This is a genomic window from Burkholderia sp. Bp8963, assembly GCF_003854275.1.
Taxonomy (GTDB): Bacteria; Pseudomonadota; Gammaproteobacteria; order Burkholderiales; family Burkholderiaceae; genus Burkholderia.
In genome coordinates this window covers 1-57671 of the sequence record NZ_QTQP01000021.1, presented here as the reverse complement: position 1 = coordinate 57671, position 57671 = coordinate 1, and the positions used below count along the sequence as shown (strand labels likewise).

Below are 57671 nucleotides of genomic sequence, written 5' to 3'. Positions count from 1 at the left end.
CGACCCATTGCATGCCGCCCTGAATGATCGGATAACGAATGCCCAACAATTCGGTAACTCTGGTCTTCATATCGGTCCTGCCTGCTCAAAAATTTCCGGGTTCATGGTTCCGGGATACCGCCGGCCGCCGCCGGCACCTGGTGCGTTGAATTGCCCCATTCCAATCGGGGCGCGCGGCGCACCTATCGTCCGGAAAAGACGGCCTTGCGCTTGCCGAAGAATGCGGCGTTCGCCTCCTGAAAGTCGTCGGTCTCGACACTTTCCCTGAAGCCATCCCGTTCGGCATCGAGCTGCGTAGCAAAATCGTGGTCGAACGAACGGCGCATCAACCGCTTGATACGGCCATATGCAAGGGTTGGCCCCGCCGCCAGCTTGCGTGCAATCGCGTACGTCTCATCGACGAGCGTCTCGTCCGGTACAACCCTGTTGATGATGCCGAGACGCAACGCCTCCGCCGAATCGAATGTTTCCGACAGCAATGCGATTTCCATTGCGCGACGCAAACCGACCATTCGAGGCAGGCTCCATGAGCCGGATACATCGCAACTTGCAGCCACGTTGGCATACGCAAGATTGAAGCGCGCCCCGTCGGCGGCGATCACGAAATCGCACGCGAGCGAAAGGCTCAAACTGCCCCCCGCAACTGCGCCATGAACACCGGCGATCACGGGCGCGTCCAGCGCGGCAAGCAATTTGATGCCCTCGTGCATGCATCTGATGAGTTCCTCCGCCGCTGCGGTACCCCCCTCTCGCAGCGCGGCCAAATCACCACCGACGCCGAATGCCTTTCCTTCGCCACGAATCACGACTGCCCTGACACCACGATCCGCCGCAAGCGCGTCACATGCTTCGAGAAACGCGGCGGCAGTCGGAACGTCCAGTGCATTCATCGCGTCTGAGCGGTTGAATACGATGCTCGCCACGGCGCCGTCACGCGTCAGCACGACTCGCCCTTTTTCATCAACGTTCATATCCCGCCTCTTCACTTCGCCGTCATCCGGATCGCACCATCGAGCCGGATGACTTCACCGTTGAGCATCGGATTCTCGATAACGGCCTGCGCGAGCTGCGCAAATTCGCACGGGCGACCGAGGCGCGATGGAAATGGCACTTGGGCGCCGAGCGACGCCTGCACAGTGGAAGGCAGGCCCATCAGCATCGGCGTTTCGAAAATGCCCGGCGCAATGGTCATCACGCGGATGCCATATACGGCGAGTTCGCGCGCAATGGGCAGCGTCATGCCGACAATGCCCGCCTTCGATGCCGAGTAAGCAGCCTGTCCGATTTGTCCATCGAATGCGGCAACCGACGCAGTACAGATTGCGATGCCGCGTTCGCCGTCGTCACCCGGCGCATTGTTCTTCATCGCAACGGCCGCGACGCGAATCAGGTTGAAGGTGCCGACCAGATTGATCTCGACGGCACGCACAAAGCTCGACAGTGCGTGCGGCCCGTTCTTCCCGAGCACTTTCTCGCCGGGCGCAATACCCGCGCAGCAGATGACGCCGTGCAGACCGCCGAACTCACCGACGGATTGCGCTACCGCGTTCTGCACCGACGTTTCGTCGGTCACGTCGGTCCGCACGAACCGGGCGCCGCTGCCCAGTTCGGCGACGAGTGCGTCGCCCGCTTCGCTGTTGAGGTCCGCGAGAACCGCGCGCCCGCCGTGAGCGACGATCATGCGCGCGGTTGCCGCGCCCAGGCCGCTGGCGCCGCCGCTGATCAAGAAGGTTTTACCGTGGATGTTCATCTGATGTCTCCTGGCCGTCAGCCTGTATTGAAGAGTCGCTTTCCAGTACGTTAGAGAATCGCGGTCAAACACCCCCCATACTTTGGTGTTGTCCGAGGGCGGAGCGGCAAGCGGATCCTTTCTACTGGCACATGTCGGATATGCGCCGACACACAACATTCCCAAGGAGACGAACATGCCCCGTACGATGATCGATCAGTTATCGGCCGCTGCGCAGCGCGCGCCGGACCAGCCTTACTGCTTCTATGAAAACCGTGTAACGACGTTCGGCGAATTGTGGACGCGGTCGCGGCGCTTCGCCGGCGCCCTGAAGGAAATGGGTATTCCGCAAGGGCAACGCGTCGCCTATCTGGGCAAGAACACGGACCGTCTGCTGGAAGTCATCTTTGGCTCTGCGATCGCCAGAAACACGTGTGTCGTGCTGAACTGGCGGCTGGCACTCCCGGAATTGCGCGACATTCTCGTCGATAGCGGCGCGACCGTCGTCTGTGCCGATTTCGAATTCGTCGAGCACGCGCGTCAGTTAGCTAACCAGATCGATGCCGTCACGCGCATCGTCTCCATCGATCTTCCTGCGCTGCCGAACGATGCGCGCGTCATCGACTACGATGCACTGGTCGACAGCGCACCCATCCTCTCTCCCGACGGCATCGATGCGAACGACGACTTTCTGCAGCTCTATACGAGCGGCACGACCGGCAAGCCCAAGGGTGTGCCGCAAACGCACGCGATGCACCTGTCGCAGCTCGAGCAATGGGAATCGCGAATCGGGCCGTTCCCGGCAGGCGACCGGTTTCTCGTCTTCATGCCGCTCTTTCACGCGGCCGGCATTACGTATCCGTTGTTCGCGATCAGTTACGGAACCCAGGTGGAAATTCACCGGGCTGCCGTACCCGAAAAGATCATTGAAGCGCTCGCCTCCGGGCGCATCTCGTCGATGGTCGCGGTGCCCACCGTGCTCTCGATGCTCGTGCCCAAGCTGACGCCAGGCGCGTTTCCGACGCTGAAGAGCGTGCATTACGGTGCGTCGGGCATCAGCCGGGAACTGCTTCAAAAGATGATGGACGTTCTCGGTTGCGACCTCGTGCAGATCTACGCCGCAACCGAAACGACGGCCGCGTTGACGATGCTCACGCCCGACGACCACCGCCGCGCCAACGGTGCGCTATGGTCGTCGGTCGGCAAGCCTGCGGACAGTGCGCAATTGAAGATTGGCGCTATCGAAGACGGCCGGACCCTACCGTCGGGGCGAGTCGGCGAAATTCTCGTCAGATCGGACTCGGTACTGCGTGGTTATTGGCGCAACGACGCCGCGACTCGCGAAGCACTGCGCGACGGCTGGTATCACACGGGCGACCTCGGCTATCTCGACGAGGACGGGTATTGCCATATCGTCGACCGCTTCAAGGACATGATCATTTCGGGCGGCGAAAATGTGTACTCGTCCGAGGTCGAGAACGTGCTTGCGCAGTTCCCGGAGTTCGCCGAATACGCGGTCGTCGGCACGCCCGATCCGCAGTGGGGTGAGCTCGTCACGGCGTGCGTGACGTATCGTCCCGGTATCGCTCCATTGACGCTGGAGGCGCTGCAGTCGCGCGCACGCAACCTGCTTGCCGGCTACAAGGTCCCGCGTCGACTCGAAGTCTTTTCCGCACTCCCGCGCAATCCTATGGGCAAGCTCCAGAAGCACGCGTTGCGCAACCTGATCCGCGAACGCATGGCGCTACCGGCGGTGCCTGGCTTGTAACGCCGCCCATCGTCTCTCCCGAAACCGGTCGGTCGCACCCATGCGACCGACCGTGCGCCGTGACAACTTGATCCGTTAAGCGATCTTTACGATGACCGACTTGGTTTCGAGGTAATGCTCGAACACCTGCTCGCCGTTTTCGCGCCCCCATCCCGACTGCTTGAAGCCTCCGAACGGGATGGCCGGATCCGGCGAGAGTTGCGTGTTGACCCACACCGTTCCCGCATCGATGCGCTGCGCGAGCCGATGTGCTGCCGACAGGTCACGCGTGTAGATGTGTGCGGCAAGGCCGTATTCGCTGTCGTTGGCGAGCGACGCAAGCTCGTCCAGGTCGTCATAAGGCGTTGCCGTCAGAACCGGACCAAAGATCTCTTCACGATAGGCCGGATTGTTCCTGTCGCTGGTTTGCAGGATCGTCGGCTCGACAAAGTAACCTTCGCGCGCGACGCGCCCGCCCCCCAGCACGACCTCGGCGCCCGCCTGAACGCCCGCCTGGATGCGGCCAAGGATGCTATCGAGCTGGCGCCGGCTCACGACCGGCCCGAGCAGTGTTTCCGGATCGCTGCCCGCTCCGATCTTGAAACTCTTCGCCACCTTCGACATGCCGTCGAGGATCTGGTCGATCGATCGACGCGGTGCAAACAAGCGCGTACCGGCGAAACAGATCTGCCCCGAGTTGAAGAACACCGCCTGCGCCGCTCCGGGCACGGCCGTCTCGAGATCCGCATCGGGCAAGATGATCGTCGGGGACTTCCCCCCCAGCTCGAGTGTCAGTCGTTTCAGATCATGCGCGGCACTGCCGATCAGGCGCTTGCCGGTAGCGGTCGAGCCGGTGAAGCTGACTTTCGCCACGCGGGGATGCTCGACAAGCGCCTGTCCGGTTCGGCCGTCACCGAGAATGACATTGAACACGCCGGGGGGGAATCCCGCTTCGTGCGCCAGCTGGGCCAGCCGCAATGCCGAATAAGGCGTGGCTTCCGCGGGTTTCAACACCACGGTGCAGCCTGCAGCAAGCGCCGGCGCAATCTTCCATACCGCGAGCACCAGCGGGTAATTCCACGGCACGATGGCGGCAACGACGCCCACCGGCTGGCGAATCGTATACGCGTGGTGCGATCCCGCGGGTTGCAACGCCGGGGCGACGGACTTGCCGCCGAGCTTCGAGGGCCAGCCGGCCATATAGCGTAGCCACATCGCGGCGAGCGGCACATCGACGGCGCTCGCGAACGCAATCGGCTTGCCGTTGTCGAGCGCCTCGATCGCCGCAAGCTCGGCGGCATTCGTTTCGATCAGCTTCGCGAGCCGGTGGATCAGCCGCTCGCGACCCAGCGGCGGCAGGTCGCGCCATGCCGGCGCAACGAATGCAGCCTGCGCAGCCTGGACGGCCTGATCCACGGCGGCTGCGGTACTGCAGGGTATGTCGCCGATCACCGCTTCGGTTGCGGGATCATAAACAGGCAATCGCTCCGCGGCAGCGTCGTCGAGCCACTCCCCGCCGATGTAGTTGCGACCGGCGGGAAGTTGTACGTATGGATTGGAACTCGGGAAACTCATGATCGGTATCTCCGTTGAGATGATGCGTTTGGGTGCAATCGCTGCGTCAGAAGCGGTAGCTGACACCCACATGCGCGATGATCGGATCGAGACGAATGTCGGCGTGAGTGGGTGCCCCGCCCAGCGCCGCAACCGAACCGCTTGCGGACGTCTTGAGGAACACCTTGCGCACGTCCGCAAACACCGACCACCGTTTGTTGATCGGCACATCGAAACCTGCCTCGAGAACCGCGCCCCACGCACTGTGCACCTTCAGGCCCGATACATCGCCGTCACTGGTTTTGATCACCCACGTATAGTTGACGCCTGCGCCGACATAAGGCCGGAACGGCCCCCAGTTACCCAGGCCGTACGTGAGCGTCAGCAGGGCTGGCGCATATGTGACCTTGCCAAGATTCCCGGTTAGCGGCGGCACGACGTTCCTCAGCGATCCTTCTGCGGACAGCCTGGTAGTCGGAGGGACGCCAAATGCGAAACGCGCCGTCCAGTCGGGCGTGATCGCGTAACCGATCTCGATCCCGAACGAGCCGTTGTTTTGCACGCCGATGTCGGCACCCGGAGCCTGCTGCCCGGCGAGCGTTGCATGCGTGTGGCTATTGAAGAAGGCACCCACCGGGCCCGCACGAACGGTCCACGGAGAAGTCTGTGCCATCGCACTCGTGCTCGACACGAGCGTGACGGCGGCAAGGAATGAAATTGGGGAAGCGATTCGCATCGGGTTGTCTCCGCTCTGAATAGTTTTAAGCGCACCACATATGGCGCAACTCAATATTCGGTACCCGATTTTTTTCTCGCACACGACCTAAGTATGGTTCGCCGGCACAACCATCCGAACGCGAACGTTACGCAACACGGACCGGTGCCGGCGCAGCGACGCCGCAATTTCAGAAATTCGACGCCGCATACAACATCGCTATCCCGGCAATGCCGATCCCGCCATGGAGCAGCACCACCCAGAATGGCGCCTTCGACCGATACAGCGTACGCAACAGCACCAATCCGCCGCTGAAGCCGGCGAGCAATAGCCCGAATGCCCACCATGCACGCGCCGTCGTTGCGGCTTCCCCGTGCAGATTCATCCCGAACAACGCGATGAGTGCGGCCAGTCCCGCGAGGCCATGCGTGTTCCGCAGCCAGAGCGGCACCCGCCGCCCGCTCAGCTTTCGCAACGCCATCAGTATCCCGCCACACCCAACTGCCCCGAACCCCGCCAGCAGCCATTGTTGAGCAACCAATTTTGTTCTCCTACGTTATGCCGACGCATGCGCTCGATCTCTCGACACATGCGTCACTGGATCGAAATCCCGTCAGCGACTCCGTTGCGCGCCCCGGCCAGCGACCGACGCGTCAATCGATTCATGCCGGTCGTTCATCGTCACACCGCCGTATAACCGCCGTCGACCGTGATTTCAGCGCCGGTGATCTGCTTCGACCAATCCGAGCACAAGAACAGAATCGCGTTTGCAACATCTTCCGGTTCGGTCAGGCGGCCATTCGGAATGAGACCGAGCACGAATGCCGTGGCCTGCTGAGGTGACGTAGCGAGCCCCTCGCTCAACAGCTCCTGAAGTCCGTTCGCAAGAAGCGGCGTGTTGCCGGGCCCTGGATGCACCGAGTTCACACGTACGCCGCAACCTGCCCTCGCGAACTCGGCGGCCATCGACTTCGTCAGCACCGTGAGCCCGCCTTTCGTTGCCGAGTACGCGGCCTGGGCAACTGCAGCAACCTGGCCGAACACCGACGACACGTTGACGATCGACGCACCGCCATGTACCTTCGCCGTGTGTTCGAGCAGCGGATATGCGGTCTGGCTGCCGATCCAGACGCTTTCGACGTTGATCGCCTGCAGTTGCCGCAACTCCGCGACGCTCGTACGCAGGAACGGTTTCGTCAGCATCTTGCCCGCGTTGTTGACCAGACCGTCGAGCCGACCGCCCGCCTGCTCGGCAACGGCATCGATGACGCGCCGCCAATCCGCCTCCGACGTCACGTCATGCGCGTGGCTCCAGGCCTTGGCGCCGAGGGCCGCACATTGGCTCGCGGTTTCCGCTGCGCCGTCACGATCGACGTCGGTGGCCACCACCCATGCACCGGCCTTCGCGAGTTCCTCGCAGGTGCGGCGCCCGAATCCGCCAGCAGCGCCCGTCACCAAGACGACCTTGTCCTTCAGAATCAGATTGCTCATGTCTCACCTTTTGTTCTGAGCCGCAGCCGACAAGCGGCCACGGCATTCGTTCGCTGCAATACCGCAGCTCGTCAATCACTCATGTATTCCGCCGGTGCCGCTGTCACTTCGAATGATGAAAGCGGAAACTCCAGCGTGCTCCGTCGACAAGGGCTGCGGGCGCCATGAAGCGAGGGCCGAGTTCATCGACGAGTTCACCGCAACGCTTGACGAAGCGCTCGACGCCAATGTCATCGATTGCCGACGCAGGACCGCCCAGATAGCTCGGAAACGCCCAGCCGAGAATCGCGCCAAGGTCCATTTCAGCGGCATCGGTGACGACGTCGTCAGCCCAGCAGCGCGCGGCTTCCAGCAACTGCGCATACAGCAGACGCTCCTTGAGCGCGTCTTGATCGGGCTGACTCGTCTGCGGCAACACATCGGCATGCGACCGGAGCAGCGTCAGATCGAGGTGCTTCGGCCCCGCCTCCGGATAGGCGTAGAACCCTGCGCCACGCTTGCGACCGTAACGCCTCGCGTCGACGAGCGCATCGATCAGGCCGTTGACGCGCACATGACGATCGTCCGCCCACACACCCTCTTCCTTGCTGCGGAAGAAATGCGCGATGTGATGGAGCACATCGAGGCCGACTTCGTCGGCAAGCGCGAGCGGCCCCACGGGCATGCCAAGCGCCACGCCGGCATTTTCGATGCGCACCGGATCGACACCGTCGACAAGCAATCGAATGCCCTCACGGATATACGCGTCGACGCAGCGCGTGGTGTAAAACCCGTAACCATCGCGCACCACAATCGGCGTCTTGCGAATCTGGCGGACGTAGTCGAGCGCACGCGCCAGTGTCTCGCGCGACGTCTTTGTGCCAACGATGACCTCGACCAGCGCCATACGCGGAACCGGGGAAAAGAAATGCAGCCCGATGAAGTTCTCCGGTCGTTTGCTTCCGTCAGCGAGATCGTCGATCGGCAATGCCGACGTGTTGGTCGCGAAAATCGCCTGGTCGCCAAGCACCGCCTCGGCCCGGGCGGTGACTTGCTGCTTGATTTCGACGTCCTCAACGACAGCCTCGATCACCAGGTCGCAGCCGTCGAACGCAGCGTAGTCGGCCGTGGCCGCAATGCGCGAGAGCACCGTATCGCGCGCGTCGGCCGACAGCTTTCCTCGTTCGACCTCGGCCTGCAGCGACGCAGCGATCCCGGCGAGACCTGCATCGGCAATCTCCGTGGTTCGGTCAAGCAGCACCACATCGATACCGGCCTGCGCCGATACCTGTGCGATTCCCGCGCCCATGAAACCCGAACCGAGAATGCCAAGCTTGCGCACACGTGATGCGGGAACGTCGGCCGGACGGCGCGCCAGCTTGTCGGCCGCCTGCCTGGCAAAGAACACCGTACGGATCAGATTTTGCGCGGGACGCCCCTGAACCAGCGTCACGAACAATTTCTGCTCGAGCTTGAGGCCCTTGTCGATCGGCAACTTCACACCCTCGTACACCGCGCTCAGGATCGCGTGGGGCGCCGGATAATTCCCGCGTGAGCGCGCCTTGGCGGTTGCGTTTGCGGTTGCCCACGCAGCCGAGTTGGCCGGCGTGTACGAATCGCCGCCCGGGATACGGTAGCCCTTGCGATCCCACGGAGCGACCGGGTCGACCTTGCCGTCGCGCAGCGCCTGGCGCGCCGCGTCCAGCAGCCTGTCTGCCGGCACGACTTCGTCGACGAGTCCGGTTTGCAGCGCAGCGGCCGCGCTCAGATCGCGGCCGTCGACGAGAAGCGGGAGGCTTTTCACGATGCCGACGAGACGCGGCAGCCGTTGCGTTCCGCCCGCACCGGGCAGCAAGCCGAGCGTGACCTCAGGCAGGCCGAATTTCGCAGACGGTGTATCCGCAACCACGCGATAATGCGTGGCCAGCAACAGTTCGAGTCCACCGCCGAGCGCCATCCCGGGCGCCGCGCCGACAACCGGCTTGCCAGCCGTCTCGATATGCCGGAACAGATCGCCGTACAGCGCGATTCGCCGCATCGCGTCGCCGGTATCGACGCCCGGTTCGACGAACCCGGCCATTTGCGCGAGATCGGCGCCCGCGAGAAAGCTCGCCTTGCCGCTCGTGATGACAATGCCGTCGACCCCTTCATCGGCGATTGCCGCATCGAACGCGGTTCGCAATTCGGCAGCCAACGCCTGCGTCAGGACGTTCATCGACCGTTCGGGCATGTCGATGGTAAGAACGGCGATGCGCTCGCCAATAGTCGTAGTGATCATGATTTCTGCACTTGAGAAAAGTCGGTCACGCGCGTCAGACGCGCTCGATGATCGTCGCCACACCCATACCGGCACCGATGCACAGCGTCGCAAGCGCGGTCGAGCCGCCTGTGCGTTCCAGCTCGTCCAGTGCCGTGCCCAGGATGATTGCCCCCGTTGCGCCAAGCGGGTGCCCCATCGCAATGGCGCCGCCGTTGACGTTGACGCGCGCTTCGTCAATGCCGAGCGCATCGATGAAACGAATCGGCACCGCTGCGAACGCTTCGTTGATTTCGTAAAGGTCGATATCCTTCGCATTCATGCCGGCGCGCTTGAGCGCCTTCTGCGCCGCGAACGACGGTGCGGTCAGCATGATGGTCGGCTCCGAGCCGATTTCCGCGAACGCGCGAATTCGCGCGCGCGGCTTCAGGCCTGCGGCTTCACCTGCTTCGCGGCTGCCGAGCAGCATCGCGCAGGCGCCGTCGACGATCGCGGACGAATTGCCCGCGTGGTGGCGATGCTCGATGCGCTCGACTTCGGGATAGCGGGCGATGGCAAGCGCATCGAAGCCCGCCTTCACGCCGAGATCGGCAAACGCTGGCTTCAGCGCCGCGAGTGCCTCGACGGAACTTGACGCACGCACCATTTCGTCGCGTTCGAGCATCACGTCGCCCAGCACGTCGCGCACCGGCGCGATCGATCGCGAAAAGCGCCCTTCGGCCCATGCGCGCGCCGCCCGCTGGTGGCTACGCACGGCGAACTGATCGAGTTGCTCGCGGCTGTAGCCCCATTTGCTCGCCATCAGGTCCGCGCTGATTCCTTGGGGGATGTAGTGCGTCGTGAAAGCGATATGCGGATCGACGCTCCATGCACCGCCATCCGACAGGATCGGGACGCGCGACATCGCCTCGCAACCGCCCGCGATGACGAAATCCGCGGCGCCCGCGGCAATCTTGCCGGTGGCCATGTTGACGCTTTCGAGGCCCGATCCGCAAAAGCGATTGACCTGCACGCCGGCGACCTCCTCTGCGTAGCCGGCCGCAAGCGCGGCGACGCGGGGCAGGCACTGGCCCTGCTCGCCCACCGGGCTGACGATACCGAAAATGATGTCGTCGACCAGGCGGGTATCGAGTGTGTTGCGATCACGCAGGCTGCCAAGGACGGTGCCGGCAAGATGAACCGCGGTCGCCTCGTGCAGCGAACCATCCGGCTTGCCGCGCCCACGCGGCGTACGGACATGATCGTAGATATAAACAGTGGACATTTGAGTTCCTGTGAACGCGTGCGGCCCGCATTGCGGTTGCCGCGATGGATGATGGGAATGGCTCGCCCCGACGAAGCGGAATCAGATTCCCGACGGTTCGAATTTGTCGGCGTGAATGCGATCGGCGTCCACGCTCAGCGTGCGCAGGCGCTTCTCGACCGCGTCGACCATCGGCAGCGCGCCGCACACGAATGCAGACAGCGAGCCGTAGTCGACGCCCAGATGCTCGTCGAGCACGGCCGTCACCAGCCCTCGTCGACCTTGCCATGCACTGCCCGCCGGCTCATGCGACAGGACCGGAACGATCCGCACGCGCCCGGCACGGCCAATTTGTGCGAGTCGTTCGAGCCGGTCCAGTGCGAACAGGTCGGCGGCGGTACGGACACCGAAGACGATCGTGACGCGATGGTCCGGATACCGATTGAGGCGATCCTCGGTAATCGAGAGGATCGGCGCGATACCCGTGCCACCGGCAATACACAGCGAGTCGCGCGGCGTGTCATCGATTCCCATCTGCCCGAACGGCCCTTCGAGCCAGATTCGAACGCCGCGACGGTCCTTCGCGGCAAGCCATTCGGAGAAACGCCCGCCCGGCAGCCGCTTGATCAGAAAGCCGACGTCGTCGCTGCCCGCTTCGCTCGCCGGTGCGTCGTAGAACGAGAACGAGCGACGCACGAACGAACCCGACACGGCGAGCGCCGCATACTGGCCTGCCTCGAATTTCACGGGCTGCTCCAGCTTGATTCGCAGATCGACGACTTCGCCGGGCAGCCTGTTCCAGCCGCTTATCGTGCCGGGAATCGACTTCGGCAGCACGACTTCGTGATCGAGGAGATCGACGTCGATCGTCAGATCGGTGCGGACCTTGGCCTGGCACGCGAGGATGTAGCCGTCGTTCAGTTCCTCGTTGGTGAGCGGGGAAAGCGCGAAGTCGACGAGCGGGCTGATCCTGCCCGAGACGAGCCGCGTTTTACAGCGACCGCACGTGCCCACCCGGCAGTTGTGCGGGTAGTTGATTCCCTGCTCGAGGGCTGACATGAGCAGCAGGTCATTGCGGCCGACCTCGAACCCTTCGGCGCCATTGCTCAACGTAATGCGGCAACGCCGCGCCTGCGATTCACCAGATGACGACAGCTTCGGGTCGGGCTCGACCACGACGGGTTCGTTGGACATGGTATTTCTCGGTGGTTTCGATCGACTGCGTTCAGATCACGGCCGCGTAACGGGCTCGGGCTCGCGCAACTTCGGGATGCTCATTGAGTTCCTCCCAGCCGGCGCGAATGTTCTCGGCCTCGGCGATCTCTCGTTCCTGGGGGCTCGCATAATGCCGATCCCAGTCGCGCAGCAACGGCTTGACCATCGTGAACCAGAGCGGCGGAACGAACGCGAGCAACAGGCAGATCAGGAACTGCGGCTGCTTGGGACCGTCACGGTCCGGCACCAGCTCGTAGAACGGACGATATCCATCTTCGTGATGCCCCCGGTGATTGGTAATTTCCAGTGCGAAGATTCGAATGAAAGGCGTGAGGTGATTCCAGGTCTGGTGCGCTTCAAAACGGCCGGGCTTGCCGGTGACGAGGCCATAGTGCTGGGTATAGTTGAAGATCTCGAGGAACATGCGCGGCCCGAGCAGGCACACCGCGACAACTGAAGCCGCGCCCGACCAGCCCCCGATTGCGTACAGCACGGACACGAAACCGACCAGCAGCGTCACGCGATACACCCACGCGTTGCGCGGATCCCACCACAGGCGGTCGCGCTTGGTCCACATGAGTTTTTCGAGGTGGTACGACTCGACGATCTGCCCGTAGAACGTCCGAACGAGGTGGGCGTAAAGCGTATCGCCGCGACGCGCATAGTCCGGATCGGCCGGCGTCACGGTGCGCACATGATGCGTGACCACGTGCGTGATCTCCCGCCACGGATCGAAGATCAGCACCATGCCGAGCCGTCCCCACCAGCGCATCAGCGTGTTTTCGCGGTGGAACATTTCGTGCAGCGACGGCGCGACCACGACGAACTGGATGAACATCATCGTCACGAATGCGCCGATCTTCCCGGACGCGCCGATGAAGTGGCCGGTACCGACAAGCCTCGCGTAAAAAAACACCAGACCGAATCCGATCCCCAGCTGGACTGCGATGATCGTGTCGTAGAGCCACGGAAAGCGTGTATCGCGAACGGAATAGTCCGGGTCGAGAAACCCGTCCAGAAACAGGAACGCGAACAGCACTCCCGCACCCAGCCACGTGTAATTGCCGCCGAGCCAAAGCCCGTACGCCGTGACGGCCAGCAATGCAGAATTCAGTGTGTACTTCAGGTAATCCAGCATGACGTCCTCCATGTTTGTCCAAACGAGCGTCTGTGCGCTATGTCATCCAGTTTGGTCAAACGAGAGGGAGAGCAACCCAACCGTTAGTCGGGGAGCCGGCATGCTGCACTGCAAATGCAGCGCCGCTCCGTCACCTCGTGAGCAGGTTCAGCGATCGTGCCCGCGCCAGCGCGGACGCCCGATTCTTGACGCCGAGCTTTGTATAGAGGTTGTACAGGTGCCACTTGACGGTCGCCACCGATAGCGAAAGGCGATCGGCAATTTCCTGGTTGGACAGCCCCGCGTCGATCAAGCCGAGCAGTTCGAGTTCGCGCGTGGTCGGCGTTTCCCCAACCATCCCGTTGCTGTCGAGCGCCTGAATCTGTTCGAGAACCGGATTGCCCGTCACCTTCAGACCGGCGCAGAGGTCGGCGAAGAAACGGCGCTCCTCCTCGGTGACGAATGGCCAGTCCTTGGGCCGCGTCTCGTTGACGAGCCCCGCGATCAGATCCATGCGGTCGCGAAAGGGTCTGAGATATCGGCGCCGTGCCGCCAGCGATATCGCGCGCGTCAGGTGCCGTGCAGCCGACACCGCGTCGTGCATGCAGTGGCTCAACAGCGCCTGATTCAGCGCGAGCTCCACCAGTCGGCCGCTACGCCCTGCCGTCCGGGCCCGGATGGCCTCTTCGCCGATGAGCGCACCGGCCTGCTTGAACTTCCCGGATGCGATCAGCAGATCCGCAATGGTCGCGTCGATCAGGTCGCGCAAGGTTGCGTCCTGGACCGCAGGTTCGACCGATACCAATATGGTGTCGCCCGGCTGCCCTACGCCTAGCGTCGCAGCTTCGTGCAGCGCCTCGTCGACTCTGCCGAGCTGCAGCAGGCGACGCGTGATGAAACACGACAGCATCATGCTCAACCGCGCAGGATAGACAGACGCGATTTTCCTGAGTGCCGGCAGAGCGATGCTGTCACTATCGTGGCCGCTCCACATCTTCACGGCGGCATCGAGGCCGTGGGCCGTCGTTTCGACGATGCCATGGGACATCGCCTTGCGAAGCCCACGGTCAAGCAATTGCCCGGCCTCTTCGCGCAGATCCATCTCGATCGCGCATTTGGCAGCGAGCAACGCGATGGTGCTGCATATGCCCGCGTTGTTGCCAAGTTCCCTGCCGGCCTGCTGCAATGCTTCCGTCAATTCCGGATAGGCCGCGGCATAGTCCCCTTCGCGCATCGGAATCAGCGCATTGACGGCGACGACCCAAGCTTGTCCATACGCGCTATTCGATTGGGCAATGCTCGCGAACGCGATGCGAGTCAGAAATCGGGCGTCTGCAAGACGGCATTCGTTGACATCGTGGATGGCGCCCGCACACGCCACCGTCGCAACGTCGAAAGGTGCGTCCAGCACGGTCGCCCCGTTGCGCTCGGCGACGGCCAGCCAACGCCGCGCATGCTCCGTTACCGTCGCCAGATGGTCCGTATAGACGTCGATGGCGAGATGAATGACGTCGATTCGCCTCGCAATGCGCGCGAGATCGGCGCGATTCGCGGTGCCGTCTTCTTCAGCCTGCTGCACCCGCTTCATCAGCCTGGCAATTTCCTGCCTTGCGAGCTCGTAGCGCCGACCGAACACGAGCGCCCAAACGTACCAGCAATCGGTCTCCCAACCGCCGTGTTCACCGAGCGCATGCAATTGCTCTACCCACGCCAGATAACGATGCAGGTAACCGAGATCCCTGACGAACAGGGGCGCGCTGTACTCGAGAATTTCAACGGCCATCGGCGCCTGGCTGGCAGCCAGCGCGTAGTCGATCGCCTCGGCGCAATGCTTCTGCCGCTCACAGCACTTTGCCGCTCTCGCGAGGATGGTCCGGCGTTCATCCACGCTCATGATTTGCGCGGCCTGGTTCATCAGGTACTCGCGAAACAGATTGTGAAGCCGGAATCGTTGCCGGCCTTCGACCGGGATCAGAAACACATTGTGCTTCCACAGATACAGAAGATGATTCGCGGCGTCGGCGTCGCCGGTCGCCTCCTCCGCAAGCGACGCGTCGAAATCCCGAAGCAACGACAGCTTCAGCAGGAACGCTCGCAGCCCTGGATCGAAGCCCCTCAGCACCTGCGAGTTGAGCAAGGTGGCGAGATCCTGATCCGCGCCGGAAAAGCCGGCCAGGGTCGTTTCGGGATCCGGCGACGATTCCAGCAGAATCTGCATGAGCCGCACGGCCGCGGGCCAGCCTTCGGTGTGCCTGACGACGTTATCGATGGCCTTTCCGGACAGCTTCGCGCACAGCGCGTCGCCGAACATTTCGCGCACCCCGATTGCGTCGAGCCCCAGGTCGGCCGTGCCGAATTCCACCACCAGACCTTCCAGCTTGCAGCGGACCATCTCCACCGGCAGTGCCTCGCTACTCGACAATACGAGGCGAAACCACGATGGCGTGCGAAAAATCAGGCCGGCCAACAGGTCGGTGAGCGCAGGATCCTCGCAATAGTTCACGTTATCGATAAACAACGTGACAGGCACGGGCAGGTGATGCATGCGGCGGACGATCTGATCGATCCGGTCGTCCGGCGGCACATTGCCTTCATGCATCATCTGCAGCGCGTCGAACACGCTGTGCTCGCTGCGCGATGCGTCGAGTCGCGCTTCCAGATATCGCAGCAGGCGGTCGATCGTCGTATCACGATCGTCGTGCGAAAACCACCAGCACGCCTTCTGCGAGCGCATGCCTTCGTAGTAGTGCATGCTGAGCAACACCGTCTTGCCATAGCCGATCGGCGCGACAACCGAGATGAGTTTCGGCGACTTGTCCCGCTGCTCATGCAGCGCTCGCAAAGCGCCCGTGCGTGCGATCGGAAACAGGAAAACCGGTGGCTGGCCGCTCGCGGCATCCGGATCGTCCAGCCGGGCCTTGTCGTCGGGCGAGCATGGCGTCACGTCCGGCCTGGTCCGGCCAGCGATTTCGGTCTCACTATTTGTCAATGGTGCTCCAGTGCTCGCAGGCCGCTCGACGAGCCCCCCAGCGGCCCAATTCGAGCCGGATCGCAGTCTCCCCACCACTTGTTCTCCTCCGCACCGATGTTCGCGCCCAGCCGACGCGCAGTCTCCAGCGCATTCTTCTTTCTTCTCGCCACTGTCATGGTGTCACACAACGACCGCATGAAACCCATACTTTCGTATTGGAACAGCCTGTCGACCGACTCGCGTCCGCCACGTGTCGTGCAGCACCGAGACGGAACGATCGAAAGGATTTCAGATTGGTCCGGCGGGCGGTCACTACGCGCTGTTACGGTTGCAACAATTTGAGGCTCGGCAGAAATTGACCAGGCAACTTTGTCGTTCTATATTTCCGGACAATTCCCTGCCACGGCAGATATCCACCATGTCAACCGAAACCCTTCCGCATCCGCCGGCCGCCGACACCGCGCGCCGTGACGCCCCCGTCGGACTGATCATCGCGGCGCTGTTGCTCGTGATGCTGCTGTCCGCGCTCGACCAGACAATCGTGTCCACCGCGCTGCCGACGATCGTCGGCGAGCTCGGCGGGCTCGACCAGCTGTCGTGGGTCGTGACCGCGTACCTGCTGTCGTCCACCGTCGTGCTGCCGCTGTACGGCAAGCTCGGCGACCTGTACGGCCGCAAGATCGTGCTGCAGGCGGCGATCGTGCTGTTCCTCGCCGGCTCGGTGCTCTGTGGCGTCGCGCAGGACATGACGCAACTGATCCTGCTGCGCGCACTGCAGGGGCTCGGCGGCGGCGGCCTGATGGTCGTCACGATGGCCGCGATCGGCGACCTGATCCCGCCCGACGAGCGCGGCCGCTACCAGGGGATGTTCGGCGGCGTGTACGGCCTCGCGACGATCATCGGGCCGCTGCTCGGCGGCTTCCTGGTCGAGCACCTGTCGTGGCGCTGGATCTTCTACATCAACCTGCCGCTCGGCTGCGTCGCGCTCGCGGTGATCGGCATCGCATTCAAGCCGCACACCGCGCACGTGAAACACCGGATCGACTACATGGGCGCCGCGTTCCTCGCGACCGCCCTCACCTGCATCATCCTGTTCACGAGCGAAGGCGGCTCGCTGCTGCCGTGGTCGTCGCCGCAACTGTGGATGACGCTCGCGCTCGGGCTCGTCGCAATCGGCGGGTTCGTCTACGAGGAGCGGCTCGCCGCGGAGCCGATCATGCCGCTCGCGCTGTTCCGCCACCGCACGTTCGTGCTGTGCAGCCTGATCGGCTTCGTCGTCGGCATCGCGCTGTTCGGCTCGGTCACGTTCATTCCGCTGTACCTGCAGGTCGTGAAGGGCTCGACGCCGTCGCAGGCCGGGATGCAGCTGCTGCCGATGATGGGCGGGATGCTCGCGATGTCGGTGGCAAGCGGCCGCCTGATCTCGCGGTTCGGCAAGTACCGCGTGTTCCCGATCGCGGGCACGCTGGTCGGCGGCATCGCGATGGCGCTGCTGTCGACACTGTCGCTCGACACGCCGCTGCACACGATGTACGGCTATATGGCGCTGCTCGGCATCGGGCTCGGCATGGTGATGCCGGTGCTCGTGCTCGCGGTGCAGAACACGGTCGAGTTCCGCCATATGGGCGTCGCGACGTCGGGCACGACGCTGTTCCGCTCGATCGGCGGCTCGATCGGCGTCGCCGCATTCGGCGCGCTATTCTCGAACGGGCTGCAATCGCGGCTCGCGAGCACGCTGCCGGCCGGCGCCGAACTGCCGCCGTCGCTCGGCCCGGCCACCGTGCACCAGTTGCCGGACGCGGTGCGCGACGCGTACCTGCACGCGTTCTCGGGGTCGCTGCACGTCGTGTATCTCGCGGCGACATCGGTAATCGCGATCGCGTTCGTGCTTGCGTGGTTCGTCGAGGACGCGCCGCTGCGCAAGCGCGGGTGAACGTGCTGGCGGGCGGTAGTGCATCGGCCGCCGCCCGCCGCCGCCACGCAATCCGGTTGCGCGCCCGTTCGATCCAGCACCGACGCCGGCCTGCGCATCTCCGGAGCCCGCCGCGCCGCGCTAGAATGGCCGCATGCCAAAACCGACTCACCCCACACCTGACGAGGCCGTTGCGGACACCGCCCGCAACGAGTACACAGTCGACGAACTCGCGCGCGTGTCCGACACGACCGTGCGCAACGTCCGCGCGTACCAGGACCGCGGGCTGCTCGCGCCGCCCGAGAAGCGCGGCCGCGTCGGCATCTACGACGACACGCACGTCGCGCGCCTGAAGCTGATCAACCACCTGCTCGCGCGCGGCTACACGCTGTCGAACATCCAGGACCTGATCAAGGCCATCGACGAAGGCCACGACCTGCGCTCGATCCTCGGACTCGAGAACGCGATCGGCGGCCGCTGGTCGCACGAGCTGCCGAAGACCTACTCGATCGCCGCGCTCGCGCAGATGTTCGGCCCGCAGACGCCCGCGCAACTGTCGCGCGTGACCGAGCTCGGCCTGCTCGAGCGGCGTGGCCTGTCGTTCGTCGCGAAGAGCCCCGCGCTGCTCGAGGCGGCGGCCGCGATGACGAAGGAAGGCATCCCGGTGCGCGAACTGCTCGACACGATCAGCGTCGCGCGCCCGCACTTCGACGCAATCGCGCGACTGCTCGTCGACCTCGTCGTGAAGCGGCTCGACCGCTACGACGAAGGTGCGCTGCCGCCGCCGACCGACGTGCCCGCGCTCGTCGACGCGATCTGGCGCCTGCGTCCGCTCGCGGCTGTATTCGTCGAAGGCGAGACGAACCGCGCGCTCGAGGCCGCGGCAAGCGCGTATCTCGGCGGCCGCGTCGCGACGATCCTCGACAAGAAGCTCAGCGACGAAGCCGCGCGCCAGGGCGGCACGCCGGATGCACCCGGCGGCAAAGCATAGGTCCGGCGCCGTCATATTCAAATCGGTAATGCTTCGTTTGCGGGTGCCTACGCCCGTGCGACGATTCTTCCAACCGAGCGGCGGTGCTGCTGCTCGCCGGAAGACGTTTCGCATGGAGCCCGTTCGATGATTCGTTTCACCCGCTGGATTCCCCGCGCCGCTGTAGCGGCGCTCGTCGCGTCGGCCACCGTGTCTGCCGGATCCATGGCGCCGGCCTTCGCGCAAGGCGGCGCCGACAAGGTCGTGCGCATCGGCTACCAGAAGGCCGGCCTGCTGTCGGTCGTCAACGCGCAAGGCGCGCTCGAGACGCGGCTGAAGCCGCTCGGCTACCGCGTCCAGTGGTTCGAATTCCCGGCGGGCCCGCAACTGCTCGAAGCGCTGAACGCAAACAGCATCGACTTCGGCTATACGGGCGCGCCGCCGCCCGTGTTCGCCCAGGCGGCCGGCGTGCGCTTCGTGTACGTCGGCGCGGAGCCGCCGGCGCCGCACAACGAGGCGGTGGTCGTGAAGCCCGATTCGCCGATCAGGTCCGTGGCCGACCTGCGCGGCAAGAAGGTCGCCCTGCAAAAGGGTTCCAGTGCGAACTACCTGCTGCTGAAGGCGCTGCAGAAGGCCGGCGTGCGCTACGACGAGATCCGCCCGGTCTACCTGCCGCCCGCCGACGCGCGCGCCGCGTTCGAAAGCGGCAACGTCGATGCATGGGTGATCTGGGATCCCTATTACGCGGCCGCACAGCACACGCTGAAGGTACGCACGCTGTCCGACTACACGGGCATCACGGCGACCAACAACTTCTACGAGGCAACGCGGGATTTCGCGCAGCGCAATCCGGAGATCGTCGCCGCGATCCTGCAGCAGGCGCGCGCGACCGGCCTGTGGGTCAACCAGCATCCGGCCGAGACCGCCGCGCTGCTCGCGCCGAAGGTCGGCCTCCCCGAGCCGCTCGTCGCCGCGTGGATCAAGCGCGTGCCATTCGGTGCGGTGCCGATCGACGACCGGATCGTCGCGACCCAGCAAGGCGTCGCCGATGCGTTCTACGGTGCAAAGCTGATCCCGCAAAAACTCACCGTCAGCGACAACGCGTGGACCGATAACAGCGTGAGGTCGGCGCTTGCGGCGAAGTAATACGCGGCCGTGCGAACATGTCGTGCCCGTCGAGAGTCCAATACCTTGTCGACTTCGACAGGTATCCGCCATGTCTCACGCTTCGTTTGTCCACGCTCACGCTGCGCACGCCGATTGGCGCGTCGCCCTTGCCGAATGCCGGCGCCAGATTCAGGCCGAAATGACGGCGCGCGCGGCCCGGCACGGTGAATCCGCGCCGTTCACGCTCGGCTGGTGCTACCTGAGCGACTATTACGCACCCGAGTCCGAGGCCATCCTCGATGAACTCCAGCAGGCGCTGCCGGGCGTCGCCTGGGTCGGCACGGCCGGTGTCGGCGTGTCCGCGAGCGGCGTCGAATACATCGACGAACCGGCTCTCGTGCTGATGGTCGCGCCGCTGCCACGGGACGCGTTCCGGTTGTTCTCCGGCCGGCAGCCACTGCCTGCGGCATCCTCCGCGTTCGAGCCCCATACCGCGCTGGTGCATGCAGAGGGCGGCACGCCGGACGTGCAGGATCTGCTGCACGAGCTGAGCGCGCGCACGACCACCGGGTATCTGTTCGGCGGCCTGTCCTCGGCGCGAAACCGTCCGCTGCACATTGCGGACGGTGTGTTCACCGGGGGGCTGTCGGGCGTGCTCTTCGGCCCCGGGGTCGGTCTGATCTCACGCGTCACGCAGGGATGCCAGCCGATCGGGCCCGTGCGCACCGTTACCCGGGCCGAGCGCAACCTGGTGGTTACGCTGGATGGCAAGCCCGCACTCGATTGCGTGCTGGACGATCTGGGACTCGATCAGGATCTGCCGATCGAGGCGTTGTCGGAGGCGCTGTCCGTCAACCTGGCCGGCTTGAGCAGCGGCACCGAAGACGTGCCGACATCGCCCGGAAAGTTCGGCGCGGATACGCTCGTGCGGCACGTGGTGGGCGTGGATCCGGAGCATCGGATCCTGGCAGTGGCAGATCTGGTCGAGCCCGGCATGCATCTGGCCTTTTGCACACGCAACCCCGAAGCCGCCCGGGCCGATCTGGTGCGCATTGCAACGGAAATCCGCGCCGAACTGGAGGGCGGCACGGCGGGGCACATGACGGGCGCCCTGTATGTCAGTTGCTCGGGACGCGGCGGCCCGCACTTCGGCGCGCCGAATGCGGAGTTGCAGACCGTGCGGGATGCGCTGGGCGACGTGCCGCTGGCGGGATTCTTCGCCGGCGGCGAGATCGCAAGGAATCACCTGTACGGCTATACGGGGGTACTGACGGTCTTTACGAGCGGGGACTGAAACACCTCGACCATCATGCTGACGCTGTCGAACGTTTCGAAAAGCTATCCGGGCACGCAGCCACGCAACGTGCTGCGATGCATCAACCTCGAACTGAACGCGTGCGAGTGTGTGGCGATCATGGGTGAATCCGGCGTCGGCAAGTCCACCCTGCTGAATCTCGCCGCCGGGCTCGACCGCCCGGATAGCGGGCAGATCGTGTTCGACGGACAGGACCTCGCGACGCTCGACGACGACGCCACCACGCTGCTGCGCCGGCAGAAGATGGGCTTCGTGTTCCAGGCGTTTCACGTGCTGCCGAATCTGAGCGCGGCGCAGAACATCGCGCTGCCGTTGCTGCTGAACGGCGTGCGCGCAACGGATGCGTCCGCGCAGGTGGCGCTCGCGCTTGCATCGGTCGGGCTCGAAGGACGCGCCGATACGCTGCCGCGCGAACTCTCCGGCGGCGAATTGCAGCGCGTGGCGATTGCGCGTGCGCTCGTTCACCGGCCGCGCCTCGTGCTGGCGGACGAACCGACCGGCAACCTGGATCATGACACCGCGATGCGGATCCTGCGCCTGCTGCGCGAGTTGACGCAACAGTGCCGTGCTGCCGCGCTGCTCGTCACGCACTCGGCGGTGGCGGCCGCGACGGCCGACCGGGTCCTCCGGCTGACGCCGCGCGGGCTCGAGCCGCATGGGTTGCGGCAGCGCGGCAGCGCGTGACCGACGCATGCCTGGCGAGCCGTGTCAGCCATTCGTTCACTCGGACTGTTCGCCAGACCCGGCGCGTACGGCGCCGTGCTCGTCTTCGGCGAGATGCGCCGCCACCCGTTGCGGGCGTTCGTCGCGATGCTGGCGATCGCGGCCGGCGTCGCGATGGGCTACGCGGTCGATCTGATCAATCGCGCGGCGCTCACCGAACTGTCATCGACGGTCAATTCGCTGATGGGCAATGCCGACGTCGAAATCCGCGGCCCGCGCGCTGGCTTCGATGAAGCGCTGTACCCGGTCGTCGCGCGCCTGCCGGGCATTGCGATGGCAAGCCCTGTGGTCGAGGTGGATGCGCGGGTGGCGGGCCGGGAAACATCGTTGAAGCTGCTCGGAATCGATGTGTTTCGCGCGGGCTTCGTCACGCCGAACCTGATCGGGCGAACCGGGAGCGCAGGCGCCGGCAGGCTCGACCTGCTGGACCCGGACGCCGTGTTTCTTTCGCCGGCGGCCATCGCATGGACCGGCCTGCGGCCGGGCGAACGCCTTGCGGTGCAGGTCGGGCTTCAGTCCGTCGTGCTGCGCGTCGCCGGCACGCTGCCGGCATCGGGCGAAGCCGTACGCGTCGGCGTGATGGATATCGGCGCGGCACAGTGGCGTCTGCAGCGGCTCGGCACGTTGCAGAGGATCGACATCAAGCTCAGGCCAGGTGTCGACGTCGACGCGTTCAAACGCTCGCTCGCCCCGCTCCTGCCGGCCGGCGTCGCCGCGCTCACCCCGCTCGACAATGCACGCCGCACGTCGCAGCTGTCACGCGCGTATCGCGCGAACCTGAACGTGCTGGCCTTGGTCGCGCTGTTCACGGGCGCGTTTCTCGTCTTCACGATGCAGGCGCTCGCCGTGCTGCGGCAGCGCACGCAGTTCGCGTTGCTGCGCGCGCTTGGCGTGACACGCCGCGGTGTGATCGGGCTCGTCGTCGCCGAGGGCGCCGTACAGGGCGTGCTCGGCGCCCTGCTGGGCGTCGCGCTCGGCTTTTCGCTTGCCGCGGCCGTGTTGCGTTTTGCCGGCGGCGATCTCGGCGGCGGCTATTTCGAGGGCATGCAGCCGACGCTGCGCTTCGATCCCGGGTCCGCGTCGGCGTTCTTCGCGCTCGGCCTGTGCGCGGCGCTGCTCGGCAGCGCCGCGCCGGCCGTCGAAGCCGCGCGCGCACGGCCGGCACAGGCGCTGAGAGCGGGCGATGAAGAACGGCCGCTCAAGCGCCTGCATGCATCGCGGACCGGGACGGGCGCACTCTGCGCGCTCGGTGCAGGCCTCGCGTTGACGCAATTGCCGCCGATTGGCGGGCTGCCGGTGTTCGGCTACGCGGCGATCGCGTTGCTGCTGCTCGGCGGCATCGTCGCGATGCCCAGCGCCGCCCGTGCCGTGTTCGACGCGCTGCCGCGGCCACAACGTGCGCTGCCGCAACTGGCCCTCGCCCAGCTCGCTCATGCACCCGGTCGCGCGGCGATCGGGCTGGCAGGCATCGTCGTGAGCTTCAGCTTGATGGCGGCCATGGCGATCATGGTGTCGAGCTTTCGCATTGCGGTGGACAACTGGCTGCAGGTGCTGCTGCCGGCGCCGCTTTACCTGCGCGCATCGCCGGGCGGCGACAGCGCGTACCTGTCCGCGAACGATCAGGCTGCGATCGCAGCGACATCCGGCATCGAACGCGCAGAATTCCTGCGCGCGACGCAGATTTCACCCGACCCGCGCCTGCCGCCCGTCAGCCTGATTGCGCGGCCGATCGACCCGCGCAATCCGGGCGCACGCTTGCCGCTCGTCGGCGGCGCTATCGTGCCGCGCGACGGGGAACCGCCACCGGTGTGGGTCAGCGAGGCGATGACCGATCTGTACGGCCTGCATCCCGGCCAGACCGTGGCACTGCCGGTCGCAGGCCTTCGCGTCACGTTCACGGTGGCCGGCGTATGGCGCGACTATGCTCGCCAGTTCGGCGCGGTGGTGATCGACGAGCGCGACTATCGGCGGCTCACGCACGATATGCGCGTCACCGATGCGGCGTTGTGGCTCGCGCCGGGCGTCACGCCGGCCCAGGCGATCACGCGTCTGCGCGGTCGCCTCGCCGGCGGAGCCCAGCTCACGTTCGCCGAGCCCGGCGAAATTCGCGCGGTGAGCCTCAGGATCTTCGACCGGAGCTTCGCCGTCACCTATCTGCTGGAAGCCGTCGCCGTGTTGATCGGCCTGTTCGGCATCGGCGCGAGCTTCAGCGCGCAGGCGCTGGCGCGCGCGAGAGAGTTCGGCATGTTGCGGCACATCGGCGTCACGCGCCGCCAGATTGCCGCGATGCTGGCGCTCGAAGGCGCGCTCCTCGCGCTGTTTGGCGTGCTGTCCGGCCTGCTGCTGGGATCGGTGATCGCGGCGGTGCTCGTCCATGTGGTCAATCCGCAGTCGTTTCACTGGACCATGAACCTGCATATGCCATGGGGACGGCTGATGGTACTTGCGTCGGCAGTCGTCTGCGCCGCCGCGCTCACCGCGCTGTGGAGCGCTCGCGCGGCCATGTCGGTGGACGCGGTGCGCGCCGTGCGCGAAGACTGGTGACGGGATGAACCGGCGCACGTTTCTGCTCGCACCCGCCGCGCTCGCGCTCGGCTCCGGCGCGTCAGCCGGCACACCCGACTATCCGCAGGTGGTGAACGGACGCGCGTTCGCGTTTCCGCGCGACTACGGCGCCCATCCGCGCTATCGGACCGAATGGTGGTATGCGACCGGCTGGCTGCAAACCGCGTCGAGTCACGCGCTGGGTTTTCAGGTGACGTTCTTTCGCTCGCGGCCGTCTTTGGACGATGCGAACCCGAGCCGCTTCGCGCCGTCGCAGTTGCTGTTTGCGCATGTCGCACTGAGCGATCCGCGGGTGGGCCGCCTGCAGCACGACCAGCGCGCGGCGCGCACCGGCTTCGGCCTTGCCGACGCGAGCGAAACGGATACCGACGCGCATCTCGGCGACTGGTCGTTTCGGCGCGACGCCAACGGGCACTACCGCGTCAGTATCGCCACGCCCGATTTCACGTTCGCATTCACGATGCGTCCGTCGCAACCGGTGCTGCTCAACGGCAGTTCGGGCTATAGCCGCAAAGGCCCGCTCGCGGGCGAAGCGAGCTACTACTACAGCGAGCCGTGGTTGCACGTGACCGGCACCCTGCTGCTCCGGGACGGGCGGTACGGCCAGACGGAAACTGTGCGCGGGCGCGCATGGCTCGATCATGAATGGTCGTCGGCGCCACTGGATGACAACGCGGTCGGCTGGGACTGGATCGGCATCGATCTCGACGACGGCGGCGCGGTGATGGCGTTCGTGATTCGCGACAACGCGGGCCGCAAGCTCTGGGCGGGCGGCACGCTGCGGGACCGGGACGGGAACACCCGTGCGTTATCGCCGGAGCGTGTCCGCTTCACGCCGCTGCGCTGGTGGCGCTCGCCGCATACGGACGCACGCTACCCGGTTGCGATGCGTGTCGATGCGGGTGACATGCGACTGCTGCTCACGCCATTGATGGACGATCAGGAACTCGATAGCCGTGCGAGCACGGGCGCGGTGTACTGGGAAGGCGCTGTGACCGCATTCGAAGCGCCGCGTCGCGAGCCTGAAACGTCGAACGGAAATGAAGCGCGTGCCGGCAGGAAGCTCGGGTTGGGGTACCTCGAATTGACCGGGTATTTACGCCGGCTCGATCTGTAGCTCGGGGATGCATGGCGGTGTGAACAGCACCCCAGAAGTTGGACACCGGTCCAACCCATGGGGTGCTGTTCAATCGCACGGGTGTTTGCGTTGCGATCGACCAGGCCGCCACGCTCAGCGCGACGTCCCCGCCACCTTCTTCTGCCGCCACAGACACAGCAGGTCGCATGCAATGTGCGCGGCCGCGATCGCGGTGATGTCCGCGTGGTCGTACGCAGGCGCGACTTCGACGACATCCGCGCCAATCAGGTTCACCGCGCCGAGCGCACGCACGATCGCAAGCGCCTGCGCGGACGACAACCCGCCCGCAACCGGCGTGCCGGTGCCGGGCGCGAACGCGGGATCGAGACAGTCGATATCGAACGTCAGGTACGCAGGCCGCGTGCCGACGATCGAGACGATGCGCTCGACCGCCGCGCGCGGGCCATGCTCGTGCACCCACGCGGCATCGAGCCGCTCGATGCCGAGGAAATCGTCGTTCCACGTGCGGATGCCGACCTGCACCGACGTCGCCGGATCGATCAGCCCCGCCTTCACCGCCTTGTAGAACATCGTGCCGTGATTCAGGCTGTCGGGCTCGTCGTCGGCCCAGGTGTCGCAATGCGCGTCGAAGTGGATCAGCGACAGCGGCTTGCCGTAGCGCTCCGCGTGCGCGACCAGCAGCGGATACGTGATGTAGTGATCGCCACCGAAGGTCAGCATCTTCGCGCCCGAGCGCAGGATCGTGCGCGCATGCTCGACGATCGCCGGCTTGATCGACAGCGGATTGTGCGCGTCGAACCAGCAGTCGCCGTAATCGATCGCCGCGAGCTCGTCGAACGGGTTGAAGCCCCACGGATATGGGTGCAGCTCCGCGAGCTGCACGCTCGCCGCGCGGATCGCCGCCGGGCCGAGCCGCGCGCCCGAACGGTAGGTCGTCGCGAGATCGAGCGGCACGCCGGAAATCGCGACGTCGACGCCATCGAGCACGCGCGTGTAGTTGCGCCGCATGAACGACAGCACGCCGGCATAGGTGCTTTCGATCGAGGCGCCGTACGGGGACGTGCGACGGATCGCGCCGTCGCCATGGAGAAGTTCGGTCATGTCGAACCTGTTTTCTGGAAGCCGATCTCGCCGCGCGCGCGGTCGGTTGGCGGCGGATCGGAATGGCACGGATTCATTTCGGACGCACGGCGCGACCGGCGGCCGCGACCATCGCGCTGGCTGGCGAACCCTGAAGCGCAGCCGGGCGGGACAACACATCCCGCGCCGATGATAGCAAGCCGAATTTCGGCGTATGCCCCGGTTCAGCCGGGGCAACGTGCGGATGGATGGCGATCGCAACCCGACACCACCGGGGCAACGCTGCGGTACCCGCCGGGCGGCCAGCATTGCCCGCGCCGAATGTCCCGCCTCCGTCCTAGAAGGAATCGCCGGTTTTCCCGCCCCCGTTCTTCCGGATAATGGCCGGCAGCCGCGCCCTCGCAGGCGCGCTGCCGACAACAATCTTCCGGAGACACCCCGCCGTGATCGCCACGCTTCCCGCCACCTACCGCCGGCTCTGGCCGCTCGCCGTTGCCGCCGCGCTGTTGTATGGCCTGTCGCTCGCCGCCGCGCCCTATCCCGGACAAGCCGCCGCGAAAGCCGCGATGGGCGTGCTGCTGCTCGCGGCCGGCAGCGCCTGCGGCGCGGCGCGCGAACGCGCGTGGCTGTGCGCGGCGCTCGCAACCGCGGTGCTCGGCGACGTGCTGCTCGCGCTCCCCGAATGGCCGCTGTCGTTCGTCGGCGGCCTCGGCGCATTCCTGCTCACGCACCTGTGCTACTGCGCGATCTTCTTCCGCTGGCACGCACGCCCGCACGGCTGGCGCATCGCCGCGCTGATCGGGCTGTGGATCGCCGCGCCGTGCTTCTACGCCGCGTTCTTCCCGCATCTGCACGAGCTGGCCGCGCCGGTCGCCGTCTACATGCTGGTGCTGTGCGCAATGGCGACCTTCGCGCTCGCCGCACGCACCCGTGGCCCGCTCGTCGCGATCGGCAGCCTGATCTTCGTCGGCTCCGACACACTGATCGGCGTCGGCCGCTTCCTCGGCGGCTTTCCGGGCATCGACTACCTGATCTGGGCACTGTATGCGCTCGCGCAGGTCACGATCGTGGCCGGGGTTTTCCATGAGACGGCCGTGCGCTCGGTCCGACCCTGATTCGATTTCAAACAGGCCGCCGTGCGCCGGCAGTCTGACACACCACCTGCCGACCCGCGCTCGGCGGGCCTCGCCGGCCCGGCCGGCCACCCGTCCGCGCCCCCGTTCCAAACCCGCTCCCGCCTTTCCCCACGCGGCTTCCGGCCATTAGAGTCCCCCGTCTACCCTCTTGCGGATTCCGGGTTCACCCACTATCGTTACATCAGTCAATGTAACATTCAAAAATGAGCCATAACGGAGACACCCGGATGAATGCTCGCACTTTGCCTTTCGGCCCCCCTGGTCACGACGGCCCGGACGAATCCATCGACATCGCCATCATCGGCACCGGCTTCGCCGGCCTCGGGATGGCCATTCGCTTGCGGCAGACCGGCGTGACCGATTTCGTCGTCCTCGAGAAGGCGGCGTCGGTCGGCGGCACGTGGCGCGACAATCACTACCCCGGGTGTGCATGCGACGTGCAATCGCACGTCTACTCGTTCTCGTTCGCGCCGAATCCGCGCTGGACGCGCATGTTCGCGCCGCAGCCGGAAATCCGCGCGTATCTCGAAGACTGCGTGCAGCGCTTCGGGATCGGCGCGCACCTGCGCCTGAACCACGAACTGCAGCGCGCCGAGTACGACGAGGCCGCGCAGCGCTGGCGCCTCACGTTCGCGAACGGCAAGCGGCTGTCCGCGCGCGTGCTGGTGTCCGGGATGGGCGGGCTGTCGCGCGCGGCGCTGCCGGCGATCCCGGGCGTCGAGACTTTCACGGGTCGCGCGTTCCACTCGCAGCAGTGGGACCACGACTATTCGCTCGACGGCAAGCGCGTCGCGGTGATCGGCACCGGCGCGAGCGCGATCCAGTTCGTCCCGCAGATCGCGCCGCGCGTGAAGGAACTCGCGCTGTTCCAGCGCACGCCGCCGTGGATCATGCCGAAGCCGGACCGCAACCTGACGAAGCTCGAACAGTGGCTGTTCCGCGCGATGCCGTTCACGCAGAAGCTCGTCAGAAGCGGGATCTACTGGATGCTCGAATCGCGTGTGCTCGGCTTCGCGATCCATCCGTCGCTGATGAAGAACGTGCAGAAGCTCGCGCTGCGCCACATCCGCAAGCAGATTCCCGATCCGCAACTGCGCGAGGCCGTGACGCCGAACTACACGCTCGGCTGCAAGCGCGTGCTGATCTCGAACGACTACTACCCGGCGCTGTCGCGCAAGAACGTCGACGTGGTCACGACCGGCATCGAGCGCATCGACGGGAACGCGGTCGTGACGACCGACGGCAAGCGCCACGAAGTCGACTGCCTGATCTACGGCACGGGCTTCCAGGTAGCCGATCCGTATCCGCGCGGCGCGATCATCGGCCGCGGCGGCCTCGACATCGTCGACGCATGGCGCGACGGCGCGCACGCGTATCTCGGCACGACGCTGCCCGGTTACCCGAACTTCTTCATGATCGTCGGCCCGAACACGGGCCTCGGCCACAACTCGATGGTGTTCATGATCGAGTCGCAAATCGAATACATCCTCGGCGCGTTGCGGGCGATGCACCGGGAGCGCGCGGACGCGATCGAGGTGCGCCCGCTCGTCGAGGCGCAGTTCAACCACGACCTGCAGGGCAAGCTGAAGAAGGCGATCTGGTCGACGGGCGGCTGCAAGAGCTGGTATCTCGACCCGCGCACCGGCAAGAACACGACGCTATGGCCGGGCTTCACGTGGCGCTTCCGGCAGGCGACGGCCCGTTTCTCGATGGCCGACTACCACGCGTATCGCGCGCCGCAATACGACACGGCCGCGCGGCCGATCGCCGCGCCCGCGCCCGCCCCCGCCGCTTCCACGCAAGCGGCCTGAGACCCGAACAGGAGCAACCGACATGAGAGATTTCGCCAACAAGGTCGCCGCGATCACCGGCGCGGGCTCGGGCATGGGCCGCTCGCTCGCGGTGCAGCTCGCGCAGGCCGGCTGCCACGCGGCACTCGCCGACAAGAACGCGGTCGGCCTCGCCGAAACCGAACGGATCGTCCGCGCGGTCGCGCCGGGCGTGCGCGTGACGACGCGCGCGCTGGACGTCGGCGACCGCGACGCGATGTTCGCGTGGGCCGACGACACCGCGCACGAACACGGCAAGGTCAACCTGATCTTCAACAACGCGGGCGTCGCGCTGTCGAGCACGATCGAAGGCATGGAATACAGCGATCTCGAGTGGATCGTGAACATCAACTTCTGGGGCGTCGTGCACGGCACGAAGGCATTCCTGCCGCACCTGAAGGCGTCCGGCGACGGCCACGTGATCAACACGTCGAGCATCTTCGGGATCTTCGCGCAGCCGGGCATGAGCGGCTACAACGCGACCAAGTTCGCGGTGCGCGGCTTCACCGAATCGCTGCGCCAGGAGCTCGACATGATGAAGTGCGGCGTGTCGGCGACGTGCGTGCATCCGGGCGGGATCCGCACGAACATCGCACAGTCGAGCCGCGTCGCGAAGAACATGGTCGGCTTCATGGTCGAGAGCGAGCAGCAAGGCAAGGACGAATTCGAGAAATTCTTCATCACGACCGCCGACGACGCCGCACGCACGATCCTCGCCGGCGTGCGCAAGAACCAGCGCCGCGTGCTGATCGGCCGCGACGCGCGCGGCGCCGACTGGCTCGCGCGCATCCTGCCGTCCGCGTACCAGGCGCTCGTCGTGCTCGCGACCCGGCACGAGGCCGCGAAGGCGCGCCGCCGCGCGGCCCGCAGCACGCCCGCACCCGCGCCGGTCGGCGCAACGTATGAGAACGCAGGCAACCAGGGAGGAAAACAATCATGACGACCCCGCAGATGATGCCCGTGCGGCGCGACATCCGTTTCGCGCTCCCCCCTGAACACGCGCGCGACTGGCATGTGCAGGGCGTGCCCGTCACGCATTTCATGAATGCGCTGTCGCTGCTGTTCCCGGCCGGCGAGCGGTTCTTCATGGATTCGGTGCGAAACTACCGCGACCGGATCGACGACCCCGAGCTGAAGAAGCAGGTGATGGGCTTCATTGGCCAGGAAGCGATGCACACGCGCGAGCACATCGAGTACAACGACCTGCTGCAGGCGTCGGGCCTACCCGCGCACAAGCTCGACAAGCGCCTGTGGACGATCCTCGGCTGGTTCAAGAAGGTGCTGCCGCATTCGATGCAGCTCGCGATCACGATCGCGCTCGAGCACTACACGGCGATACTCGCGAACCAGCTGCTGTCGGGCCATGAGCACAGGATCGACGGCTCCGTCGACAGCTATCAGCAGATGTGGATGTGGCATGCGATGGAAGAGACCGAGCACAAGGCCGTCTCGTACGACGTGTGGAACGCGGTGATGAAGCCGGGCCTCGGCAGCTATCTGCTGCGCACCGGCACGATGCTGACGACGACCGTGCTGTTCTGGGCGATCGTGTTCGACTTCCACCTGCGCCTGATGTCCGCGCACCGGCGCCGTCACGGGAAGTTCGGCGGCATGTGGCGCCTCGTGAAGTATCTGTACAGCCCGAAGAACGGCGTGTTCCCGAGCATCGCGCGCGAATGGCTCGACTATTTCCGGCCGGGCTTCCATCCGTGGGACCACGACAACCACCAGTACCTGCAGGGGCTCGACACGCTGCTCGCGAACATCGACGCGACCAACGCGCAGTATGCCGCGCAGGCCGCGCCGCGCCGCGTGCCGCTGCATCCGGTCCCGCAGGCATGATGCGATGGCGCGCGCGAACGAGATGCTGACCGTCAAATCCGGCGACGTGAAGCTCGCCGTCTACGTGAGCGGCTCGCGCCGCGCGCCGCCCGTGATCCTCGTGCACGGCTACCCGGATTCCGCGACGGTCTGGGAGCCGATCCGCGCGCGGCTCGCGAAGCGCTACCGCGTGATCGCGTACGACGTGCGCGGCGCCGGCGCGTCCGATGCGCCGACCCGGCGCGCGGATTACGCGCTCGCGCGCCTCGCGGAGGACCTGAAGGCCGTCGCCGACGCAATCTGTGGCAACCGGCCGTTCCACCTCGTCGGCCACGACTGGGGGTCGATCCAGTGCTGGGAAGCGGCAACCGACCCGGCGTTCCGCGGACGCATCGCGTCGTACACGTCGATCTCGGGGCCGTGCCTCGACCACGTGTTCCGCGCGAAGCTGCGGCTCGGGCAGAGCCTGAAGTCGTGGTACATCGCGTTCTTCCACCTGCTGCTCGTGCCGTCGCTGGTCTGGCGGCTCGGCGGCGCCGCGCTGTGGCCGCGCTGGCTGCAGCTCACCGAGAAGATCCGGCCCAAGCCCGACCCCGCGCAACTGAAGAACGCGCTGAACGGCATGAAGCTGTACCGTGCGAACTTCGTCGCGCGCGCCCGGCGGCCGCGCGAGCGGTATGCGCAGGCGCCCGTGCAGATCCTCGTGCCGGTACGCGACCGCTACGTGACGCCGGCGATGTCGGCCGACCTCGGCCGCTGGCTCGGCGAGCACGTGCGCGAGGAAATCGACGGCGCGCCCTGGATCGTGTTGCGCAACCCCGACCTGATCGCGTCGCGGATCGACCGCTTCGCCGCCGCGCACGAGAAGAAAACGGCGGCGCCCGATCAGCGGATCGCCGGCAAGCGCCTGAACAACGTCTCGTAGTCGATCACGAGGCCGTCGTCGTCGATGTCCATCTCGGCTGAGAAATCCCGGAAGATGCCTTCGTAGCGGTAGCGCCGGCCCGGCTCGATGCACGCGTACGCCTGCTTGACCGGGGTCGCCTTCAGGTCCGGCGTCGACACGTAGACGACGTCGATCGGCTGCCGCTCGCCGCGCGCGAGCCCGAGGCGGCCGATCGGCAACGAGTTCGTGTACGGCGTCGCCGCAATGTCGATGTCGATGCAGCCGTCGAGCTCGGGCAGCGCCCGCCCCGAGCCGTCGCGCCAGTGGCCGTGACCGTCGCCGCGCAGCTCGAGCGTGCCGCCGCCCATCACCTTGAGCACGGCATAGGTCGCGCGCCATTGTGCGTCGCAGACCACCCGGTACGCGAGCCCGTATGACTTGCCGTACCGCTGGCCGACCACCGCGCTTTCCACGATGATCCCGCCGTCGCTGCGGTCGAACACCAGATGCTCGATCCCGTCGCCTTCGAGCGATGCCCAACGCACTTCACGCCGCATTTCACTCATCTCGCCTCCTCTGTTGTTCTGATCTGATGCCGGTTGCGCAGCATCCTCGCACAAATTCCGACTATCCATGATTCCCTATTCCGGTGCATGCCGATCTGCCCTATCCTCGCGGCTCGTCCTGTCCCGCCGCCGTCATGTCCGCCATCCCGTCCGCCCCGCCCACGATCGACCTGCGCATCCTGCTGCGTAGCCTCGGCCAGATCGTGCTGCAGGCGAACGCGCTGACCGGCGCGCTGCTGCTCGCCGCACTCGCGCTCACCGACGCGCGGCTCGCGTGTGCGGCGCTGCTCGGCGCGGCCGCCGCCAACATGATCGCGGTGCTGACGGGCGCCGCGCGCCGCGACGTCGAACCGGGGCTGTACGGCTTCAACGGCGCGCTCGCCGCGCTGGCCGCCGTCACGTTCGCGCCACAGCCGCTCGCGGCCGTCGCACTCGCGCCGCTCGCCGCGACAGGCGCGGCGCTCGTGCAGCGCGCGCTGCACCGGCCGCTCAAGAAATGGCGCCAGTGCCCGTATTCGAGCCCGTATCTTGCCGCTACCGCGCTGTGGCTGCCGTTTGTCGCGACGCAGCATGCGGGCGCGAGCGCAACCGGCGTGCCGCTGTCGCTCTCTTCGTTTGCACTGCCGCTGCTCGCCGGCGTCGCGCAGACCACCTTCGCGCAAGGCGCGTGGGCCGGCGCGCTGCTCGTCGCCGGGATCGCCGCCGCGTCGCGCCGCGCGGCCGCGTTCGCGCTCGGCGGCGCGCTGGTGTCGACTGCGCTGCTGCTCGCGCTCGGCGCCGACGCCGCGATGCTCGCGGACGGTCTGCTAGGCTTCAATGGCGCGCTCGCCGCGCTGGCGCTGATGCCGCGCGGCGCGCGCGCCGCATTGGCGGCCGCGGTGCTCGCCGCGCTGCTGCAGGCGCTCGCGCTGCGCACGGGCGTCACGGTCCTCACCGCGCCGTTCGTGCTGGCGTCGTGGCTCACGACGGCGCTCATGCGCAGCCTCACCCTGGGAGACACCGATGTCGTCATTCGCTCACCGTCCTGACACCGTCGCCCCGGGCGGCCCGATCTCGGACGCCGAACGCCGGCTGCGCGTCGATCTCGCCGCCGCGTACCGGCTCGTCGCGCTGAACGGCTGGGACGACCTGATCTACACACACCTGTCCGCGACCGTACCGGGCGAGCCAGGCCGCTTCCTGATCAACCCGTTCGGACTGACGTTCGACGAGGTGCGCGCGTCGAATCTCGTGAAGATCGACCTCGCCGGCAACCGGATCGGCGACGGCGAGCATCCGGTCAACGTAACCGGCTTCGCGCTGCACGCGGCCGTGCATGCGGCGCGACCCGACGCGGTATGCGTGATGCACCTGCACAATACGGCCGGCATCGCGGTGTCGATCCAGCGCGACGGGCTGCTGCCCGCATCGCAGCATGCGTTGCGCTTCTACGGCGATCTCGCGTATCACGACTACGAGGCGCTTGCGTTCTCGCCGGCCGAAGGCGCGCGACTGACCGCGAGCCTCGGCGCGAAATCCGCAATGCTGCTGCGCAACCACGGCACGCTGACGGTCGGCCGCACGGTCGCCGAGGCCTACGTGCTGATGGACACGCTGATCAAGGCCTGCGACATCCAGGTGCGCGCGCAGGCGGGCGGCGGGCCGCTCGTGCTGCCCGAGCCGGCTGTCGCAACACGCACCGCCGAGCAGCTGCGCGACGGCGGCGCGATCGAAGGCGAGCTCGAATGGCCTGCGCTGCTGCGCCGCCTCGACCGGATCGATCCGTCGTATCGCAATTGATTTGTTCACCCCAAACGGAGCATTTGTCATGCCGACTTTCAATATCCAGCTGTTCGAAGGCCGCACCGTCGAGCAGAAGCGCCAGTTCGTCGAAGCGATCACGCGCGTCACCTGCGAGACGCTCGGCTGCGAGCCGGCCTCCGTCGACATCATCCTCACAGACGTAAAGAAGGAGAACTGGGCAACGGCCGGCAAGCTGTGGAGCGACGAGCGCTGAACGCCTGAGCCGAAGACGAATGCATCGCGCGCCGTGCATTCGTCTCATCTTTGCCGGGCACGATGCCGCTCGACCTGATGCATCCGCCCGACGAGCGGCACCCCGATCCGAAGCCGTCCCGCGGTCTCGCGCAGGCCGCGCGCCCGCCTCCCTGCACTGCCGTCCGCGCGATGTGCGCCCGCACATCGCTTCGTCACGCATTCGGCGCATAATGGCGCACTGACGAAGCAGTCGATGGCCACCCGAGAGGAGAACGCGCCATGGAAGCGAAGAACGAAGAAGTCGTCGCACACCTGCTCTCCGATGTCGTCGAATTCGCGCGCGAGCGCCTGCCCGAGGCGACCTTCCGGATCGTTGAACCCTTCCTCCGCCACTACTACGATTTCGTCGACGCCGACGACATCCAGAGCCGCGGCATCGCCGATCTCTACGGCGCCGCGATGGCGCACTGGCAGACCGCCCAGAAATTCGTGCCCGGCAGCGAGCGGCTGCGCGTGTACAACCCGATCCTCGAACAGCACGGCTGGCACTCCGACCACACGGTGATCGAGATCGTCAACGACGACATGCCGTTCCTCGTCGATTCGGTATCGATGGCCGTCAACCGTCTCGGGCTCGCGCTGCATTCGGCGCTGCACCCCGTGTTCCGGATCTGGCGCGGCAAGAACGGCGGCATCGAGCGCGTCGACGTCGGCGGCATCGCAACCGACGACACGCACTCGCAGCTCGCGTCGTTCATCCACTTCGAAGTCGACCGATGCGGCGATGCAGCGATGCTCAACTCGCTGCGCAACGACATCGCGCGCGTGCTCGGCGACGTGCGCGCGTCCGTCGAGGACTGGCCGAAGATCGTCGACATCGCGCGCAACACGATCAAGGACATGAAGGCACGCGAGACGAGCGCCGAAGACATCGAGGCGCGCGCGTTCCTCGAGTGGATGGTGGCCGACCATTTCACGTTTCTCGGGCAACGCGACTACGCGCTCGTGTCGCACGGCGCCGGCTTCGCGCTGCGCGGCATCGAAGGCACGGGCTTCGGCATCCTGCGCGAAGCGCTGCGCGCGCCGGGCACGTCGGACGAGACGCCGCTGCCGCCCGCCGCCGCGGAAATCATCCATGGCACCTGGCCGATCTTCCTGACCAAGGCGAACTCGCGCGCGACCGTGCACCGGCCCGGCTATCTCGACTACGTCGGCGTCAAGCTGGTCGGCCCCGACGGCAAGGTCTGCGGCGAGCGGCGCTTCATCGGGCTGTACACGTCGACCGCCTACTTCGTGTCCTGCTCGGAAATCCCGATCGTGCGCCGCAAGTGCGCGAACATCGTGCAGCGCGCGGGCTTCTTGCCGAAAGGCCATCTCGGCAAGACGCTCGTGACGGTGCTCGAAACCTATCCGCGCGACGAGCTGTTCCAGGCCGACGAAGACCAGCTGTACGACATCGCGCTCGGCGTGCTGCGGCTGCAGGAACACCAGCGCACGCGCCTGTTCGTGCGGCGCGACCGCTTCGACCGCTTCGCGTCGTGCCTCGTCTACGTGCCGCGCGACAAGTACAACACCGACCTGCGCCGGCGCATCGCGCGGCTGCTCGTCGACGCATTCAAAGGCGTCAACGTCGAATTCACGCCGCTGCTGTCGGAATCCGCGATCGCGCGGATCCACTTCGTCGTGCACGCGGAGCCGGGCACGATGCCCGACGTCGACACGCGCGAGCTCGAGGCGCGCCTCGTGCAGGTGTCGCGCCGCTGGCAGGACGACCTGTCCGACGCGCTGCTCGACGCGTTCGGCGAGGAGCAAGGCAACCGCCTGCTGCAGCGCTATGCCGATTCGTTCCCGGCCGGCTACCGCGACGACTATCCGGCGCGCACCGCGGTGCGCGACATCGAGCTGATCGAGCGCGTGAGCGGCACCGGGCGCCTCGCGATGAACCTGTACCGGCCAATCGAGGCCGGCGCGCGCACGTTCCGCTTCAAGGTCTACCGCTCCGGCGACCCGATCGCGCTGTCGCGCAGCCTGCCGATGCTCGAACACCTCGGCGTGCGCGTCGACGAGGAGCGGCCGTACCGGATCCAGGCGCAGGACGCCGCGCCCGCGTGGGTGCACGATTTCGGCCTCGAACTGGCGGACGACACCGAGTTCGACATCGAGCGCGTGAAGGGGCTGTTCGAGGACGCGTTCGACCGGATCTGGAGCGGCCGGATCGAGAACGACGATTTCAACCGGCTCGTGCTGCGCGCGCACCTGAGCGCACGCGAACTCACGATCCTGCGCGCGTATGCGAAATACCTGCGGCAGGTCGGCTCGACCTTCAGCGACGCGTACATCGAGCGCGCGCTGACCGGCAACCCGGCAATCGCGCGACAGCTCGTCGAGCTGTTCGTCGTGCGCTTCGATCCGCGCACCGGCAGCACGCGCGACGCGCAGGCCGAGCGGCTGCTGAAGGCGATCGAGACCGCGCTCGACCAGGTGCCGAATCTCGACGAGGACCGGATCCTGCGCCAGTTCCTCGGCGTGATCAACGCGACCGAGCGCACCAACTACTACCGGCACGACGCGGACGGCGAGCCCAAGCCATACCTGTCGTTCAAGTTCAATCCCGCAAAAGTGCCGGGCCTGCCCGAGCCGAAGCCGATGTTCGAGATCTGGGTGTATTCGCCGCGCGTCGAGGGCGTGCACCTGCGCGGCGGGCGCGTCGCGCGCGGCGGCCTGCGCTGGTCCGACCGCCGCGAGGATTTCCGCACCGAAGTGCTCGGGCTGATGAAGGCGCAGATGGTGAAGAACGTCGTGATCGTGCCGGTCGGCTCGAAAGGCGGGTTCGTCGTGAAGAACCCGCCGCCGCCGAGCGACCGTGAAGCGTGGATGCGCGAAGGCATCGCGTGCTACCAGACGTTCCTGCGCGGCCTGCTCGACCTGACCGACAACCTCGCCGGCACTGCGGTCGTGCCGCCGCCCGACGTCGTGCGACACGACCACGACGATCCATATCTGGTCGTCGCGGCCGACAAGGGCACGGCGACCTTCTCCGACTACGCGAACGCGATCTCGCAGGAATACGGCTTCTGGCTCGACGACGCGTTCGCGTCCGGCGGCTCGGTCGGCTACGACCACAAGAAGATGGCGATCACCGCGCGCGGCGCGTGGGAATCGGTCAAGCGGCATTTCCGCGAGATGGGCATCGACACGCAGACGACCGACTTCACCGTGGTCGGCATCGGCGACATGTCGGGCGACGTGTTCGGCAACGGCATGCTGCTGTCGCCGCACATCAAGCTCGTCGCGGCATTCGACCACCGGCACGTGTTCCTCGATCCGAACCCCGATCCGGCCGTGAGCTTCGCCGAGCGCGCGCGGCTCTTCGCGCTCGAACGGTCGAGCTGGGCCGACTACGATACGTCAGCGATTTCCGCAGGCGGCGGCGTCTATCCGCGCACCGCGAAGACGATCCCGCTGTCGCCCGCGGTGCAGGCCTCGCTCGGCATCGATGCGCCCGCGCTCACGCCGAGCGAGCTGATCCGCGCGATCCTGCAGGCGAGCGTCGACCTGCTCTACAACGGCGGGATCGGCACCTACGTGAAGGCTGCGCACGAATCGAACGCGCAGGTTGGCGACCGCACGAACGACGCGGTGCGCGTGAATGGCTCGGACCTGCGCTGCAAGGTCATCGGCGAAGGCGGCAACCTCGGCGTCACGCAGTTCGGGCGCATCGAGTTCGCACAGCGCGGCGGGCGGATCAACACCGACGCGATCGACAATTCGGCCGGCGTCGACTGTTCGGATCACGAAGTCAACATCAAGATCCTGCTCGGCCTCGTGGTTGCCGACGGCGAGATGACCGAGAAGCAGCGCAACGCGCTGCTCGCGGAGATGACCGACGAAGTCGGGCTGCTCGTGCTGCGCGACAACTACTACCAGACCCAGGCGCTGTCGATCGCCGGCCGCTACACGGTCGAGCTGCTCGATGCGGAAGCGCGGCTGATGCGCTGGCTCGAGCGCGCGGGGCGCCTCAATCGCGTGATCGAGTTCCTGCCGACCGACGACGAAATCGCCGAACGCCAGACCGCGAAGCTCGGCCTCACGTCGCCGGAGCGCGCGGTGCTGCTCGCGTACAGCAAGATGTGGCTGTACGACGCGCTGCTCGAATCCGACGTGCCGGAAGACCCGCTCGTCGCCGGGATGCTGGTCGACTATTTTCCGAAGCCGCTGCAGCAGCGCTTCAGCGAGCCGATGCGCCGCCATCCGCTGCGCCGCGAGATTCTCGCGACCCACCTGACGAACGCGCTCGTCAACCGGGTCGGCTGCGCGTTCGTGCACCGGCTGATGGAAGAGACGGATGCAGATCCTGGCGACATCGTGCGCGCATGCATCATGGCGCGCGACGTGTTCGATCTCGACGCGGTCTGGCGCGACATTGACGCGCTCGACAACCGCGTCGCCGACGACGTGCAGGCGCGCATGTTCGTCGACGTCGCGCGGCTGCTCGAACGCGCGGCGCTGTGGTTCCTGCGGCACCTGCAGGCAGGCGCGATCGGCGATGGCGGCGTCGGCGAACTGCTCGCGCGCTGCCGCGATGCCGCCGAGCGGCTCGCGCCGCAACTGCCTTCGCTGCTGCCCGTCGCCGATCTCGATGCGCTGTCCGAACGGCAACGCGTGCTGGTCGACGCGGGCGTCGACAGCGCGCTCGCGGTGCGCGTCGCGAGCGGCGACATCTCGGCTGCGCTGCTCGACATCGCCGAAGTGGCCGCGACCTGCAACCGCAGCCTCGAACTCGTCGCGGGCGTGTACTTCGCGCTCGGCACGCAGCTCAATTACGGCTGGATCAGCGAGCGTGCAGCCGCGCTGCCGACGCCGACGCATTGGGACATGATGGCGCGCGCGGCCGCGCTCGCGGACGTCGCGCGTCTGAAGCGCGCGCTGACGACGAGCGCGCTCACGGAAGCCGCGGCATCAACGGAGCCGGATGCGATCGTCGATGCGTGGCGCGGGCGGCGGGAGGCGGCGCTGGAACGTTATGCGCGGTTGCTCGCGGATCTGCGAGCGACGGGCGGGGCCAGCCTTTCGGTGCTGCTCGTGATCGTGCGGGAGATGGGGGTGCTCGAGCGAGCTTGAGGGGCTTGAGGGGCTTGAGGGGCTTGAGGGGCTTGAGGGCCTCGAAGAACTTGAGGGGGCGGCGGTCAACCTCGCGACCGCCATGGGAATCCGGCCGAGCGGCGCAACAACAGGCACAATACACACGGCGGCGTTTTCCGAACACAGTGTTCGCCAGTCGAACCACGCAAAGCCGCGCCGCCCGACTCCGATCCTTCACTGCCGTCATGACCCACTCGTTCCCCGAACGCGCGGCCACGCCCGCGCGCGCGCCGAATTCGCCGCGTTTCCTGTTGTTCCTGATCTGCCTGTTCGCGTCCGCGGGCCAGCTCGCGATCGACATCTACGTGCCCGCGCTGCCCGAGATGGCGCGCTATTTCGCGACGTCGCCGCAGGCGATCCAGTCGAGCGTGTCCGCGTACATGGCCGCCTATGCGTTCAGCCAGCTCGTGTTCGGGCCCGTCGCCGACGCATACGGGCGCAGGCGCGTGCTCGCGTTCGGGCTCGTGATCTACACGATCGGCTGTGTGCTGTCGCTCGGCGCGACCAGCCTGGAGACGTTCGTGCTGGCCCGCTGCCTGCAGGGCTTCGGCATCGCGACGACGAACCTGCTCGCGAAGGCGATCATCACCGATTCGTTCCGTGGCCAGGCGCTGATGCATGCGTTCACCTATATGTCGATCGCGTGGGGGCTCGCGCCGATCATCGCGCCGGTGATCGGCGCGCACCTGCAGACGTGGTTCGGCTGGCACGCATGCCTCGTGTTCCTGCTGGTCTACTCGCTGTTGATGTGGGCGGTGCTGTGGCGTTATCGCGAAACGTTGCCGCAGCCCGTGCACCTCGAGCCGCGCACGCTGATGACGAACGCGGGCAAGGTGCTGTCGAGCCCCGTGTTCCAGAGCTGCTTCCTCGCGCAGGGGCTGTGCTACAGCATCCTGCTCGTGTTCAACATCATCGGGCCGTTCATGGTGCAGAACACGCTACACAAGCCGCCGACCTATTTCGGCTACCTCGCGCTCGGGATCGGGATGATGTACTTCCTCGGCGGCCTGTCGAACCGCGTGCATGGCCCGCGCCTGCCGAGCGCCGAGCAGCGGCTGCAGATCGGCACGCGCGTGATGGCGGGCGCGGCGATCGCGATGCTGGTGCTCGCGCTGACGGTCGGCCTGCAGGTCTGGACGCTCGCCACGCCGGTGCTCGTGATGGGCTTCTGCGCGGGCGCGATGTATCCGACGCTGATGGCGAAGGGCAATTCGCTGTTCCCGCACATCGCGGGCCTGACGAGCGCGATCCTCGGGTGCGCGCTGCTGCTCGTGTCGTCGGCGATGATGGGGCTCGCGGGCTTCGTGTCGGTGCAGGTACTAACGCCGCTCGCGGTGTTCTTCGTGATCCTCGCGCTCACGGTCGTCGTGATGGTGACGAAGCTGCTGCGCCATCTGGCGCGGATGACGCCCGCGGCTGTCGTGCGCGGCAGCGGAGAGGCTGCGTAGGGGTTTGTCGGTCCGGTCACGGTCGTTCGACAGCGACCGGACCGCTGACAATCAGAAGCCTTGCGCTCGACACCTGGTCCACCCGATGAGAACAAAGGCGGTGATCCTCGATGTCGGCGAACTGCCACGTGCCGTCAGTTGCTCCCTGCCTCCGCAGCACCGGACCGGTAACGCACCAGATGATCGGTGCCGGATTCCGACAGCCAGACGTCTGCCCCACGGCCCATCATCTGGCGAACGTTCGCGTGCGGGCGCGGCAGCGCCAGCACGTCGAACCGCTCGGTGCGCGGGTCGAAACGCACGAGCGCGTTCGCGCTCCATTCGCTGAGCCACACGATGTCGCGTTCGTCGACGAAGATCGCATACGCATGCGGCTCGTGGCCCGGCAACGGCCACTCGCGCCATCGATGCGTCGCGGGATCGAACTCGCCGACCTTGCCCGCGTTCCACTCGCTGAGCCAGACCCGCCCCTTCGAATCGGACCAGACACGGCGCGCGCCCTGCTTCGGTGTCGGCGGCTCGATGACCTGCGCCGTGCCGGTCGCCGGGTCGATGCGGCCGAGATAGCTGCCGGCCAGCGATGCGAAGTACAGGCTGCCGTCAGGCGTCACGCAGATGCCGTACGCGCCCGGCCCGCGTGGCGCATCGAAGACGCGCATCTTCCCGCTCGCCGGATCGAGTTCGCCATAGACGCCGCTTTGTCCCGTAAACCACAGATGCCCCCGCTTGTCGAACACCGCGGTATTCAGGTTCGCGTCCGGACGGTCATTCGGCAACGGGAAACGCGTGACGACGAGCGTCTTCGCGTCGACGCGCACGATCGCGTTCTGGCCGCCGTCCGTGATCCACGCGGCATGATCGGGGCCGACGATCACGCCGTGCGGCGCCGACCCTTTGCCGAGCGGAACGTGCTCGATCCTGCCGGTACCTGGATTCAAACGCCCGACCTCGCCCTGTGCCTGCGCGGTGTACCACACGCGGCCGTCGGGCGCCGGGGCGACGTCGTGCGGCGCGCTGCCGGCGGGGACGGCGAAACTGTCGAACGAACGCGATTGCGCATGCGCAGGACCGACGATGAACATCGCGCTCATCAGGATCCATGCAAGCGGCAGGATCAATCCCGGTCCGCGCATCCCGCCGGCAGCTGCAGCCACTTTTCCTCTCGCAATCTCCAGCATGGCTGCCTCCGTGATCCGGAACGAGCATCAAAGCCCACGACGCGTTCATTGTTGCACTTATCCCGGCGCGGAGACGATGCGCGACGCACACCCGCGACGGTCATTCGGCTGACGTCGACAATCTGCGACAATCGAACACTTCTTCAACCACCACACATCCGGGTTCGCATGACCACGCACATCACCATCGAATTCACCGAGCAGGCCGCAGAAACGGTTGGTGATCAAACCAACACCAGCTTTTCCTACGACCAGGGCGCACACCTGCCGCAACCGGGCGATTTCGTCGAGCTCGAGCATCTGCAGCAGTCGTTTCTCGTGATCGGCCGCGTGTTTTCGCTGAAGGCAAACATGAGCGCCGTCAAACTCGTTCTCGACCTTCCCCCGCACGACGATCAGCAAGGATTCGATCCCGAGTTGTCGGAGACGCCGGGCGAGTAACGCCGTCGGGCGTGCGGCACGAGGGATGCAGCGGCAACGCCCGGCGACCTGGCCGACGCGACTTGCACATTTGCATTTTATTTTTGAGACGATCGGTCTATTATTGACGAATGGACACTCGAACCGACACCCCTCGCCGCCGCGGTCGACCGCCGAAGCAGCACGACGACCTGGTCGCCACGCGTGATGCCCTGTTGCGCACCGGGCTCGAAGTGTTGACCGAAAAGGGTTTTTCGGCCGCCGGGCTCGATGAGATCCTCGGGCGCGCCGGGGTACCCAAAGGGTCCTTCTACCACTATTTCGACAGCAAAGAGGCGTTTGGCCTGGAGTTGATCGACCGCTACGCCGACTTCTTCGCGCGCAAGCTGGACCGCCATTTCAGCAACCCGGATCTGCCGCCGCTGCAACGCGTGCGGGCCTTCGTCGATGACGCCAAGGACGGCATGGCCCGCTACGCGTACAGCCGGGGCTGCCTCATCGGGAATCTCGGGCAGGAAATGGGCGCGTTGCCCGAGAGTTTCCGCGAACGTCTGCGCGCCACTTTCGAAGACTGGCAGCGCCGTTTGTCCGACTGCCTGATCGCTGCCCAGCGAGCAGGTGAACTCGCGATGTCAGCCACGCCCGCCGAGCTGGCGATGTTTTTCTGGACCGGCTGGGAAGGCGCCGTGCTGCGCGCCAAGCTGGAGCGCAGCAACGTGCCGCTGGAGGTGTTTGCGCGGTTTTTCTTCAACGGACTGCCGCGCCACTGAATTTTTTTGCCATTAACTAGACGATCGGTCTAGAAAGGAGAACCCCATGTTCCAAGGCATCGTGATCGACAAGGATGAAGCCGGCCAGCGGGCCCAGGTACAGGCGCTGGACGACGCGCAGTTGCCCGCCGGCAACGTGACGGTGCGTGTCAGCCACTCGACGCTGAACTACAAGGACGCGCTGGCGATCACCGGCAAGGCTCCGGTCGTCCGCAAGCTCCCGATGGTGCCGGGCATCGACCTGGTGGGCGAGGTCGAAGCGAGCGCGCACCCCGACTACCGCGCCGGCGACTGGGTCGTGCTCAACGGCTGGGGAGTGGGCGAGACACACTGGGGTGGACTGGCCCAGAAGGCGCGCGTCGATGGCGACTGGCTGGTGCCGTTGCCGCCAGCGTTCACGCCGCAACAGGCCATGGCGATCGGCACGGCCGGCTACACGGCCATGCTGTGCGTGCTGGCGCTCGAACGACATGGCGTGCGCCCCGGTGACGGCGAGATCGTGGTGACCGGCGCGGCCGGCGGCGTGGGAAGCGTCGCCACGGCGATCCTGGCTCGACTCGGGTACCGCGTCGTCGCAGTCACCGGCCGCACGGCGGATGCCGATTACCTGCAGCAGCTCGGCGCGGCGGAAGTCCTGGAGCGGTCCCTATTCAGCGAGCCCGGCAAGCCTTTGCAGAAGGAAAGATGGGCCGGCGCGGTGGATGTGGTGGGCAGCCACGTCCTCGCCAATGTGTGCGCCACCACCCGCTACCGCGGCGTAGTCACCGCTTGCGGCCTGGCCGCCGGCATGGATTTTCCCGCCACCGTCGCCCCTTTCATCCTGCGCGGCGTCACCCTGGTCGGCATCGACAGCGTGATGTGCCCCCGCACCGAGCGGCTGATCGCCTGGCGCCGCCTTGGCTCGGACCTGGATATCGCGAAGCTGGGCGCCATCGGCCGCGAAGTGGGCCTGAACGACGCCATTCCCGTTGCCGAACAACTGCTGAACGGCAAGGTTCGCGGCCGCATTATCGTGGATGTCAATGCGTGAGGCAGACAAACGTCTCGCCGTCCCCATTCCACCCGGCGCGTGTTCACGCGTCAGGAACTCACCACTTTTCCAGGAGACACCGATGACCATCGCCCATTCCGCCCCCGTCAGCCGTTTTCCGGTGCCGGCGCTTGAAGACTTGCCAGAGGACGTTCGCGAACGCATCGTCGCGGTTCAGGAAAAGTCGGGCTTCATCCCGAACGTCTTCCTGACGCTCGCTCATCGTCCCGACGAATTCCGCGCCTTCATGGCCTACCACGATGCGCTCATGGACAAGCCCGGCAACCTGAGCAAGGCCGAACGGGAGATGATCGTCGTGGCAACCAGCAGCGTGAACCAGTGCCAGTACTGTGTCATCGCGCATGGGGCCATCTTGCGCATTCGCGCGAAGGATCCGCTGATCGCCGACCAGGTCGCCACCAACTACCGCAAGGCCGACATCACGAGCCGCCAGAAAGCGATGCTGGACTTCGCGATGAAGGTTTCGCAGACGGCGCACCTGGTGGGCGAGGCGGATTTCGACATCCTGAAATCGCACGGTTTCACCGAAGAAGACATCTGGGACATTGCTGCGATCTCGGCGTTCTTCGGCATGTCCAATCGCCTTGCGAACGTGACGAACATGCGTCCCAACGCCGAGTTCTACGCGCTGGGGCGCTGAGCGCGCGAAAACGGCGCGCAATCAACGCTGCAACACGATCTCGACTCGCCGGTTGCTGGCCCGCCCGTCGGCCGTCGAGTTGAAAGCAACCGGATCGGCCTTTCCGCGTCCGGTTGCTTCGAGCGCATCGATCTGAAGCCCGTGATCGCATCCGCGAACGACCGCGCAGGATCCCCAAGCATCCCTTCCGTCGGCTGGTGAATTTTGCAACAATGGCGCGTCCGTGGCTCGCGATGCCCGCAGCGCAAGCCAGCTCGCCCCTCCCCACTCGTTCGCAACCATGTCATCTCGCTTGTCAAGTTCGACGTCGCCTCGTGCCGCGCCGGATCTCTCTGGCGCCCATGTTCTTGTCGTGGATGACCGTCCGAACGAGCTTCAGCTGCTGATCGAGATCCTGCGTGGCGCGCGCTGCCGGATCAGTGTCGCGTTCGACGGCTTGCAGGCCTATCACCGTGCTCAGGCCATCTCCCCGGACCTGATCCTGATGGACGTGCGCATGCCCCGCATGGATGGCTTTGCCGCATGCCGATTGCTCACGTCGACCCCGTCGACTCAAACGATCCCGATCATCATGCTGACCGCCGCCGGCGGCCTCGAGGAACGCATCGAAGGGCTCGAGATTGGCGCGATCGACTACATCATCAAGCCGTTCGAGCCGGCCGAAGTGATTGCGCGAATCCGGAATCATTTGAAGAAGACGCTCGGCAGCCAGCCCCCTGAGCACCTGCCGGCGCTGCCGGGCCACCCGGATGCGTCGCTGGTACGCGCCGCGAGCGAGGTCCTGCTGCGTGACCTGCGCAATCCGCCGGCCCTCGAAGCGCTCGCCAAACTGGTCGGCACCCACGAAAAGCGCCTGTCCCGGGTGTTCCGCGACAATCTCGGCCAGACGGTATTCGAATATCTGCGTGACACGCGGTTGCGGACCGCACAGCGCTTTCTCGCCGAGACATCGATGGGCATCGGGGATATTGCCGAAGAGATCGGCTTTTCTACCGCCGGCAATTTCGCCACCGCGTTCCGCGAGCGCTTCGGCATCACGCCGTCCGACTGGCGAAGGCAGCACAGCCGGGGCGATACGGCTGACATTGTCGAAAGGTTTCACCCCGATGCGTAAGCGATGCCAGGCATCCGTCATCGAGTGTTACGCCGCGCTGTTGTTCCTGCTGATTGCATGCGTCATATGCACGCCAGCCCGAGCCGCGACAGCCGGGAGCCCGGCACGACTGGAAGCGGTATCGATCTTCGAGGATGCCACGGCCGCGATGCCAGTCGACCAGGTGCTCGCGCGGTTCGCGAATGCGCAAGGCGGCTTTCTGCCGGCGACCGGCGACCGGCTCAATCCGGAATTTTCCCGGTCTGCGTGGTGGATTCATCTCACGCTGGTCAATCGCGACAGTGTCGAGCGCCCGCTCGTGCTGGTGCTTCGCGACGTACGTGTCGATCACGTCGATTTCCGTACCTTCCGAAACGGGCGATGGGCGCTTGACGGCGTATTCCCCCCTGCCGATGTCGATGCGAGCCGGACGTCGCCGCGCTACCCGGCGCTCGACATCACGCTGCGCCCCGGCGAAAGGGTTCCCGTGCTGATGCGCGTCACTTCCCGCAAGGAATTGCGACTCGCGCCGGCAGTCTTCGCCGGAGACGCGTGGCATGCGCAGGAGATGCGCGCCGCCATGTGGAACTTCGGCTTTTTCGGCGGGCTGCTGGCACTCGTGTGGTGCGCGTTGCTGATCGGGTTCTTTTCCCGCAGCGGCGCGTTCTATCTGCTGGCCGCGATGGGCCTGGCCACGACCCTGTTCGAGGCGGCGATTCGCGGCTACACCCGGGTGTACCTGTGGCCCGATGCATCCGAATGGTCGGCGCGTAGCGAAGTGCTCTTCGCGTATCTGGCCGTGGCGCTCTTCATTGCGTTCATTCTGAAGATCGCTGACGGCGAAAAGGCCAGGATACCGATGCGCTTCGTGTTCCTGACGATCCTGTGCCTCGAATGCATCGGCATGGCGGGCGCGGCTTTCGGCGACCTGTTGACCTTCACGTGGTTCTGCCTGCGCCTGAACACCCTAGTTTCCGTCGTGAATATCAGCGTTGCGCTGATGCTTGCCAGACGTAAAACGCCGACCGGCCGCCTGATGCTGATCGCGGTCACGTTTGCCAGCTTCAATATCCTGATTCGCACCCTCGACGGGCTGGACGCAATCCCGCCGGTGCTGTCCTGGCTGAAGTCCGATATTTACCCGAATCCCGTTATCGCGATCATCGGCCTGGCCACGCACCTGCTGGTTCTGGCCGCGTGGATCAACCACGTGGGCCGTCAACGCACCGAAGCGCGCAAGCGGCTCGCGCACTGGCAACTCACGGAACAGGATCGCCTGCGGGACGAAGTCGCGAAACGCACGGTCGCGCTCAACGAAGCGCTGCATCAGGCGCACACCAACATGCAGCAGAAGATCGAAACCCTCGGGTACGTCAGCCATGATCTGCGCGCCCCGCTGTCCACGATCAACGGATACTCGAAGCTCCTGCTGCAGAGTGCGACACGCAATCAGACCAGGTTGATCCAGTCGATCGACCGCAGCATCCGCTATCAGCTCACGTTGATTGACGAATTGCTCGAATACACGAAGGCCGAGCTGCAGCCGCTCGGCATTTCTCCCGATGCCACGGACTTGCCCGGGCTTCTGGACGACATCGGCAGCTACGCCGTCGCACTCTGCGCGCAACAGGACAACCGGTTCATCTTTCGGCCGCTCACGCCGCTGCCGAAAACGCTGGAAATCGACGGAACCCGTCTGCAACAGGTGTTGCTCAACCTGCTTTCCAATGCGTCGAAATTCACGCGCAACGGCGTCGTCACGCTCTCCGTTCATGCGCACCGCGAAGCCGGCGGCTACCGCATCGGCCTCGAGGTCGCTGACACGGGCATCGGGATCGTCGTCGCGGGAAAGCCCGATATCTTCCACGCGTATCAGCAGGTTCAGGCCGTGAACGGCGGCACCGGGCTCGGCCTGTTCATCGCGCAGCGTATCGTCACGGCGATGAACGGTGAACTGGCCGTCTCCAGCAAGCCCGGTGTCGGAACGGCGTTTTCATTCGAAATCGCCGCGCCTGCGGTCGGGCATGGGCTCGTGCCTCAGTCGGCGCTCCAGCGGCCGTCGCCGCCGATGGTCGACGCCGGGCACCCCGCCGTTTCGCGCGTCACTCGCCATCCGTCCGTGCAAGCCCTCGAGGAACTGGCGCGACTTGCCAGAGACGGTCGCCTGACCGATATGGAGGAATGGATTGGCCGATACGCGAACGACGGCCGCTATGCCGACTTTCTCCAGGAAGTGCAAAGGCACGTCGACGCGCTCGATTTTCACGGAATCGACGTGCTGGTCGATTCGCTGAAAGGCACAGGTGAACCCGGCTCGCCGTTCACCGCCGACACGCATGCAGCTCAGCGCGCGCCATCGGCTCGAACTGATAGCCGATCGAGCCTTGTTTCTTCCGGTAGTCGTTGAAGGCGGGATCCAATGCTCCGTCTCGCTGGGGACCTGTGCGGCCTGCCCGTCTGTCGAAGAGCCTCGGCCATCCGGCCGCCGGCACCTTTCCTCCCGTGAACGTCACGCGTTCCGTTCGCGCATCCCGCTCGATGGCTCGATGTCGTTGTGCACGAGGATGCCGATGATATCGATCAAAAGTTGCACGGTCTTTAATGCAACATGCTTGACATGCGTGCGTATAGGAAACCGAAGGAAACCGAAATATCATGAACAGCGGCCGGGCAGCGCGACGAATTCGCCGTGCCGGATATCGACGTCGATGGCGGAGATGGGCAAGCCCTCGCAGCGAGCATCAGGGACGATGCAGCGAGTCCAGCGGAGACTCTGACGAGTCGAATGAAACGGAGCGTGCAGCAGATAGCGCTGCGGAAGTGAACGATGCCAATTGCCGTTAGCGCTGCTGGCTATCAGAGCATCGTATTGGTGCCGACGGCGAGACTCGAACTCGCACAGCTTTCGCCACTACCCCCTCAAGATAGCGTGTCTACCAATTTCACCACGTCGGCATTTCAATGCAATCAGGATAGTGCGTCTGCCAGCTCCGCAACCTGTGCAAGGGGACGCCATTCTAACGACAGATTTCATTTTTGTGAAGGCCTGAATTGCTGCAATGCGAACGATACGTTGCACGTTGGAACGCGGCGTCGGGAATCTGCCCAAGCCGCCCCCTTCATCAACGCTCGGCAGCCTCCCCCTCCATCGCCCGGCCGCGCGCGCCAGGCACGGCCCCGCGCGCCGCCACCCGCGCAAACAACGCGTCGAGATCAAACCCCGTCGTATCGATCCCGATCGTCTCGCGCAGGCACGCGCCCCATGCTGCCGCGTCATCAAACGTCTGCGAGCTCCCCGCGCCCGCCGCATCGCGCAGCGTCAGCGTCGTGTTGAACAGCGCCGCGCGCCCTTCCGGCAGCACTCGGCATGCGATCAGGTCGTTCACGAAGATCGAATCCGGATACGTCGACGTGAACCAGTTCGCGGCCTCGTAGTCGATCCACTCGGCCCGCTTCAGCGAAAAGCGATACGTGGTCTGCCAGCCGTCCGGCGTCTCGCACTGCATGTCGAGTTCGCCGTCGACCGGCGCGTCGATCACACGAAACGCGCCGTGCGGCGTGAGCTGGCGCTCGCCGGGCGCGTAGCGCAATGGCGCCGTCAACGTCGCCGAGCCAAAGCCGATGTCCGCAAACCACGCGTCGCCGTCGAGATCGACGCGCAGCAGCATGTGCGTTTGCGCGGTCACGTCGTCCGGCGCCCGCATCCAGCGCACGCGCGCGATCAGCGGCGTCACCCGAAAGCCGACCCGCGTGAGCGCCGTGTAGAACAGCTTGTTCAGCTCGAAGCAGTAGCCGCCGCGCCGCCGCTCGACGACCTTCGCGACGACCGACGGCACGTCGAGCGCGACACGTGCGCCGGTCAGCGGGTTGAGGTTTTCGAACGGAATGGCCTGCGGGTGCAGCAGATGGATGCGACGCAGCACGTCGAGCGTCGGCGCGACGGGGCCGTCGTAGCCGATGCGTGCGAAATAACGGGAGAGGTCGAACGTGTCAGTCATGGGCCGCCGCCGGTAGCTGGGACGCCACACGATAGCACCGGCCGAAACCCCCATGCTGCGCAAGGTCATCGTAAGCGACGGCCTCGCGCGTGGCGGACGTCGTTACGGCAGCAGCTTGAGCGCCGACGCGGCGGCCGACGGCACCGAGATGCCCTGGCTCGTCGCGAACTGCACGGCCTGGCTCAGCGTCGACGCGAGCGACTGCAGCTGGCCGGGCGCGCTTTGCGCGATGTACGACGCCGCCTGCACGTTCTGCGGATTCAGGCCCGACTGCAGCAGCGATGCCGGATTTGCCGAGCCGAGGCTGCCGAGCCCCGATTGCAGCTGCGAGTACTGCGTGAGGCCCTGGCCGAGCGACGCGAGGCCGTTGCTGAACGCCTGCTTGTCGATCGGGCCGTGCGACGCGCCGCCGTTCGCGAACGCCTGCCCCAGCGCCTGCGACACCGATTGCTGCGCACCGCCCATCTGCGACAGCGCGGCCGGCGTCAGCGCATTGCCGCCGCCCAGCAGGCTCGCCGCCTGCTGGGCCTGGCCGGCCGCGCCCGTGAGTCCCATCGCCGACGCGAGCGACGACTGCCCGGTCAGCACCTGCTGATTCGCGCCGACATACGCCTGCAGCAGTTGCGCCATGCCGCCCTGGGCCGGCGCCGTCTGCTGCTGTCCGCCGCCGAGCAGCGACGCCCCCAGCGCTTGAAGGTCGAGCTGCGCGTGCGCGGCGCCGCTCAACAGTGCACCGCAAACGATGCCCGCCCAGGCCAGATGCTTGCCCGTCGCGCGAATCCTGTTCATGTGTTGTTCCCCGTGCCGAAATGAAGAGGCGAATATTGTCGAAGCGCGCCGCGCGACGCCGCAACGATTGATACACATCGATACGAAATCGCGTGCCACGCCGGCTTGAAAAGCCGCGGCGAAACAAGACGTCGCCGCGCATTCGCACGCATCCGCTGCTCGATATCAAGCGCGCATCGGGATTCGTTCCTTTTTTGCATCAATCTCGTCGAGATCCGGGTTTCACGATTGACGCGACGATCCGCGTTTCTTACGATTCGCCCCGTTTCGCTTTCAATTGCCTGCGCACCACGCGCGGGCCGTCCATCGCTTCGTCCACAAGGATCGTCATGCCGTTCGTTTCGCCGCATTTCGTCGCAGATTTCGCCGCGGATAGCGTCGCGCCCGTTCGCCCGCTGCGCCGCCTGTCCATCACCGCCGTCGCATGCGCCGCGCTGCTGAACGCGGGCGTCGCCGTCGCGCAGGACGCGCCCGCCGCCACGCCCCCCGCCGGCGACAACGCGACGCCCACTGCCGACAGCCTGTGGACCCGCGACACACTGCTCGGCGACATCGGCGGCATCCGCCCGTGGCTCGGCAAGTACGGCGTCACGTTCGGGCTGACGGAATCGAGCGAGCTGCTCGCGAACCTGCGTGGCGGCCTCGACCGCGGCGTCGCGTATCACGGGCTGACGACGATGACGCTCGGCGTCGACACCGACAAGGCGTTCGGCTGGAAGGGCGGCAGCTTCAACGTCAGCGCACTGCAGATCCACGGCCGCCAGTTCAGCCCGAACTATCTCGGCACGCTCAACACCGCGAGCGGAATCGAAGCCGAAAGCACGACGCGATTGTGGGAACTCTGGTATCAGCAGGCGCTGCTCGACGACCGGGTCGACGTGAAAATCGGCCAGCAGGCGATCGACCAGGAATTCCTGACGAGCACCTACTCGGCGGCCTTCATCAATACGATGTTCGGCTGGCCCGCGCTGCCCTCGTACGACCTGCCGAACGGCGGCCCTGCGTATCCGCTGTCCGCGCTCGGCGTGCGGGTGCGCGCGAAGCTCACGCCGTCGCTGACCGCGCTCGCCGGCGTGTTCGACGGCGATCCGCTCGGCAACAACCCGGACAACCGCAGCGGTACGAACTTCAACCTTCACAACGGCGCGCTCTTCATCGGCGAGCTGCAGTACGCGATCAACCAGGAAGGCAACGCAGGCGGCACGAAGACGCCGGGCGGCCTGCCGGGCACCTACAAGCTCGGCGTCTGGTATCACAGCGGCAGCTTCGCGGACCAGCGCGACGACACGTCCGGCCTGTCGCTCGCGAATCCCGACTCGAGTGGCGTCGGCCGTCCGCATCGCGGCGACTACAGCGTCTACGCGGTCGCGGACCAGATGGTATGGCGCGCGGGCCCCGACAGCCCGCGCAGCCTTGGCGTGTTCGCGCGCGTGATGGGCGCGCCGGGCGACCGCAACCTCGTCAGCGCGGCGGCCAACGTCGGCGTCGTGCTGAAGGCGCCGTTCGCGGGCCGCGACAACGACAGCGCCGGCCTCGCGCTCACGTACATCAAGGTCGGCCGCCACGCGCGCTCGCTCGACCAGGACGCGCTCGCGTTCGGCGGCGGGCCATACGGCGTGCGCAGCAGCGAGACGGCGCTCGAGGCGATGTACAACTACCAGGTCGCGCCGTGGTGGCAGATCCAGGCAGATGCGCAGTACACGTTCAACGCAGGTGCCGGCCAGAACCCGGACAATCCGCGCGCGCCGCTGCGCAACACGTTCGTGCTCGGCGTACGGACCAACATCACGTTCTGAACGCGAATCGGGCCCTGCGTCGCCGGTCGCGCGACGCAGGGCCCACGCCCGGCGTGCGCCGCCGCGACAGCCACCGCTCGGTCACCACTCAGCCACCACTTAGCGAGTGCTCAGCCACCACGCGGCCATCGCTCAGCCACTGCTCATTCACCGGCTCAGCCACCGCTCACTCACCATTTACGCAGCAACCCAGCCCGGCAGTCGCTTGCCGACCCAGTCTGCGGCCTGCTCATAGCCACGCGCGAGCTGCAGCACCGCCAGATCCGCGCGCGGCCGGCCAATCAGCTGCATCCCCATCGGCAGCCCGGCCGCATTGAAGCCGACCGGCACGCTGATCACCGGACAGCCCGCGAGCGTCCACGGCACGACCGTCTCCATCCAGCGGTGATAGGTGTCCATCGTGCGGCCCGCGATCTGCTGCGGCCAGCGCGCGTCCACGTCGAACGGGAACACCTGCGCGGTCGGCGCGGCGATGAAATCGTAGCGGTCGAAGAAGCCGAGCAGCGTCTGGTACCACGCGGTGCGCTCGGTGCTCGCATCGAAGATTGCCTGCCCGGACAACGCGAACAGGCCCTCGACCTCGAAGATCGCCTCGGGCTTCAGCAACGCGCGGCGCGCCGGATCGCGGTAATGCGCGAGCAGGCCGCCACCGGACAGGAAGTGCCGGTGCGCAAGCCAGATCCGCCAGATCCGTTCCGGCGCGAATGCCGGCAGCGCCACATCGACGTCACAGCCGAGCTCGCGCAGCGTCGCGAGCCCGGTTTCGCATTGCGCGAGCACGCCCGGCTCGGTCGCCAGATAGCCGTTCCAGTCGCCGACCCACGCGATGCGCTTGCCGCGCAGGTCCGCGTCGAGCGGCTGGGCGAACACGGCAGGATCCTCGGCGAGCGACAGCGGATCGTGCGGGTCGTAGCCCGCCTGGATTGCGAGCAGGTTCGCGACGTCGCCGACAGTACGCCCCATCGGCCCTTCGATCCCGAGTTGCTGGACGAATACGTCGACGCCCGGCCAGCGTGGCACGCGGCCCTGCGACGGCCGGAAACCGTAGATATTGCAGAACGCGGCCGGATTGCGCAGCGAGCCGCCGAAATCGCTGCCGTCCGCGACCGGCAACATCCGCGCCGCGAGCGCAGCCGCCGTGCCGCCACTGCTGCCGCCGGCGCTCTTCGTCAGGTCGTACGGATTGCGCGTCGCGCCGTAAACTTCGTTGAACGTATGCGAACCGAGGCCGAACTCCGGCGTATTGGTCTTGCCGATGAAGATCGCGCCCGCGGCGCGCATCCGCGCAACGCAGACGGAATCGGCCTTCGGCACGTTCTCGCGGAAGATCGGCGAGCCGAACGTCGTCACGATCCCGTTCGTCATCGCGAGATCCTTCGGCGCCTGCGGGAGGCCATGCAGCCAGCCGCGATACTCGCCGCGCGCCAGCTCCGCATCCTTCTGCGCCGCCTCGGCGACGAGCGCGTCCCGGTCGCGCAGCGCGACGATCGCGTTGATCGCGCCGTTCGCGCGCTCGATGTGGTCGAGGTAGGCGTTCATCGTCTCGACGCACGAGACGGCCTTGCTGCGGATCGCCGACGCGAGCTCGCCCGCCGACAGGCGCACGATCGGGTCGACGATGATGGAAGCGGGAGCGAGATGCGACGGGGCGCTGTGCGGCATGCGGGGTCTCCTGGAAAAGCGAAGGGCGATGGCGGACATCGCGACAGCCGTCAGCCGAAGCCCGTGCAGGGATGCGCCGCGCCGCCGTTGTCGCTCTACTCTACGCGACGCGGCGCCCGCGACCTCCGATATTTTCCGCGCGGATTCATTGCGGTTTCGACTGAATCGCAGCGAAACGCCGTCGCATTCGTGTGATCGATCATCCCTCGTCAGAATTTGCCGTCCGGCCTGCGCATTGGGTCAAATTCAGCAAATGACATTCGCGGCATGACCCCACACCAGATCGATGTCGAGCGTGGGACCAAGCCGCGGTCATGAAGATCGTGGACTCAGAACTGGTGACGCATGCCAACCGTGACTGCCACTTGCGTGCCAGTCGAAGACGGCGAGAGGGTGTTGATCATCGCCTCGCCTACCGCAGACCCGGCCGGTGCACCATGCACGTGCTGATATACACCCTCGAGGTAAAGGTCAGTGCGCTTGCTCAGCGAGTAGTCGGTCTGGAGCATGGCCGTATGCCATGCGGGAGAAGCGTTCGTCGCACCATTGCTGTATGCGCCATCCGTGTACGTGTATGCCCCGGATACACTCCACGCCGGCGTCATCGCGTAGCGTGCGTTTAACTCGTAATTGTCGACCCGCAGGGTACCGCTGATTGGCAGGTAGCTGCCGAGGCCAAGGGAGATAACGCTCGTCATGTTGTCGAGCTGCGTATGGCTCCATACCAGGCCAACGGTTGCTGGGCCGAACGTGTAGTTGCCGCCCGCGCCCCAGATGCGCTGACGCTCCGCGATAAAGTTGGCGCTGCCATCGCCTTGCGAAATGGCGCCATTTTGATTGGTGCCAACGGCACCGCCCCCCGGATTGTTGAACTGGAGGTAGCCGCCTGCAAGGTTAACCGGACCCTGCGCATACGACACACTAAAGCCATATGCACGATTGTTCGCAAAGCTCCCGGCCTTGTTACTGAAGGAGTACATCCCTTCGAAGGTGATCCCGCTCCAGGTTGGGCTTACATACTTGACCGTATTGTTGACGACAACTGAGTCAGCCGCCAGATTGTCGTTCTCGAACGGATGGGCGGCCAGGTTACCCCCCCACGTGTTGCTGCCAGCAGTGAGTGGTCCGAGCACGTCGTTGAGCACGTCAAACTGACGCCCGAATGTGACGGTGCCATACGGATCGCTTTGCAGACCGATCCACGCCTGTGACCCAAATCCGTCGCCGGCGAATGCCTGGGTACCATTGTTCAGATTGAAGCCCTGTTCCAGCTTGAAGACGGTATGCAATCCGCCGCCGAGATCTTCCGATCCCTTGAGACCAAAAACCGTGTTCTGGGTCGAGCTCGTCGCCATTTGCCAATTGCTATGACCCGACTGATTATTCGTGTAGACGATTCCTGTATCAATCAAACCGTACAGGGTGACGCTGCTTTGCGCGTGTGCCGACGCTGCAAACGTTACGGATAGCGAAAGTGCCAACAATGACCTTTTCATGCCTGTGAGCTCCACGATTGAGTCAAACATGATTTGCAGTTAATATTGCGACCAACTGACCGAGAGTTGCGATCGCAACGGCAAGATATGTCGGGTTTTTCAGGAGAAATACCACCAGACTCCTTTCATCACTGCAATTGCGCCACATCCCGATATGGCCACGTGTCAGAATCAAACCGAACAGGAAACTCAGCCCGAACCACGCACCCATCCACTTGCTTTTTTCCACGAACCCCTCCGCAAATGCAAATATTGTCAGGCAGGTTATCTGGGACGCGAGCACGACCAATACTGCGGGGTGACGCTGATCGTTTTTTTTCATGGACCCGCTCTCATAACACTCGGTACTACGGATAGCGCTGCATAGATATATCCGATCGCGCCATGCATGCACCGCACACGCGATCTTCAAGCGCAATGCCGAGTTCCCATCATTTTTTTCGTCTAGCAGGACGTCAATGATTCTGGCATTTCACCCGATGTCAATGTCGGATCAGCATCCAAGAAAATAATGCGTATCCCGCACGGTTTTTGGAAAGGAGGCAACTGGGAACGGGATTTAAAGCGCACTTACTGCGAGTACTTCACAATCCCCGCCCACCATGACCAGCCGCCACGGTCGTACGAGCACCGCGCGAGTTTCGGGTCTGAATGGCCGTGTAATGCAGAATTTCGTGAAATCGAGCCCCCGCAAAATCAGCACGCTTTCGCCCATAGCCGCTTGGCCACGAGCGAACCACGCGTGGAATCCGGAATCGTGAAGTCCCCTGCCACGACACTGCCTAAGCCAGTCCGCCGACCCGCCGGCGATGGCCGGCGGGTACAGTGCGCCTTTTTTGGAAGATGCGTGAGCACGCGTCGTTGGTCGCTGATGATCCAGCGACCTTGAGTGATTACTCGATTGCTTCGCCGTGGAGGATCACGTCGAGGCCTTCGCGCTCTTGCTCTTCCGACACGCGCAGGCCGATCGTCAGGTCGATCAGCTTCAGCAGGATGAAGCTCAGCACGCCGCTGTAGATCAGCGTGATCGCAACGCCCTTGAGTTGGAGCATGACATTGCCGTCGGCGCCGCCGATGTCCTTCACCGCGAACACGCCCGTCAGCAGCGCGCCGAGGATACCGCCCACGCCGTGCACGCCGAACGCGTCGAGCGAATCGTCATAGCCGAGCTTCGACTTGAGCCA

At 65.7% G+C, this 57671-nt stretch carries 45 protein-coding genes, 1 tRNA gene and 1 pseudogene (1 of these 47 running past the window's edge); 25 read left to right on the top strand and 22 right to left on the bottom strand.

The genetic code is table 11. The annotated features are described in order from the left end of the window. The 3 genes from DID96_RS19085 to DID96_RS19075 all read right to left on the bottom strand — a co-directional run. Nucleotides 1-70: the 5' portion of a nitronate monooxygenase family protein gene (locus DID96_RS19085; protein WP_124600833.1), read on the bottom strand. It extends 905 nt beyond the left edge of the window; the window shows 70 of its 975 coding nt (coding positions 1-70); the start codon lies at nt 68-70; its stop codon lies beyond the left edge, outside the window. Between the two features lie 112 nt (nt 71-182). After that, on the bottom strand, nt 183-971 hold the full coding sequence (locus DID96_RS19080) for an enoyl-CoA hydratase/isomerase family protein (RefSeq protein ID WP_124600832.1): 789 nt from the start codon (nt 969-971) through the stop codon (nt 183-185). Between the two features lie 11 nt (nt 972-982). After that, nucleotides 983-1750 carry a 3-hydroxyacyl-CoA dehydrogenase gene (locus tag DID96_RS19075; protein ID WP_124600890.1) on the bottom strand — a complete coding sequence of 256 codons (768 nt, stop codon included), beginning with the start codon at nt 1748-1750 and terminating at the stop codon, nt 983-985. Nucleotides 1751-1925: 175 nt separating this feature from the next. Here DID96_RS19075 and DID96_RS19070 point away from each other — a divergent pair, with 175 nt between their 5' ends. Continuing rightward, nucleotides 1926-3497, top strand: coding sequence for an AMP-binding protein (locus DID96_RS19070; RefSeq protein ID WP_124600831.1), 1572 nt, complete (start codon nt 1926-1928; stop codon nt 3495-3497). A gap of 75 nt (nt 3498-3572) precedes the next feature. Here the strand turns inward: DID96_RS19070 and DID96_RS19065 are convergent, their stop codons facing one another. The 9 genes from DID96_RS19065 to DID96_RS19025 form a co-directional block, all read right to left on the bottom strand. Further along, nucleotides 3573-5051 carry an aldehyde dehydrogenase gene (locus DID96_RS19065; RefSeq protein ID WP_124600830.1) on the bottom strand — a complete coding sequence of 493 codons (1479 nt, stop codon included), beginning with the start codon at nt 5049-5051 and terminating at the stop codon, nt 3573-3575. A gap of 46 nt (nt 5052-5097) precedes the next feature. Beyond that, entirely contained in the window at nt 5098-5766 is a 669-nt protein-coding gene (locus DID96_RS19060; RefSeq protein WP_124600829.1) for an OmpW family protein, read from the bottom strand. Nucleotides 5767-5935: 169 nt separating this feature from the next. Continuing rightward, nucleotides 5936-6226, bottom strand: coding sequence for a hypothetical protein (locus DID96_RS19055; RefSeq protein WP_124600828.1), 291 nt, complete (start codon nt 6224-6226; stop codon nt 5936-5938). A gap of 200 nt (nt 6227-6426) precedes the next feature. After that, nucleotides 6427-7236, bottom strand: a complete 810-nt coding sequence (locus tag DID96_RS19050) for an SDR family NAD(P)-dependent oxidoreductase (protein WP_124600827.1) — start codon at nt 7234-7236, stop codon at nt 6427-6429. A 103-nt stretch (nt 7237-7339) separates the two neighbouring features. Then, a complete protein-coding gene (locus tag DID96_RS19045; RefSeq protein ID WP_124600889.1) occupies nt 7340-9493 on the bottom strand; it encodes a 3-hydroxyacyl-CoA dehydrogenase NAD-binding domain-containing protein in 2154 nt (717 codons plus the stop codon). A 34-nt stretch (nt 9494-9527) separates the two neighbouring features. Further along, on the bottom strand, nt 9528-10736 hold the full coding sequence (locus DID96_RS19040) for an acetyl-CoA C-acetyltransferase (RefSeq protein WP_124600826.1): 1209 nt from the start codon (nt 10734-10736) through the stop codon (nt 9528-9530). 81 nt (nt 10737-10817) lie between these two features. Continuing rightward, entirely contained in the window at nt 10818-11909 is a 1092-nt protein-coding gene (locus tag DID96_RS19035; protein WP_124600825.1) for a 2Fe-2S iron-sulfur cluster binding domain-containing protein, read from the bottom strand. Between the two features lie 31 nt (nt 11910-11940). Beyond that, entirely contained in the window at nt 11941-13068 is a 1128-nt protein-coding gene (locus DID96_RS19030) for a fatty acid desaturase (RefSeq protein ID WP_185732298.1), read from the bottom strand. 130 nt (nt 13069-13198) lie between these two features. Continuing rightward, on the bottom strand, nt 13199-16036 hold the full coding sequence (locus tag DID96_RS19025; protein ID WP_124600823.1) for a LuxR C-terminal-related transcriptional regulator: 2838 nt from the start codon (nt 16034-16036) through the stop codon (nt 13199-13201). A gap of 400 nt (nt 16037-16436) precedes the next feature. Between DID96_RS19025 and DID96_RS19020 the strand changes: the two genes are divergently transcribed. The 7 genes from DID96_RS19020 to DID96_RS18990 all read left to right on the top strand — a co-directional run bounded on the left by DID96_RS19020 (nt 16437) and on the right by DID96_RS18990 (nt 25727). Next, a complete protein-coding gene (locus DID96_RS19020; RefSeq protein ID WP_124600822.1) occupies nt 16437-17951 on the top strand; it encodes an MDR family MFS transporter in 1515 nt (504 codons plus the stop codon). Between the two features lie 133 nt (nt 17952-18084). Beyond that, nucleotides 18085-18921 carry a MerR family transcriptional regulator gene (locus DID96_RS19015; protein ID WP_124600821.1) on the top strand — a complete coding sequence of 279 codons (837 nt, stop codon included), beginning with the start codon at nt 18085-18087 and terminating at the stop codon, nt 18919-18921. A gap of 126 nt (nt 18922-19047) precedes the next feature. Continuing rightward, entirely contained in the window at nt 19048-20046 is a 999-nt protein-coding gene (locus DID96_RS19010) for a sulfonate ABC transporter substrate-binding protein (protein WP_124600820.1), read from the top strand. 70 nt (nt 20047-20116) lie between these two features. Then, complete coding sequence (locus DID96_RS19005; RefSeq protein ID WP_124600819.1) at nt 20117-21301, top strand: FIST N-terminal domain-containing protein; 1185 nt, start codon at nt 20117-20119, stop codon at nt 21299-21301. 15 nt (nt 21302-21316) lie between these two features. Next, entirely contained in the window at nt 21317-22006 is a 690-nt protein-coding gene (locus DID96_RS19000; protein ID WP_124600818.1) for an ABC transporter ATP-binding protein, read from the top strand. Between the two features lie 93 nt (nt 22007-22099). Continuing rightward, nucleotides 22100-24589, top strand: a complete 2490-nt coding sequence (locus DID96_RS18995; protein ID WP_124600888.1) for an FtsX-like permease family protein — start codon at nt 22100-22102, stop codon at nt 24587-24589. A 4-nt stretch (nt 24590-24593) separates the two neighbouring features. After that, nucleotides 24594-25727, top strand: a complete 1134-nt coding sequence (locus DID96_RS18990; protein ID WP_124600817.1) for a lipocalin-like domain-containing protein — start codon at nt 24594-24596, stop codon at nt 25725-25727. A gap of 114 nt (nt 25728-25841) precedes the next feature. Here DID96_RS18990 and speB read toward each other — a convergent pair whose 3' ends face one another. After that, entirely contained in the window at nt 25842-26810 is a 969-nt protein-coding gene (gene speB, locus DID96_RS18985; RefSeq protein WP_124600816.1) for an agmatinase, read from the bottom strand. Between the two features lie 422 nt (nt 26811-27232). Here speB and DID96_RS18980 point away from each other — a divergent pair, with 422 nt between their 5' ends. From DID96_RS18980 to DID96_RS18960, 5 genes are all read left to right on the top strand, one after another. Then, on the top strand, nt 27233-27904 hold the full coding sequence (locus tag DID96_RS18980; protein ID WP_124600815.1) for a lysoplasmalogenase: 672 nt from the start codon (nt 27233-27235) through the stop codon (nt 27902-27904). Between the two features lie 248 nt (nt 27905-28152). Continuing rightward, nucleotides 28153-29736 carry an NAD(P)/FAD-dependent oxidoreductase gene (locus DID96_RS18975; protein WP_124600814.1) on the top strand — a complete coding sequence of 528 codons (1584 nt, stop codon included), beginning with the start codon at nt 28153-28155 and terminating at the stop codon, nt 29734-29736. A 22-nt stretch (nt 29737-29758) separates the two neighbouring features. Beyond that, complete coding sequence (locus tag DID96_RS18970; protein ID WP_124600813.1) at nt 29759-30694, top strand: SDR family oxidoreductase; 936 nt, start codon at nt 29759-29761, stop codon at nt 30692-30694. Beyond that, entirely contained in the window at nt 30691-31596 is a 906-nt protein-coding gene (locus tag DID96_RS18965; RefSeq protein ID WP_124600812.1) for a metal-dependent hydrolase, read from the top strand. The genes DID96_RS18970 and DID96_RS18965 overlap by 4 nt, the downstream gene beginning before the upstream one ends. Before the next feature lie 4 nt (nt 31597-31600). Then, on the top strand, nt 31601-32500 hold the full coding sequence (locus tag DID96_RS18960) for an alpha/beta fold hydrolase (RefSeq protein ID WP_124600811.1): 900 nt from the start codon (nt 31601-31603) through the stop codon (nt 32498-32500). On the opposite strand, the gene DID96_RS18955 is transcribed toward DID96_RS18960, so the two are convergent. Beyond that, nucleotides 32461-33018 (bottom strand): putative glycolipid-binding domain-containing protein, encoded by a 558-nt coding sequence (locus DID96_RS18955; protein ID WP_124600887.1) that lies wholly within the window; start codon nt 33016-33018, stop codon nt 32461-32463. The genes DID96_RS18960 and DID96_RS18955 overlap by 40 nt on opposite strands. A gap of 143 nt (nt 33019-33161) precedes the next feature. On the opposite strand from DID96_RS18955, the gene DID96_RS18950 reads away from it, so the two are divergent. From DID96_RS18950 to DID96_RS18930, 5 genes are all read left to right on the top strand, one after another. Then, complete coding sequence (locus tag DID96_RS18950) at nt 33162-34055, top strand: urea transporter (RefSeq protein ID WP_124600810.1); 894 nt, start codon at nt 33162-33164, stop codon at nt 34053-34055. Beyond that, entirely contained in the window at nt 34030-34806 is a 777-nt protein-coding gene (locus tag DID96_RS18945; RefSeq protein WP_124600809.1) for a class II aldolase/adducin family protein, read from the top strand. Before DID96_RS18950 ends, DID96_RS18945 begins: the two co-directional genes overlap by 26 nt. A gap of 28 nt (nt 34807-34834) precedes the next feature. Further along, the gene (locus DID96_RS18940) at nt 34835-35023 is read left to right on the top strand and encodes a 4-oxalocrotonate tautomerase (RefSeq protein WP_124600808.1); all 189 of its coding nucleotides are present in this window, start codon (nt 34835-34837) and stop codon (nt 35021-35023) included. A gap of 260 nt (nt 35024-35283) precedes the next feature. Then, nucleotides 35284-40125, top strand: coding sequence for an NAD-glutamate dehydrogenase (locus tag DID96_RS18935; protein ID WP_124600807.1), 4842 nt, complete (start codon nt 35284-35286; stop codon nt 40123-40125). A 206-nt stretch (nt 40126-40331) separates the two neighbouring features. Continuing rightward, nucleotides 40332-41594: a multidrug effflux MFS transporter gene (locus tag DID96_RS18930; protein ID WP_124600806.1), complete on the top strand. Its 1263-nt coding sequence runs from the start codon at nt 40332-40334 to the stop codon at nt 41592-41594. Nucleotides 41595-41728: 134 nt separating this feature from the next. On the opposite strand, the gene DID96_RS18925 is transcribed toward DID96_RS18930, so the two are convergent. Continuing rightward, nucleotides 41729-42772 carry a lyase gene (locus DID96_RS18925; protein WP_124600805.1) on the bottom strand — a complete coding sequence of 348 codons (1044 nt, stop codon included), beginning with the start codon at nt 42770-42772 and terminating at the stop codon, nt 41729-41731. A 168-nt stretch (nt 42773-42940) separates the two neighbouring features. Here DID96_RS18925 and DID96_RS18920 point away from each other — a divergent pair, with 168 nt between their 5' ends. The 6 genes from DID96_RS18920 to DID96_RS18890 all read left to right on the top strand — a co-directional run bounded on the left by DID96_RS18920 (nt 42941) and on the right by DID96_RS18890 (nt 49153). Continuing rightward, a complete protein-coding gene (locus DID96_RS18920) occupies nt 42941-43213 on the top strand; it encodes a hypothetical protein (RefSeq protein ID WP_124600804.1) in 273 nt (90 codons plus the stop codon). A gap of 110 nt (nt 43214-43323) precedes the next feature. After that, nucleotides 43324-43962, top strand: a complete 639-nt coding sequence (locus DID96_RS18915; protein WP_124600803.1) for a TetR/AcrR family transcriptional regulator — start codon at nt 43324-43326, stop codon at nt 43960-43962. Nucleotides 43963-44008: 46 nt separating this feature from the next. Then, nucleotides 44009-44992, top strand: a complete 984-nt coding sequence (locus tag DID96_RS18910) for an MDR family oxidoreductase (protein WP_124600802.1) — start codon at nt 44009-44011, stop codon at nt 44990-44992. Between the two features lie 82 nt (nt 44993-45074). Then, the gene (locus DID96_RS18905; RefSeq protein ID WP_124600801.1) at nt 45075-45653 is read left to right on the top strand and encodes a peroxidase-related enzyme; all 579 of its coding nucleotides are present in this window, start codon (nt 45075-45077) and stop codon (nt 45651-45653) included. Nucleotides 45654-45933: 280 nt separating this feature from the next. Further along, the gene (locus DID96_RS18895; RefSeq protein WP_124600800.1) at nt 45934-46767 is read left to right on the top strand and encodes a response regulator; all 834 of its coding nucleotides are present in this window, start codon (nt 45934-45936) and stop codon (nt 46765-46767) included. Next, complete coding sequence (locus DID96_RS18890; protein WP_124600886.1) at nt 46760-49153, top strand: sensor histidine kinase; 2394 nt, start codon at nt 46760-46762, stop codon at nt 49151-49153. Before DID96_RS18895 ends, DID96_RS18890 begins: the two co-directional genes overlap by 8 nt. Before the next feature lie 463 nt (nt 49154-49616). Here the strand turns inward: DID96_RS18890 and DID96_RS18885 are convergent. From DID96_RS18885 to DID96_RS18875, 3 genes are all read right to left on the bottom strand, one after another. Then, nucleotides 49617-49701, bottom strand: a tRNA-Leu gene (locus DID96_RS18885). 167 nt (nt 49702-49868) lie between these two features. Beyond that, entirely contained in the window at nt 49869-50744 is an 876-nt protein-coding gene (locus tag DID96_RS18880; protein WP_124600799.1) for an arylamine N-acetyltransferase, read from the bottom strand. 102 nt (nt 50745-50846) lie between these two features. Continuing rightward, nucleotides 50847-51533, bottom strand: coding sequence for a hypothetical protein (locus DID96_RS18875; RefSeq protein ID WP_124600798.1), 687 nt, complete (start codon nt 51531-51533; stop codon nt 50847-50849). Between the two features lie 329 nt (nt 51534-51862). Between DID96_RS18875 and DID96_RS18870 the strand changes: the two genes are divergently transcribed. Further along, nucleotides 51863-53329, top strand: coding sequence for a carbohydrate porin (locus tag DID96_RS18870; protein WP_124600797.1), 1467 nt, complete (start codon nt 51863-51865; stop codon nt 53327-53329). Nucleotides 53330-53506: 177 nt separating this feature from the next. Here DID96_RS18870 and DID96_RS18865 read toward each other — a convergent pair whose 3' ends face one another. The 4 genes and pseudogenes from DID96_RS18865 to DID96_RS18850 form a co-directional block, all read right to left on the bottom strand. Continuing rightward, on the bottom strand, nt 53507-54991 hold the full coding sequence (locus DID96_RS18865) for an amidase (RefSeq protein WP_124600796.1): 1485 nt from the start codon (nt 54989-54991) through the stop codon (nt 53507-53509). Nucleotides 54992-55320: 329 nt separating this feature from the next. Further along, complete coding sequence (locus DID96_RS18860) at nt 55321-56487, bottom strand: porin (RefSeq protein ID WP_124600795.1); 1167 nt, start codon at nt 56485-56487, stop codon at nt 55321-55323. A gap of 22 nt (nt 56488-56509) precedes the next feature. Next, complete coding sequence (locus tag DID96_RS18855; protein ID WP_124600794.1) at nt 56510-56809, bottom strand: hypothetical protein; 300 nt, start codon at nt 56807-56809, stop codon at nt 56510-56512. 571 nt (nt 56810-57380) lie between these two features. Then, nucleotides 57381-57671, bottom strand: a pseudogene (locus DID96_RS18850) (ammonium transporter); the annotation flags it as partial.

Excerpts from the sequence above, each read along its gene's own strand:
- DID96_RS19080 (WP_124600832.1), bottom strand. The coding sequence starts at position 971 with ATGAACGTTGATGAAAAAGGGCGAGTCGTGCTGACGCGTGACGGCGCC.
- DID96_RS19075 (WP_124600890.1), bottom strand. The coding sequence starts at position 1,750 with ATGAACATCCACGGTAAAACCTTCTTGATCAGCGGCGGCGCCAGCGGC.
- DID96_RS19070 (WP_124600831.1), top strand. The coding sequence starts at position 1,926 with ATGCCCCGTACGATGATCGATCAGTTATCGGCCGCTGCGCAGCGCGCG.
- DID96_RS19065 (WP_124600830.1), bottom strand. The coding sequence starts at position 5,051 with ATGAGTTTCCCGAGTTCCAATCCATACGTACAACTTCCCGCCGGTCGC.
- DID96_RS19060 (WP_124600829.1), bottom strand. The coding sequence starts at position 5,766 with ATGCGAATCGCTTCCCCAATTTCATTCCTTGCCGCCGTCACGCTCGTG.
- DID96_RS19055 (WP_124600828.1), bottom strand. The coding sequence starts at position 6,226 with ATGGCGTTGCGAAAGCTGAGCGGGCGGCGGGTGCCGCTCTGGCTGCGG.
- DID96_RS19050 (WP_124600827.1), bottom strand. The coding sequence starts at position 7,236 with ATGAGCAATCTGATTCTGAAGGACAAGGTCGTCTTGGTGACGGGCGCT.
- DID96_RS19045 (WP_124600889.1), bottom strand. The coding sequence starts at position 9,493 with ATGATCACTACGACTATTGGCGAGCGCATCGCCGTTCTTACCATCGAC.
- DID96_RS19040 (WP_124600826.1), bottom strand. The coding sequence starts at position 10,736 with ATGTCCACTGTTTATATCTACGATCATGTCCGTACGCCGCGTGGGCGC.
- DID96_RS19035 (WP_124600825.1), bottom strand. The coding sequence starts at position 11,909 with ATGTCCAACGAACCCGTCGTGGTCGAGCCCGACCCGAAGCTGTCGTCA.
- DID96_RS19030 (WP_185732298.1), bottom strand. The coding sequence starts at position 13,068 with ATGCTGGATTACCTGAAGTACACACTGAATTCTGCATTGCTGGCCGTC.
- DID96_RS19020 (WP_124600822.1), top strand. The coding sequence starts at position 16,437 with ATGTCAACCGAAACCCTTCCGCATCCGCCGGCCGCCGACACCGCGCGC.
- DID96_RS19015 (WP_124600821.1), top strand. The coding sequence starts at position 18,085 with ATGCCAAAACCGACTCACCCCACACCTGACGAGGCCGTTGCGGACACC.
- DID96_RS19010 (WP_124600820.1), top strand. The coding sequence starts at position 19,048 with ATGATTCGTTTCACCCGCTGGATTCCCCGCGCCGCTGTAGCGGCGCTC.
- DID96_RS19005 (WP_124600819.1), top strand. The coding sequence starts at position 20,117 with ATGTCTCACGCTTCGTTTGTCCACGCTCACGCTGCGCACGCCGATTGG.
- DID96_RS19000 (WP_124600818.1), top strand. The coding sequence starts at position 21,317 with ATGCTGACGCTGTCGAACGTTTCGAAAAGCTATCCGGGCACGCAGCCA.
- DID96_RS18995 (WP_124600888.1), top strand. The coding sequence starts at position 22,100 with ATGCGCCGCCACCCGTTGCGGGCGTTCGTCGCGATGCTGGCGATCGCG.
- DID96_RS18990 (WP_124600817.1), top strand. The coding sequence starts at position 24,594 with ATGAACCGGCGCACGTTTCTGCTCGCACCCGCCGCGCTCGCGCTCGGC.
- speB (WP_124600816.1), bottom strand. The coding sequence starts at position 26,810 with ATGACCGAACTTCTCCATGGCGACGGCGCGATCCGTCGCACGTCCCCG.
- DID96_RS18975 (WP_124600814.1), top strand. The coding sequence starts at position 28,153 with ATGAATGCTCGCACTTTGCCTTTCGGCCCCCCTGGTCACGACGGCCCG.
- DID96_RS18970 (WP_124600813.1), top strand. The coding sequence starts at position 29,759 with ATGAGAGATTTCGCCAACAAGGTCGCCGCGATCACCGGCGCGGGCTCG.
- DID96_RS18965 (WP_124600812.1), top strand. The coding sequence starts at position 30,691 with ATGACGACCCCGCAGATGATGCCCGTGCGGCGCGACATCCGTTTCGCG.
- DID96_RS18960 (WP_124600811.1), top strand. The coding sequence starts at position 31,601 with ATGGCGCGCGCGAACGAGATGCTGACCGTCAAATCCGGCGACGTGAAG.
- DID96_RS18955 (WP_124600887.1), bottom strand. The coding sequence starts at position 33,018 with ATGCGGCGTGAAGTGCGTTGGGCATCGCTCGAAGGCGACGGGATCGAG.
- DID96_RS18950 (WP_124600810.1), top strand. The coding sequence starts at position 33,162 with ATGTCCGCCATCCCGTCCGCCCCGCCCACGATCGACCTGCGCATCCTG.
- DID96_RS18945 (WP_124600809.1), top strand. The coding sequence starts at position 34,030 with ATGTCGTCATTCGCTCACCGTCCTGACACCGTCGCCCCGGGCGGCCCG.
- DID96_RS18940 (WP_124600808.1), top strand. The coding sequence starts at position 34,835 with ATGCCGACTTTCAATATCCAGCTGTTCGAAGGCCGCACCGTCGAGCAG.
- DID96_RS18935 (WP_124600807.1), top strand. The coding sequence starts at position 35,284 with ATGGAAGCGAAGAACGAAGAAGTCGTCGCACACCTGCTCTCCGATGTC.
- DID96_RS18930 (WP_124600806.1), top strand. The coding sequence starts at position 40,332 with ATGACCCACTCGTTCCCCGAACGCGCGGCCACGCCCGCGCGCGCGCCG.
- DID96_RS18925 (WP_124600805.1), bottom strand. The coding sequence starts at position 42,772 with ATGCTGGAGATTGCGAGAGGAAAAGTGGCTGCAGCTGCCGGCGGGATG.
- DID96_RS18920 (WP_124600804.1), top strand. The coding sequence starts at position 42,941 with ATGACCACGCACATCACCATCGAATTCACCGAGCAGGCCGCAGAAACG.
- DID96_RS18915 (WP_124600803.1), top strand. The coding sequence starts at position 43,324 with ATGGACACTCGAACCGACACCCCTCGCCGCCGCGGTCGACCGCCGAAG.
- DID96_RS18910 (WP_124600802.1), top strand. The coding sequence starts at position 44,009 with ATGTTCCAAGGCATCGTGATCGACAAGGATGAAGCCGGCCAGCGGGCC.
- DID96_RS18905 (WP_124600801.1), top strand. The coding sequence starts at position 45,075 with ATGACCATCGCCCATTCCGCCCCCGTCAGCCGTTTTCCGGTGCCGGCG.
- DID96_RS18895 (WP_124600800.1), top strand. The coding sequence starts at position 45,934 with ATGTCATCTCGCTTGTCAAGTTCGACGTCGCCTCGTGCCGCGCCGGAT.
- DID96_RS18890 (WP_124600886.1), top strand. The coding sequence starts at position 46,760 with ATGCGTAAGCGATGCCAGGCATCCGTCATCGAGTGTTACGCCGCGCTG.
- DID96_RS18880 (WP_124600799.1), bottom strand. The coding sequence starts at position 50,744 with ATGACTGACACGTTCGACCTCTCCCGTTATTTCGCACGCATCGGCTAC.
- DID96_RS18875 (WP_124600798.1), bottom strand. The coding sequence starts at position 51,533 with ATGAACAGGATTCGCGCGACGGGCAAGCATCTGGCCTGGGCGGGCATC.
- DID96_RS18870 (WP_124600797.1), top strand. The coding sequence starts at position 51,863 with ATGCCGTTCGTTTCGCCGCATTTCGTCGCAGATTTCGCCGCGGATAGC.
- DID96_RS18865 (WP_124600796.1), bottom strand. The coding sequence starts at position 54,991 with ATGCCGCACAGCGCCCCGTCGCATCTCGCTCCCGCTTCCATCATCGTC.
- DID96_RS18860 (WP_124600795.1), bottom strand. The coding sequence starts at position 56,487 with ATGAAAAGGTCATTGTTGGCACTTTCGCTATCCGTAACGTTTGCAGCG.
- DID96_RS18855 (WP_124600794.1), bottom strand. The coding sequence starts at position 56,809 with ATGAAAAAAAACGATCAGCGTCACCCCGCAGTATTGGTCGTGCTCGCG.